Annotated in this window: 57 protein-coding genes and 1 tRNA gene (2 of these 58 only partly in view); 26 read left to right on the forward strand and 32 right to left on the reverse strand. The window is 59.7% G+C overall.

Features of this window, described 5'->3' with window-relative positions:
* The 4 genes from BMY36_RS02070 to BMY36_RS02085 all read right to left on the reverse strand — a co-directional run.
* A protein-coding gene (locus BMY36_RS02070; protein WP_050520244.1) for a xanthine dehydrogenase family protein molybdopterin-binding subunit crosses the window boundary here: on the reverse strand, positions 1–1655 show its 5' portion. The gene continues 721 nt to the left of window position 1, outside the view; only the first 1655 of its 2376 coding nucleotides appear in the window; the start codon lies at positions 1653–1655; its stop codon lies beyond the left edge, outside the window.
* Positions 1656–1704: 49 nt separating this feature from the next.
* A complete protein-coding gene (locus BMY36_RS02075; RefSeq protein WP_050520243.1) occupies positions 1705–2181 on the reverse strand; it encodes a (2Fe-2S)-binding protein in 477 nt (158 codons plus the stop codon).
* Positions 2182–2206: 25 nt separating this feature from the next.
* Complete coding sequence (locus BMY36_RS02080; RefSeq protein WP_050520242.1) at positions 2207–2710, reverse strand: SRPBCC family protein; 504 nt, start codon at positions 2708–2710, stop codon at positions 2207–2209.
* Positions 2711–2795: 85 nt separating this feature from the next.
* On the reverse strand, positions 2796–4424 hold the full coding sequence (locus BMY36_RS02085; protein ID WP_050520306.1) for an alpha-D-glucose phosphate-specific phosphoglucomutase: 1629 nt from the start codon (positions 4422–4424) through the stop codon (positions 2796–2798).
* Positions 4425–4567: 143 nt separating this feature from the next.
* Here BMY36_RS02085 and BMY36_RS20935 point away from each other — a divergent pair, with 143 nt between their 5' ends.
* Together BMY36_RS20935 and BMY36_RS02095 are read left to right on the forward strand one after the other, a co-directional pair.
* On the forward strand, positions 4568–4738 hold the full coding sequence (locus BMY36_RS20935; RefSeq protein WP_414811687.1) for a helix-turn-helix domain-containing protein: 171 nt from the start codon (positions 4568–4570) through the stop codon (positions 4736–4738).
* Between the two features lie 356 nt (positions 4739–5094).
* Positions 5095–5427: a TfoX/Sxy family protein gene (locus BMY36_RS02095; protein WP_269430844.1), complete on the forward strand. Its 333-nt coding sequence runs from the start codon at positions 5095–5097 to the stop codon at positions 5425–5427.
* On the opposite strand, the gene BMY36_RS02100 is transcribed toward BMY36_RS02095, so the two are convergent.
* Positions 5424–6311, reverse strand: a complete 888-nt coding sequence (locus tag BMY36_RS02100) for a GNAT family N-acetyltransferase (RefSeq protein ID WP_231579733.1) — start codon at positions 6309–6311, stop codon at positions 5424–5426. The two genes, BMY36_RS02095 and BMY36_RS02100, sit on opposite strands and share 4 nt — an antisense overlap.
* A gap of 4 nt (positions 6312–6315) precedes the next feature.
* Complete coding sequence (locus tag BMY36_RS02105; protein WP_050520241.1) at positions 6316–6786, reverse strand: outer membrane protein assembly factor BamE; 471 nt, start codon at positions 6784–6786, stop codon at positions 6316–6318.
* A 165-nt stretch (positions 6787–6951) separates the two neighbouring features.
* Between BMY36_RS02105 and BMY36_RS02110 the strand changes: the two genes are divergently transcribed.
* From BMY36_RS02110 to BMY36_RS02145, 8 genes are all read left to right on the forward strand, one after another.
* Entirely contained in the window at positions 6952–7563 is a 612-nt protein-coding gene (locus tag BMY36_RS02110; protein ID WP_082224878.1) for a YceD family protein, read from the forward strand.
* Positions 7564–7743: 180 nt separating this feature from the next.
* Complete coding sequence (rpmF, locus tag BMY36_RS02115; protein WP_050520240.1) at positions 7744–7950, forward strand: 50S ribosomal protein L32; 207 nt, start codon at positions 7744–7746, stop codon at positions 7948–7950.
* Between the two features lie 23 nt (positions 7951–7973).
* Positions 7974–9092 (forward strand): phosphate acyltransferase PlsX, encoded by a 1119-nt coding sequence (gene plsX / locus BMY36_RS02120; protein ID WP_050520239.1) that lies wholly within the window; start codon positions 7974–7976, stop codon positions 9090–9092.
* A complete protein-coding gene (locus BMY36_RS02125; RefSeq protein WP_050520238.1) occupies positions 9089–10063 on the forward strand; it encodes a beta-ketoacyl-ACP synthase III in 975 nt (324 codons plus the stop codon). The genes plsX and BMY36_RS02125 overlap by 4 nt, the downstream gene beginning before the upstream one ends.
* Before the next feature lie 111 nt (positions 10064–10174).
* Positions 10175–10477, forward strand: a complete 303-nt coding sequence (gene ihfA / locus BMY36_RS02130) for an integration host factor subunit alpha (protein ID WP_050520237.1) — start codon at positions 10175–10177, stop codon at positions 10475–10477.
* A 17-nt stretch (positions 10478–10494) separates the two neighbouring features.
* On the forward strand, positions 10495–11607 hold the full coding sequence (locus tag BMY36_RS19785; RefSeq protein WP_175469233.1) for a MerR family transcriptional regulator: 1113 nt from the start codon (positions 10495–10497) through the stop codon (positions 11605–11607).
* Between the two features lie 93 nt (positions 11608–11700).
* Positions 11701–11777, forward strand: a tRNA-Pro gene (locus tag BMY36_RS02140).
* A gap of 90 nt (positions 11778–11867) precedes the next feature.
* A complete protein-coding gene (locus BMY36_RS02145) occupies positions 11868–12953 on the forward strand; it encodes a 2'-deoxycytidine 5'-triphosphate deaminase (RefSeq protein WP_050520302.1) in 1086 nt (361 codons plus the stop codon).
* A 7-nt stretch (positions 12954–12960) separates the two neighbouring features.
* Here BMY36_RS02145 and BMY36_RS02150 read toward each other — a convergent pair whose 3' ends face one another.
* The 11 genes from BMY36_RS02150 to BMY36_RS02200 form a co-directional block, all read right to left on the reverse strand.
* Entirely contained in the window at positions 12961–13176 is a 216-nt protein-coding gene (locus BMY36_RS02150) for a hypothetical protein (protein ID WP_050520236.1), read from the reverse strand.
* A 1-nt stretch (position 13177) separates the two neighbouring features.
* Complete coding sequence (gene scpB, locus BMY36_RS02155) at positions 13178–13804, reverse strand: SMC-Scp complex subunit ScpB (RefSeq protein WP_050520235.1); 627 nt, start codon at positions 13802–13804, stop codon at positions 13178–13180.
* Complete coding sequence (locus tag BMY36_RS02160; RefSeq protein ID WP_050520234.1) at positions 13801–14592, reverse strand: segregation and condensation protein A; 792 nt, start codon at positions 14590–14592, stop codon at positions 13801–13803. The genes scpB and BMY36_RS02160 overlap by 4 nt, the downstream gene beginning before the upstream one ends.
* Before the next feature lie 3 nt (positions 14593–14595).
* Positions 14596–15612, reverse strand: coding sequence for a beta-N-acetylhexosaminidase (gene nagZ / locus BMY36_RS02165; RefSeq protein WP_050520233.1), 1017 nt, complete (start codon positions 15610–15612; stop codon positions 14596–14598).
* Complete coding sequence (locus BMY36_RS02170) at positions 15609–16550, reverse strand: SPOR domain-containing protein (protein WP_050520232.1); 942 nt, start codon at positions 16548–16550, stop codon at positions 15609–15611. The genes nagZ and BMY36_RS02170 overlap by 4 nt, the downstream gene beginning before the upstream one ends.
* Before the next feature lie 77 nt (positions 16551–16627).
* Positions 16628–18370 carry an arginine--tRNA ligase gene (gene argS, locus BMY36_RS02175; protein ID WP_050520231.1) on the reverse strand — a complete coding sequence of 581 codons (1743 nt, stop codon included), beginning with the start codon at positions 18368–18370 and terminating at the stop codon, positions 16628–16630.
* Positions 18371–18470: 100 nt separating this feature from the next.
* Complete coding sequence (locus BMY36_RS02180) at positions 18471–18953, reverse strand: holin family protein (RefSeq protein WP_050520230.1); 483 nt, start codon at positions 18951–18953, stop codon at positions 18471–18473.
* Positions 18944–19555: a holin-associated N-acetylmuramidase gene (locus tag BMY36_RS02185; protein WP_050520229.1), complete on the reverse strand. Its 612-nt coding sequence runs from the start codon at positions 19553–19555 to the stop codon at positions 18944–18946. Before BMY36_RS02185 ends, BMY36_RS02180 begins: the two co-directional genes overlap by 10 nt.
* A 78-nt stretch (positions 19556–19633) precedes the next feature.
* Positions 19634–20077: a cytochrome c maturation protein CcmE gene (gene ccmE, locus BMY36_RS02190; RefSeq protein ID WP_050520228.1), complete on the reverse strand. Its 444-nt coding sequence runs from the start codon at positions 20075–20077 to the stop codon at positions 19634–19636.
* A 112-nt stretch (positions 20078–20189) separates the two neighbouring features.
* Positions 20190–21002 (reverse strand): glutamate racemase, encoded by an 813-nt coding sequence (locus BMY36_RS02195; protein ID WP_050520227.1) that lies wholly within the window; start codon positions 21000–21002, stop codon positions 20190–20192.
* 39 nt (positions 21003–21041) lie between these two features.
* Entirely contained in the window at positions 21042–24437 is a 3396-nt protein-coding gene (locus BMY36_RS02200; RefSeq protein WP_050520301.1) for an indolepyruvate ferredoxin oxidoreductase family protein, read from the reverse strand.
* 157 nt (positions 24438–24594) lie between these two features.
* On the opposite strand from BMY36_RS02200, the gene BMY36_RS02205 reads away from it, so the two are divergent.
* The 4 genes from BMY36_RS02205 to grxD all read left to right on the forward strand — a co-directional run bounded on the left by BMY36_RS02205 (position 24595) and on the right by grxD (position 28718).
* The gene (locus BMY36_RS02205; protein ID WP_050520226.1) at positions 24595–25506 is read left to right on the forward strand and encodes a LysR family transcriptional regulator; all 912 of its coding nucleotides are present in this window, start codon (positions 24595–24597) and stop codon (positions 25504–25506) included.
* 322 nt (positions 25507–25828) lie between these two features.
* Positions 25829–27988, forward strand: a complete 2160-nt coding sequence (gene purL, locus BMY36_RS02210) for a phosphoribosylformylglycinamidine synthase subunit PurL (RefSeq protein WP_050520300.1) — start codon at positions 25829–25831, stop codon at positions 27986–27988.
* A 64-nt stretch (positions 27989–28052) separates the two neighbouring features.
* Positions 28053–28295 (forward strand): BolA/IbaG family iron-sulfur metabolism protein, encoded by a 243-nt coding sequence (locus BMY36_RS02215; protein ID WP_050520225.1) that lies wholly within the window; start codon positions 28053–28055, stop codon positions 28293–28295.
* A gap of 60 nt (positions 28296–28355) precedes the next feature.
* Positions 28356–28718 carry a Grx4 family monothiol glutaredoxin gene (gene grxD / locus BMY36_RS02220; RefSeq protein WP_050520299.1) on the forward strand — a complete coding sequence of 121 codons (363 nt, stop codon included), beginning with the start codon at positions 28356–28358 and terminating at the stop codon, positions 28716–28718.
* 102 nt (positions 28719–28820) lie between these two features.
* Here the strand turns inward: grxD and BMY36_RS02225 are convergent, their stop codons facing one another.
* From BMY36_RS02225 to BMY36_RS02235, 3 genes are read right to left on the reverse strand one after another with little or no spacing between them, the layout of a single operon-like run.
* Entirely contained in the window at positions 28821–29195 is a 375-nt protein-coding gene (locus BMY36_RS02225; protein WP_050520224.1) for a cell division protein ZapA, read from the reverse strand.
* On the reverse strand, positions 29188–29772 hold the full coding sequence (locus tag BMY36_RS02230) for a hypothetical protein (protein WP_050520223.1): 585 nt from the start codon (positions 29770–29772) through the stop codon (positions 29188–29190). The genes BMY36_RS02225 and BMY36_RS02230 overlap by 8 nt, the downstream gene beginning before the upstream one ends.
* Entirely contained in the window at positions 29765–30067 is a 303-nt protein-coding gene (locus BMY36_RS02235) for a hypothetical protein (RefSeq protein WP_050520222.1), read from the reverse strand. Before BMY36_RS02235 ends, BMY36_RS02230 begins: the two co-directional genes overlap by 8 nt.
* Here BMY36_RS02235 and tkt point away from each other — a divergent pair.
* Positions 30029–32050 (forward strand): transketolase, encoded by a 2022-nt coding sequence (gene tkt / locus BMY36_RS02240; RefSeq protein WP_050520221.1) that lies wholly within the window; start codon positions 30029–30031, stop codon positions 32048–32050. The two genes, BMY36_RS02235 and tkt, sit on opposite strands and share 39 nt — an antisense overlap.
* 157 nt (positions 32051–32207) lie before the next feature.
* On the opposite strand, the gene BMY36_RS02245 is transcribed toward tkt, so the two are convergent.
* Together BMY36_RS02245 and BMY36_RS02250 are read right to left on the reverse strand one after the other, a co-directional pair.
* Complete coding sequence (locus BMY36_RS02245) at positions 32208–32747, reverse strand: CBS domain-containing protein (protein WP_050520220.1); 540 nt, start codon at positions 32745–32747, stop codon at positions 32208–32210.
* Between the two features lie 64 nt (positions 32748–32811).
* The gene (locus tag BMY36_RS02250; protein ID WP_050520219.1) at positions 32812–33780 is read right to left on the reverse strand and encodes a DUF808 domain-containing protein; all 969 of its coding nucleotides are present in this window, start codon (positions 33778–33780) and stop codon (positions 32812–32814) included.
* A 196-nt stretch (positions 33781–33976) separates the two neighbouring features.
* Here BMY36_RS02250 and gap (BMY36_RS02255) point away from each other — a divergent pair, with 196 nt between their 5' ends.
* The 4 genes from gap (BMY36_RS02255) (at position 33977) to BMY36_RS19795 (ending at position 36602) form a co-directional block, all read left to right on the forward strand.
* The gene (gene gap, locus BMY36_RS02255) at positions 33977–34978 is read left to right on the forward strand and encodes a type I glyceraldehyde-3-phosphate dehydrogenase (protein WP_050520218.1); all 1002 of its coding nucleotides are present in this window, start codon (positions 33977–33979) and stop codon (positions 34976–34978) included.
* Between the two features lie 33 nt (positions 34979–35011).
* Positions 35012–35155, forward strand: coding sequence for a hypothetical protein (locus BMY36_RS19790; protein WP_050520217.1), 144 nt, complete (start codon positions 35012–35014; stop codon positions 35153–35155).
* 93 nt (positions 35156–35248) lie between these two features.
* Complete coding sequence (gene gap, locus BMY36_RS02260) at positions 35249–36250, forward strand: type I glyceraldehyde-3-phosphate dehydrogenase (protein WP_050520216.1); 1002 nt, start codon at positions 35249–35251, stop codon at positions 36248–36250.
* Positions 36251–36440: 190 nt separating this feature from the next.
* Positions 36441–36602: a DUF1127 domain-containing protein gene (locus tag BMY36_RS19795; RefSeq protein WP_175469234.1), complete on the forward strand. Its 162-nt coding sequence runs from the start codon at positions 36441–36443 to the stop codon at positions 36600–36602.
* A 21-nt stretch (positions 36603–36623) separates the two neighbouring features.
* Here BMY36_RS19795 and coaD read toward each other — a convergent pair whose 3' ends face one another.
* Both coaD and BMY36_RS02270 read right to left on the reverse strand, forming a co-directional pair.
* Positions 36624–37115, reverse strand: a complete 492-nt coding sequence (gene coaD, locus BMY36_RS02265; protein ID WP_050520298.1) for a pantetheine-phosphate adenylyltransferase — start codon at positions 37113–37115, stop codon at positions 36624–36626.
* A 93-nt stretch (positions 37116–37208) separates the two neighbouring features.
* Positions 37209–37643: a CBS domain-containing protein gene (locus BMY36_RS02270; protein ID WP_050520215.1), complete on the reverse strand. Its 435-nt coding sequence runs from the start codon at positions 37641–37643 to the stop codon at positions 37209–37211.
* Between the two features lie 161 nt (positions 37644–37804).
* Here BMY36_RS02270 and BMY36_RS02275 point away from each other — a divergent pair, with 161 nt between their 5' ends.
* The 5 genes from BMY36_RS02275 to BMY36_RS02295 all read left to right on the forward strand — a co-directional run bounded on the left by BMY36_RS02275 (position 37805) and on the right by BMY36_RS02295 (position 42792).
* The gene (locus tag BMY36_RS02275) at positions 37805–39304 is read left to right on the forward strand and encodes a CoA-acylating methylmalonate-semialdehyde dehydrogenase (protein WP_050520214.1); all 1500 of its coding nucleotides are present in this window, start codon (positions 37805–37807) and stop codon (positions 39302–39304) included.
* Between the two features lie 164 nt (positions 39305–39468).
* Positions 39469–40614: an acyl-CoA dehydrogenase family protein gene (locus BMY36_RS02280; RefSeq protein WP_050520213.1), complete on the forward strand. Its 1146-nt coding sequence runs from the start codon at positions 39469–39471 to the stop codon at positions 40612–40614.
* Positions 40611–41645 carry an enoyl-CoA hydratase/isomerase family protein gene (locus tag BMY36_RS02285; RefSeq protein WP_050520212.1) on the forward strand — a complete coding sequence of 345 codons (1035 nt, stop codon included), beginning with the start codon at positions 40611–40613 and terminating at the stop codon, positions 41643–41645. The genes BMY36_RS02280 and BMY36_RS02285 overlap by 4 nt, the downstream gene beginning before the upstream one ends.
* Complete coding sequence (mmsB, locus tag BMY36_RS02290; RefSeq protein WP_050520211.1) at positions 41642–42502, forward strand: 3-hydroxyisobutyrate dehydrogenase; 861 nt, start codon at positions 41642–41644, stop codon at positions 42500–42502. Before BMY36_RS02285 ends, mmsB begins: the two co-directional genes overlap by 4 nt.
* A gap of 83 nt (positions 42503–42585) precedes the next feature.
* Positions 42586–42792: a YgaP family membrane protein gene (locus tag BMY36_RS02295; RefSeq protein ID WP_050520297.1), complete on the forward strand. Its 207-nt coding sequence runs from the start codon at positions 42586–42588 to the stop codon at positions 42790–42792.
* Positions 42793–42812: 20 nt separating this feature from the next.
* Here the strand turns inward: BMY36_RS02295 and uvrA are convergent, their stop codons facing one another.
* The 8 genes from uvrA to BMY36_RS02335 all read right to left on the reverse strand — a co-directional run bounded on the left by uvrA (position 42813) and on the right by BMY36_RS02335 (position 55197).
* Positions 42813–45665, reverse strand: a complete 2853-nt coding sequence (gene uvrA, locus BMY36_RS02300; RefSeq protein ID WP_050520210.1) for an excinuclease ABC subunit UvrA — start codon at positions 45663–45665, stop codon at positions 42813–42815.
* 98 nt (positions 45666–45763) lie between these two features.
* A complete protein-coding gene (locus BMY36_RS02305) occupies positions 45764–46936 on the reverse strand; it encodes an MFS transporter (protein WP_050520209.1) in 1173 nt (390 codons plus the stop codon).
* Entirely contained in the window at positions 46936–47154 is a 219-nt protein-coding gene (locus BMY36_RS02310) for a DUF6500 family protein (protein WP_050520208.1), read from the reverse strand. Before BMY36_RS02310 ends, BMY36_RS02305 begins: the two co-directional genes overlap by 1 nt.
* Complete coding sequence (gene lpdA, locus BMY36_RS02315) at positions 47154–48563, reverse strand: dihydrolipoyl dehydrogenase (RefSeq protein ID WP_050520207.1); 1410 nt, start codon at positions 48561–48563, stop codon at positions 47154–47156. The genes BMY36_RS02310 and lpdA overlap by 1 nt, the downstream gene beginning before the upstream one ends.
* Before the next feature lie 111 nt (positions 48564–48674).
* Positions 48675–49238: a DUF924 family protein gene (locus BMY36_RS02320; protein ID WP_050520206.1), complete on the reverse strand. Its 564-nt coding sequence runs from the start codon at positions 49236–49238 to the stop codon at positions 48675–48677.
* A 74-nt stretch (positions 49239–49312) separates the two neighbouring features.
* Positions 49313–50590, reverse strand: a complete 1278-nt coding sequence (locus tag BMY36_RS02325) for an MFS transporter (RefSeq protein ID WP_050520205.1) — start codon at positions 50588–50590, stop codon at positions 49313–49315.
* A 108-nt stretch (positions 50591–50698) separates the two neighbouring features.
* Positions 50699–51757 (reverse strand): tRNA preQ1(34) S-adenosylmethionine ribosyltransferase-isomerase QueA, encoded by a 1059-nt coding sequence (queA, locus tag BMY36_RS02330; protein ID WP_050520204.1) that lies wholly within the window; start codon positions 51755–51757, stop codon positions 50699–50701.
* Positions 51754–55197, reverse strand: coding sequence for a YhdP family protein (locus BMY36_RS02335; RefSeq protein ID WP_050520203.1), 3444 nt, complete (start codon positions 55195–55197; stop codon positions 51754–51756). Before BMY36_RS02335 ends, queA begins: the two co-directional genes overlap by 4 nt.
* Before the next feature lie 113 nt (positions 55198–55310).
* Here BMY36_RS02335 and BMY36_RS02340 point away from each other — a divergent pair, with 113 nt between their 5' ends.
* On the forward strand, positions 55311–55772 hold the full coding sequence (locus BMY36_RS02340; RefSeq protein ID WP_050520202.1) for a peroxiredoxin: 462 nt from the start codon (positions 55311–55313) through the stop codon (positions 55770–55772).
* Positions 55769–56578, forward strand: partial view of a ferritin-like domain-containing protein gene (locus BMY36_RS02345; protein WP_050520201.1) — the 5' portion only. It continues 21 nt past the right edge of the window; only the first 810 of its 831 coding nucleotides appear in the window; the start codon lies at positions 55769–55771; its stop codon lies off the right edge, out of view. Before BMY36_RS02340 ends, BMY36_RS02345 begins: the two co-directional genes overlap by 4 nt.

The following is a 56578-nucleotide window of genomic DNA, read 5'->3' on the forward strand; positions in this document are numbered from 1 at the left end:
CTGCGCGAGCCGTAAGAGCCCATGCCAAAAGGGATTTTGGAGGTGTCGCCGTGGACGATATCCACGCTTTCAGCGGGGATGCCGAGCCTGTCGGCGACGATTTGGGCAAAGACGGTTTCATGGCCCTGCCCGTGGCTGTGCGCGCCGGTCATCACGCTGATGTTGCCCGTGGCGTTGACGCGCACGGTAGCGGCGTCGAACAAGCCCACCCGCGCGCCGAGGACGCCGACGAGGTTTGACGGCGCGATGCCGCACGCCTCCACCCATGTAGAGAGACCAAGACCGCGGAGTTTGCCATTTTTGGCGGAGGTTGCGCGGCGGGCCTCAAAACCCGCGAGGTCGGCGATATCGGTGAGTTTGTCCAGTGTGGCTTGGTAATTGCCCGTATCGTAGACAAGGCCAACGGGGGTTTGGTAGGGGAATTGATCGGGGGTCAGCAGGTTTTTACGCCGGATTTCGGCTTGGTCGATGCCGAGTTCACGCGCGCATTTGTCGATGACGCGTTCCAAGCTGTAGGTCGCTTCGGGGCGGCCCGCGCCGCGATAGGCATCGACGGGGGCGGTGTTGGTGAAGACGGTTTTCACGTTGACGTAGATGAGCGGGGTTTTATAGGGGCCTGCCATCACGGTGCCGTGCAGGAAAGTGGGCGTGGCGGTGGAGAAATTCGACAGATAAGCGCCGACATTGGCCATGGTTTCGGTCCGCAGCGCCAGAAATTCACCATCCTTTGTGGTGGCGAGTTCGATTTTGGTGACGTGATCGCGGCCATGCGCATCCGACAGGAAAGATTCAGAGCGTTCGGCGACCCATTTCACGGGACGGTTGAGGAGCTTGGCGGCTTGCAGCACCGCAGCCTCCTCACCATAGTGATAGATTTTAGAGCCAAAACCACCGCCGACATCGGGCGCGATGACGGTGAGTTTGTTTTCCGGCATCCCCATCACGAACGCCGCGATCAGCAGGCGGTGGAGGTGAGGGTTTTGGCTGGTGGTATAAAGTTTATAATCACCCGTGCCGGGGTCGAAATCGCCCAAACTGGCGCGGGGTTCCATGGCGTTGGGGGTGAGGCGGTTGTTGATAAGCTGCAACGTGGTGATATGCGGCGCGGTGGCAAAAGCGGCGTCAACGGCGGCGCGATTATCCTCAATCCAGCCCCAGTCAAAGCACTGATTGGTGCCGATTTCATCATGCACCAGGTTGGTGCTGTCCGACAGTGCGCGGGCCATATCGACCACGGCCGGCAGATCGGTGATATCCGCGTCAATGCAGGCGGCGGCGTCACGGGCTTGTTGATATGTTTCAGCAATAACAACGGCATAGGCGTCACCGACATGGCGGACCTTGCCATGGGCCAGCACGGGGCGTTTAGGTTCCTTCATCGGGTCGCCGTTGCGCGAATGGATCAGCCAGCCTGCGGGGTTGCCGCCCATCGCGACGAAATCATCGCCCGTAAGGATGGTTAGCACACCCGGCATGGCAGCTGCGGTTTTGGTGTCGATGTGGTTGATGCGGCCGTGTGCCACCTCTGATCGCAGAAAATAGGCATAGGCCTGCCCGCGCAGGTTGATGTCGTCGGTATACCGGCCTTTGCCTGTTAGAAACCGAATATCTTCGCGGCGCTTGGTGCTGGCGCCGATACCACCATCTTTTGGCATGTTACCCTCCCTTGATGCGAAGCGTTAAGAACGCCGCATAATATTTTGATTATTCAGCAGGAACCGCTTGGTCGGATGCGGCCATAACCGCTTTTACAATGTTGTGATAGCCGGTGCAGCGGCACAGATTGCCTTCAAGGTAATCGCGGACCTGATGTTCTGTGGGGTTTGGATTTTCGGCCAAAAGGGCGGCGGATGACATGACCATGCCGGGGGTGCAAAAGCCGCATTGCAGCCCGTGGTGATCTTGGAACGCTTGTTGCAGCACCGACAGCGAGCCATCTGCGTTGGCCATGCCTTCGATGGTTTTCACATCCGCGCCTTCGATATCTTGGGCAAAAACTGAGCAAGATTTTACCGCCAACCCATCGACATGCACAACGCAAGCCCCGCATTGTGAGGTGTCGCAGCCGATATGGGTGCCGGTGAGGCCGAGCCCGTCGCGCAGATAGGCGGATAGGAGTGTGCGGCCTTCGGTTGCAGCGGATACCGATTTGCCGTTCACGGTCATCGTGGTTTTTGTCATAGAACCCTCTCCCAAAAATTCAGTTTTAGCTGACCAGACGTTTTAGCCAGCCTTTCTTTTTCTCCTCTGGGGCGGCAACCTCTTCGGGTTCGCCCTCTACCGCGGTTTGAAAGCGGGTGAAAAATTCATCGGCCATTTTTTTGGCGAATCCGTCGATGATGCGGCTGCCCAGTTGGGCAAGCTTGCCGCCGACATTCGCCTCCACCTCATAAGCCAGCCGCGTGCCGGACTCCGTAGGGGTTAGGGTGACGTTTGCCCCACCTTTAGCGAAGCCTGCGGGACCACCTTTGCCCTCGCCCGCGATGCGCAGGGATTGGTGTTTGACCATATCGGACAGGGTGACGACGCCGGTAAAGCGCGCCTTTACGGGGCCGACCTTTTGGACGACGACCGCCTCAAACCCCGTATCAGCCGTGCCAGTCATGAATTCGCAGCCTGGAACGCAGGCCATCAACACGTCAGGGTCAAGGATTGCGGCCCAGACGGTGGCGACATCGGCCGCTATATCGCGTTGGTCGATTAGTTGCATGCGCGCCCTCCCCTGCGTGTGTTGGGGACAGCTTAGGCGCAATGGTTGCGCTGTGGCAATTCGGAATTTCGGATGTTGTGCGGTTTTAGGTCACAACATCGGGGGCGGTGCGGGTGGTGTGTACCTTGATCTGCGCGATGTGGTGGGCGGCGGCGATGATGGGGGCAAGAGCCGCTTGGGCATCAAGATGCAGATTGTCGGGGCCGGGCTGATAGCGTTCAAGGTAGACGCGCAAGGTGGCCCCTTCGGTGCCCGTGCCCGACAGGCGGTAGATGATGCGGCAGTCATCTGCAAACAGGATACGGATGCCTTGTTGGGTGGTGACGGACCCATCCACCGGGTCGGTATAGGCGAAATCATCGGCGGATTTTATGGTCATTTTTTCAATGGTTTGACCCGGCAGGGTGGGCAAGGCTGCGCGCAGGGCGGCCATGAGGGCATCGGCGTTTTCGGTGGCGACCCCTTCAAAATCATGGCGGCTGTAATAGTTGCGCCCGTAGGTTTGCCAATGGTCGGTCATGATTTCGGCAACCGATTGATTGCGACTGGCGAGGATATTGAGCCAGAGGAGCACGGCCCAAAGACCGTCCTTTTCACGAACGTGATCGGAGCCGGTGCCAAAACTTTCCTCGCCACACAAGGTGGCATGGCCCGCGTCGAGCAGCGTGCCAAAGAATTTCCAACCCGTGGGGGTTTCAAAATAAGGGATATTCAGCGCGCGCGCCACACGGTCGGCGGCGGCGGAGGTGGGCATGGAGCGTGCGATGCCTTCGAGGCCCGCCGCGTATCCGGGCGCAAGGTGGGCGTTGGCGGCCAGAACCGCAAGACTGTCGGAGGGGGAGACATAGATGCCCGCCCCCACCACCATGTTGCGATCACCGTCACCATCGGAGGCTGCGCCGAAATCGGGGGCGTTTTGGCCCATCATTTCATCCATCAGTTCATGCGCCCAGGTGGGGTTTGGGTCGGGGTGCATACCGCCGAAATCGGGCAATGGGGTGGCGTGGGTGACGGTGCCTGCGGGCAAACCGAGGCGGTTTTCCAGCACTTCGACCGCATAGGGGCCTGTGATCGCGCACATCGCATCAAACCGCATGGTGAAGCCTGCGGCGATATGGGCGCGAATGGCGGGGAAATCGAACAGGGTTTCCATCAGGTCGGCATGGGCAGTGACGGGGTTGATGATGTCGATGCGCATATCGCCAAGGGCTGTTTGGCCGATTTGCGCAAGGTTTGGCGCGGGCGCATCATAAATGTCATAGCTGGTGAGCGTTTGAGTGGCGGCAAACATGGCATTGGTGATGGATTCGGGCGCAGGGCCGCCGTTGGGCATGTTAAATTTGATGCCGAAATCCGCAGCCTCGCCCCCCGGATTGTGGCTGGCAGACAGGATCATGCCCCCATCGGTTTTGTGCAACCGGATCAGGTGGCTGGCCGCGGGGGTGGAGAGCAGACCATTTTGGCCGATGATCGCGCGCGCGGCCCCTTGGGCGGCGGCCATTGCAAGGATAATGTGCGTGGCGCGGTCGTTGTAAAACCGCCCATCGCCGCCAATGACCAGCGTTTTGCCTGCCACACCGCCGATCGAGGCGAAAATCGCCTGCACGAAACATTCGAGGTAATGGGGCTGCATGAAAACGCGAGTTTTTTTGCGCAGGCCAGAGGTGCCGGGTTTTTGGCCCGCAAACGCGGTGACGGGGATGGTGCGTATCATGGCGGTTTTCCATAAAGAAAAGGGGGTTAGTGCCACTGACACGGTTTTGGCAGCTGCTTCAAGGGCTGCGTGGCTGATCCAGATCATGGATTGGCGGGTTTTGGGGAGGGCAAACGGGGGCGGTATGGCGGGGAGCGAAACAGATGAGACTGACACTGCGCACCAATCTGGCCTTGCGGACCTTGATGTTTTGCGCGGTGAACGGCGGGCGGACGCTGCGCAAACGTGAGGTGGCGCAGGCCTGCGGGGCTGGAACAGGTATTGCGGGTGGCATAGGACCGCGATTGTTACCAAAGACGGGGCAAATCGGCTGAAAATGGCCGAAGCGTGGTGCGATTTGACATGCGCGGGTGAAACCCATCTTGCGGATGCGGGGATGCAGGATTAATTTCGCTACATCTTGAGCGATCAGTGCCGTAATTTGGCCGCAATGATTGATTAAAATTTAAGGCGATTTGGCTGGATCAAGCAGCCCTCGCAACCGGAAAACGTACAATGGCAAAATCACCCGCCACACCACAGCAAGGCAGTACCCCTGCGCCAACATCCCAGCAGCAGCAAGGTGGCAGCACCAGCGGCCAGCAGCAGCAGCAAGGCCAGACAATTTTCCGTGACTGGGCGTCAATTTAAGGCCTTGGGCGGGCCGTTGGACGCGCCTTTGGGCGGTGATCTGGCGCCCGTATCCTCTATCCGCAATCTGGGCCCGGTGATGGAGGCTGCGTTTGCAAAAGCGGGTATCACATCGGCGCAGGCGTTACGCGATGTTGGGCCGGATGCCGCCTATTTGCGGTTGCTGCAAACGGGCACCACCCCGCATTTCATTGGATATTATGTTTTGGTGATGGCCCTGCAAGGCCGCCCTTGGAACGACTGCAAAGGCGCGGAAAAAGCGGCGTTGCGGGTGCGGTTTGACGCTGTGAAAGCGCAAGCGGTGCCAGATGATGGCGGATTGAGCGCGCTGGACGCGGCGCTGGATGTGATTGGTGTGCGCAAGCCGCGTTAGACGCTGGACTGGTCTGTGGCTGCGAGGGCGCGCAGCAGGCGGGCGCGTGTGGCAGGGATTGCTGCAATTTCCACCGCTGTGAACACGTGCATCGTGCGCAGATCGTGGTCATAGACCGCGTGATCGCTGACCCAGCCCCCCATCAGCAAATAACTGCGCAGCAAGGGCGGGAGGGTGGCCTGCGCGCGCCGGGGGTCGGGTTTGTGGCCCACAAGACCCGTTTTGAAATCAAACAGCGTTTGGGATTTAGGCATTGGGGCCCAGTGCGCTGGCGCTTGGTGTTTGGCGCACAGATGCGCGAATGCGTCCAGATGCGGGGTGGCGTGATTGCCGGAGAATGAGGCGCAGCCAAACAGCAGTTGCACGCCGCCTGCATCCACCGCTTTGGTCAAAAACGCCCAAGCCAGCCGCAAAATATCGGGGTCTGTGTGATCTGGGTGGATACAAAACCGCCCCAGTTCCAGCGCAGGGCCGGGATACTGCGCCAGCCGTGCCAGATTGTAATATTGCGCGGAATAGCTGGTTGCGATGGCCTGTGGCGACAGCGGCAGCAGGCGAAAGCAGCAGACAAGTTGTTCGGTCACAGCATCTTGGACGACCACATGAGTGCAGCGGGCATCAAAGGGGTCGTGGTCTGGGGTTGCGGGTGCTGTGTCAAAACACAAGCTGCGCAGAGTTTGCGCGCGGGCGAGGTCGGGCGCGCTGGTGATAATGCGGGCGGTGTAGCTGCCTTTGCGCAATGGGGTAGCACCTTGGGCGGGGGGCGCGCAAACCGCCTGATTCGGCACAGGGCGGGGCGTTGGGCCACCCTGCCCCGCCCCCTGCACGCCGCGCGGCATGGGTTCGCAATCTGACACTGTGCGCGGCACCGTGCCGCTGACCACTGGATTATTCCCCCAGCAGATCACCCGCACCAACACGGCCCACCGAGTTGAACAATTGACGCAAGAAACTGACGCCTTTGATATTGCTGTCGGTCACGCGGCGCGACAAGGGCACCACGCGCCCCTCTTGCAAGCCGAAACGTTCGACGTTTTCAACGATGCCCGCGTCGTTAAAGCTGATGGCGACGACCTGACGATCAATTTCTTCGGGCTTTTTGGGGCCGAGATGCTTGAATTCGCTTTGCACATAATACCAGCCTTGGTCGTTCAGCAACCCGGCGGCGGAGGGGCGGCCCACGGCATCGGCCACGTCTTGACGGCTGGAGGTGCCGACCTGCACTTGTTCCAATTCGCTGTCGGTGGGCACATAGCCGTGGTTGCGATAGATGGCGGAACAGGCGGTCAAAAACACCATCCCCCCCACCATTGCCAGCGTGATCAGTCGCGCCTTTGCTTTGCCTGCTTGCACTTCCATCGCACCCTCTTGCCTATCGGGGCTGCGCCCCGTATCCCGTTCCGGTTTTCCGGTGTTCCCCTTGGCTTACAGAAGGATAGGCTTTTGTTCAAGAAAGGAACGCAAGGGTGGCGTGGCTTTGACCGGGTAATCGGGGACCAAAGCGTGAATTGAAGGAGCTATGCGATGACGAATAGCACAGATGACAGCCAAGGCGCAGGGTCACAGGGCGCCCCACAGGGTGCGCCACAGGTAGGGCCGTTCAGCGTGCCGTACCGTGTGGCGGCGCTTGCCAGCCGCAAGCCGACGCGGTTTGACATCAAGCCGGATGGGGCCGCGCGGCGGGCCATTGCCGACTATCTGGGGATACTTGCGGTGCCAAAGCTGCGGTTCGCGGGCGAGGTTGTGGCGCGCGGGCGGCATGATTTTGTGCTGACCGCGGTGCTGGAGGCGCGGGTGGAGCAAGCCTGTTCCATCACGTTGGAACCTGTTGTGGCGGATGTGCGCGAGGAGGTTTTGCGCGTGTATTTGGCCGATTGGCAAGTGCCCGAAGGCGACGAGATGGAAATGCCCGAGGATGACAGCACAGAGCCGCTGGGCGAGGTGATTGATGCGGGCCATGTGGCGCTGGAGGCATTGATGCTGGCCCTGCCCCCGTTTCCGCGCGCGCCCGGCGCAAGTTTGGCAGATGCGCAATTTGCACCGCCCGGCACGACCCCGTTGAAAGACGGGGATTTGAAGCCATTTGCGGGGCTTGCAGCGTTGAAAGCCAAGCTGGAAGGCGGCAACCCAGAGTAGCGCCAGAGGAGGGGTTGAGGGCCGTCGCAGCATGTGACACAAAGCCCTTGCGCGCGGTCAGAAAAGCAGTATGTTCCGCGCTTCATCACATGGTGGACCAGATAGACCCGGTTGAATGGGCAAACGTTTGGTTCCAAAGGAAAATCAGGGCACTAGCCCTTCTTATACCGAGGTCGAGACATGGCTGTCCCGCAGAACAAAGTCACCAAATCCAAGCGCAACATGCGCCGCGCCCATGATGCATTGGTTGCATCGAACCCCGCGGAATGTTCCAACTGTGGCGAGCTGAAGCGCCCGCACCATGTGTGTGGCGCTTGCGGCCACTATGATGCACGCGAAGTGATTGCATCCACCCAAGCGGTTGATCTGGACGAGGACGCGGCGTAAGCCGTTTGTTCTTGCCCTGACATATGACACCTGTCGTTGACGCTGCCGATAAGACCGAACAGGCCCTTTTCGGGCTGGTAGGCGACAGGGTTGTTATTTCGGTCGACGCGATGGGTGGCGACCGTGGGCCTGCGGCTGTTGTCGCGGGTCTTGTGCTTGCGCTGTCTGATAATGTCCTGATCGCCTTTGTCCTGCATGGGGATGAGGCGGTTTTGAACCCGTTGGTAGCCGCACAGCCGCAATTGTCGGGGCGCTGTGTGGTGCGCCATGCCCCGCGCGCGGTAACGATGCAGGACAAACCATCCCAAGTGATGCGCAATGGCACGGACACGTCGATGTGGTCTTGTGTGGACAGCGTGAAGACGGGTGAGGCGACGGTGGCCGTATCCTGCGGCAACACCGGCGCCTTGATGGCGATTTCAATGTTGCGGCTGCGCAAATTGCCGGGGGTGAACCGACCCGCGATTGCGTGTTTGTGGCCATCGCGCAATGCGGGCGGGTTCAACGTGATGTTGGATGTGGGCGCGGATGTGAAGGCCGAGCCAGAGGATTTGCTGCAATTTGCCATGATGGGCGCATCCTATGCCCGCAATGGGTTGAATTTGCCCCGGCCCCGCGTGGGGTTGTTGAACGTCGGCACCGAAGAAACCAAAGGCCGCCAAGAGTTGAAAGCCGCGTTTGAACGGATGCCCGCTGTGGCCGCCGTGGGCGATTTTGAATTCGTGGGCTTTGTGGAAGGTGGCGATATTCCGGGCGACCGGGTGGATGTGATTGTGACCGATGGGTTTACCGGCAATGTCGCGCTGAAAACCGGCGAAGGCACGGCGAAACTGATTTCCGATTTCATGCGTGAGGCGTTTGGCGGCAGTTTGCTGTCGAAACTGGGCGCGCTGTTGGCGCTGGGGTCATTGCGACGGTTGCAAAAGCGGATGGACCCGCGCCGGGTGAATGGCGGGGTGTTTTTGGGGCTGAACGGCACGGTGGTGAAATCGCACGGATCGGCGGATGCGTTGGGTGTTGCGGCGGCGATAAAGCTGGCGTTTGACCTTGCGAAATCGGGGTTCAATGAACGGTTGGCGGCGCGGGTCGCATCGGCGGGCCTTGCGGGGTTGGACGCGGGCGAACAAGGTGAAGTATCATGATTGTGCGCTCGGTGGTCAAAGGTGTGGGGCATTATTTGCCCGAACGCGTTGTTCCAAATGCGGAATTTGAAGCGACGCTGGACACGTCTGATGATTGGATCACCAGCCGGTCGGGGATTGAGCGCCGCCATTTTGCCGCCGAGGGTGAAACCACGTCAGATATGGCGACCAAGGCGGCGACGGCTGCGTTAGAAAACGCTGGGCTGGCGGTGGATGATATTGACGCGATTATTGTGGCGACATCGACGCCCGATCTGACCTTTCCATCGGTGGCCACGATGGTGCAAGGCAAGCTGGGCATGACGCGCGGGTTTGCGTTTGATGTGCAAGCGGTCTGTGCGGGGTTCGTGTTTGCGCTGGCCAATGCCAACGCGCTGATTTTATCCGGGCAAGCGAAACGGGTTTTGGTGATTGGCGCAGAAACCTTTAGCCGGATTATGGATTGGACCGACCGCAGCACGTGTGTGCTGTTTGGCGATGGGGCGGGTGCGCTGGTGCTGGAGGCGCAGACCGGCACGGGGGCTGTGTCGGACCGGGGGATTTTGTCGGCGGATTTGAATTCGGACGGGCGTTACCGCGAGATGCTGTATGTGGATGGCGGTGTGTCGACCACGGGGCAATCGGGCAAGGTGCGGATGCAGGGCAATGCGTTGTTTCGCCAAGCTGTTGAAAAGCTGGCACAAACAGCCGAGGCGGCGTTGGATAAAATTGGGCTGACGGGGGCGGATGTCGATTGGATTGTGCCGCATCAGGCCAATTTGCGCATTATCACCGCCACGGCCGCGCGGGTTGATGTGCCGATGGACCGCGTTGTGGTGACGTTGCAAGATCATGGCAACACGTCGGCCGCCTCCATCCCGCTGGCGCTGTCGGTGGGCCAAGCGCGCGGACAGATCAAGCAGGGTGACTTGCTGGTGACGGAGGCGATTGGCGGCGGATTGGCCTGGGGTGCGGTGGTTTTGCGCTGGTAAGGCGCGAAAACCCGCTAAAGTGTGGTGCGAAGTCTTGCCGCCAAGCCTCTGATATTGACTTGGGATTTCAAAACGCGCATGTTTTGGAAAAACCACCCAAGGGGATATGGGATGACCGATAAAACTTTGACACGCATGGACCTAAGCGAAGCACTGTTTCGCGAAGTGGGTCTGTCACGCAACGAATCGTCGAATTTGGTTGAGGCGGTGCTGCTGCACGTCTCGGATGCGCTGGCATCGGGGGACAGTGTCAAAATCTCGTCCTTTGGGACATTTTCCATTCGCGACAAGACTGCCCGCATTGGCCGCAACCCCAAAACCGGGGATGAAGTGCCGATCAGCCCGCGCCGTGTGCTGACGTTTCGCCCTTCCCATCTGATGAAAGATCGGGTTGCGGCGGGGTCCAACGGCTGAACCATTAGGGGTTATTGATGGACAAATCACCGGACGCCTTTCGCACCATCAGCGAAGTGGCGGAGCTTTTGGAAACGCCCGCGCATGTGCTGCGCTTTTGGGAAAGCCGTTTTCCACAGATCAAACCGGTGAAACGCGCCGGGGGGCGGCGGTATTACCGGCCCGCCGATATGGCGCTGTTGTCGGGCATCCGCAGGTTGCTGCACGACGAGGGGATGACCATTCGGGGCGTCCAGAAAATATTGCGGGAACAAGGGGTTCGACATGTTTCGGGCCTGACGGAGGAAGAGGACGCAGCGCTGGAGATGGTGGAGGATATGGAGGAGGCTGTGGCCAGCTCTGATCCGATCCCGCTGTTTGGGCAGGTGCGCAAAGACGATGCGGATGTGGGTGCGGTGCCCGAGGCGCTGGCGGATAATGCGCGTGTTGCGGGCGATGAGGACGCGGCTTTGGACGCGGTGCCTGAGGCGCTGGCGGATGATGGCGCAGAGGCCGTGATTGCTGCGCCGGCGCAGACCATCAACGCCGCCGCACCAGAGGGGGTTGCGGATGATGTTGGCGCGGATGATGTGGAAGAGATCGCACAGGATTATGCGCAGGATTTAGGTGAAAGTGACGGCGACGCCGCTGGTGCGCTAGAAGATGTTACGCAGCCCAGCCCGCCGCAAATGGACGCGGTGGCGCAGCCCATGGCCCCTGCAGAGGTCCGTGCGGCCCCCCGTGAAAACCTGTGCACAGACGCCCCAGATTTGCCATTTGATGCGCCCGTTGCTGAGGGTGCGGCGCAGGATGTATCCGAATCACCCGTGGCGGAAGCGGAACCTGTCGCGGCGGTGGCGGAACCGGGGGACGTTGCCGTGGCTGCTGCGGAAGAGGTTGAGGATTTGGGGTTGGATGATCTTGCCCCTGTCCCTGTCCCTGTCCCTGTCCCTGCAGCCATTGTCGCGGCACCGCAGCCCACACCAAAATCTGCGCCAGAGGAGATTGTGGGCCATTGGCTGCCCGCCGATCTGCGTGCGTTGCGTCCGGATGCGTTGGTGGGACGGGTGCCACAAGCGGCGGCGTTGTTGCAGCGGTTGGACGCGTTGCGCAACCGGGTAGGCGACCGGGGCCGTGTGCCGCGCCGATAAATTGGTTGCGTGACGTCAGGGTACGCGAAATCGGGTTGCGGCGTGATTTCGCGCTTGCCCCTGCCCGGAATATCAGTAGAAACGCGCCAGTGTCGGGCTATAGCGCAGCATGGTAGCGCGTCCGTCTGGGGGACGGAAGGTCGTGAGTTCGAATCTCGCTAGCCCGACCATTGCACAAAACGCCCGCCCTGTTAAACAGGCGCGGGCGTTTGCATTTGCGCCCCGCCCCCCGTTCACAAGGGGGCCAAAGGGAGGCGATGATGACAGGCGTTTTACCATCCCAAGCGTTGCGCGCGCTGATTGAAACGGGCGCGATTGCCGCCAGCCCCGCGATTACGCCTGACCAAGTGCAGCCAGCCAGTTTGGATTTGCGTTTGGGAATGGTGGCTTACCGCGTGCGTGCGTCATTTTTGGCCGGGCATGGGCGCAGCGTGGCCGACCGGATTGCGGAATTTGAGATGCACCGCGTGGACCTGTCGGCGGGTGCCGTTTTGGAAAAAGGCTGCGTTTATGTGATTCCCCTGATGGAGCGTTTGGCGCTGCCTGCGGGGCTGACGGCGGTGGCCAATGCGAAGTCATCAACGGGTCGGTTGGATTTGTTGACGCGCACGATCACCGATGGCGGCGTTGAATTTGACCGGATTGCGCCGGGCTATGACGGCCCGCTGTATGCCGAGGTGTGCCCGCGCAGCTTTTCGGTGTTGGTGCGACCCGGGATGCGGTTGAACCAAATTCGGTTTCGCCAAGGCCAAGCGGTGTTGGATGATACAGCGCTGGCGGCGTTGCACGCGCAGGCCCCGCTGGTGGACGGGACCGCGCTGATATCTGAGGGTTTGGGGTTTTCCGTGGATTTGCTGGCGGGCGCCGATGACCTGATCGGGTTTCGCGCCAAGCCGCACACGGGCGTGATTGATTTGGACCGCATAGGACATTACACTGCGGGCGAGTTTTGGGAGGATGTGCGCAGCCGCGAGGGGAGGATTATTCTGGACCCCGGCGCGTTTTATATTTTGGTGAGCCGTGAGGCAGTCACGATACCGCCCGATTATGCCGCCGAAATGGCACCTTATTTAGCGATGGTGGGGGAATTTCGCGTGCATTACGCAGGGTTTTTTGACCCCGGTTTTGGCTGGGCGCAAGCGGGTGGCAAAGGGTCGCGCGGGGTGTTGGAGGTGCGTTGCCACGAAGCGCCGTTTGTGTTGGAACATGGGCAGGTCGTGGGGCGGCTGGTTTATGAGCGGATGGCCGAACGGCCCGAGGCGCTGTATGGCACTGGAATTGCGTCAAATTATCAAGGACAGGGGTTAAAACTGTCCAAGCATTTTGTGATGCCGCCGCGCCCGTAAACGGTTTTCAGCGCATAAAGCGTTTGGTCAAACGGGCGGCTTGGCGGGCGCGTTTGGCGGTGTCTGTGGCGGTGGCAGATTGCGCGTGATCGGCGGCGTTGAGTTTGGGGGCGTTAGGTTTTGCAGCGCCTTTGCGGTCCAACATGCCGATGCCCTTATTGATGCCCCCGTTTACAAAACGCCGGATCAATTGGTTAATGATCATGCTGATGATGCGGTCCATTTTAATCCTCAAAAAGTTCGCTTTGGCCCGTTTGCGGCTCGTCATCGTCATCTTGGCCCAAAGATGGGGCAAAACTGGGGCGGTTGTCCAGCAGACCTGCGGCGCGCAAATCTTTCAGGCCCGGCAGGTCGCGTGCCGATTCTAGCCCGAAATGGTCAAGGAAATGTTCGGTGACGACGAAAGTGACGGGGCGGCCCGGGGTCATGCGGCGGCGGCCAAAGCGGACCCATTCAAGTTCAATCAGCTGGTCCACGGTGCCGCGCGACACGGCAACACCCCGAATTTCCTCAATCTCGGCCCGCGTGACGGGTTGGTGATAGGCGACGATGGCAAGGGTTTCGATCGCGGCGCGCGAGAGTTTTCGCGCCTCAACCTGTTCTTTCAGCATCAAATGCCCAAGATCGGGGGCGGTGCGAAAGGCGTAGGCGTCGCCCACTTTGACCAGTTGCACGCCGCGCCCGTCATAGCGTTTGCGCAGGGTCACCAACGCCTCGGCGGGATCACAACCGTGGGGCAAGCGCGAGGTGAGTTCGGCCAGCGTGACCGGGTCCGCGCTGGCGAAAAGCACCGCTTCGACCATGCGTTCTTGTTCGGCTTGTGGTGGCGCTTTGAACAGGCTGTTGGTCATGGGCGGCCATCGCGTTTGCGGACTTGGATGGGGGAAAATATGTCGGCTTGGCGGATTTCCAATTGCCCCGCCTTGGTCAGTTCAAGCATCGCGGCGAAATGGGCGGCGGTGGCGGAGCGGCGGCGCGTGGCGCTGGTGTCCCATCCGGCGGGCAACCATGAGGTGAGGTCGGTCCAATCGCCAGCATAGCCCATGAGGCCGCGCAGGCGTTCCAGCGCCTCCTCCATCGTGAAGACATTGTTGCGGTCCAGCACAAAGGGGCGAAAATCATCGCGGGTGCGGATGCGCGCGTAAGCTTGCATCAAGTCCATAAGGGACGCGGAATAGCTGATCTTTTTGCGGCGCGTCACATCTTCGGGCAGGCCACGCGGGAAAAAGTTGCGGCCCATTTGGTCGCGGGCCATCAGGGTGGCGGCGACGTCGCGCATTGCGGCCAAGCGTTCGAGTTGGAAAGCGAGATGGGCGGCCAGATCTTCGGCGCTGGGGCCATCCTCGGTCGGGTCGGGGGGCAGCAGCAGGCGGGATTTGAGGTAGGCGAGCCAAGCGGCCATGACCAAATAATCAGCGGCGAGTTCAAGGCGTAATGCACTGGCTTTGTTCACAAAAATCAGATATTGTTCGGCCAGATGCAGGATGGAAATTTTGCGCAGATCGACCTTTTGGCTGCGCGACAGGCTGAGCAGCAGGTCCAGCGGCCCCTCAAACCCGTCGACATCAATGATCAGCGCCTCGGCCGCCAGCCTGTCTGCCACGCTAAGCCGTTCATCTGCGTTCCAATCGTCGGCCATGATTTACCCAGCTACCAAGCCAGCAAGGTCGAACCGCAGGGAGGCAATGTCAATGGTTTCGGGGGTGTGGCGCAAGGACAGGGCATGGGCGCAGCGGCGGGCGGCGGCGGGCGTTAGGGGGCCAGCGGCATCGGTCACTTGAACCATTTCATCCATATGGCCGTTGCAATGCAGCGCAATATCGACGCCTGCGGAAAGGGTGGCTGCGGTACGTTCGCCAAGGCTGCCAGCCAGCGCGTTCATCGACAGATCATCGGATATCAGGACACCGCCAAAGCCGATATCACCGCGCATCACCTGCACCATTTTGGGGGATGTGGTGGCGGGGTGATCGGGGTCAATGGCCGCGTAGACGATATGCGCGGTCATGGCGAGGGGCAGATCGTTCAGCGCGCGGAAGGGGGCGAAATCATGCGATTGGAGCTGCGAGAGGGGCGCGCTGACCTGTGGCAAATCTTTGTGGCTGTCCAGTGCCGCCTGCCCGTGGCCCGGCATGTGTTTGATCACGGGCAGCACGCCGCCTGCCAAATGCCCCTTGGCAGCGGCGCGGCCCAATTGGGCCACAAGCGCAGAATCATTGGAAAAACAACGGTTTCGCAGAAAAGGATGCGTGTGCGCGGAGGCGACATCAAGGCAGGGCGCGCAATTGGCGTCAATGCCAACGCTGCGCAATTCCGACGCGATTAGGCGGTAGCGCAGTTCCATCGCGCGGGCGGCGGCGTCTGCACCCTGCCCCGGTTTGGCGGTTTGCATAGCAAGTTGCACCATGTCCAAGGGGGGCAACCATTCCGACCAATGGGGGCTGCGCAGGCGTTGAACGCGCCCGCCTTCTTGGTCGACAAACACAGGCGCATCGCGGCCCACACAGGCGCGCAAATCGGAGGTCAGCGCGCGCAACTGCGCGGGGTTTTCGACATTGCGCGCGAACAGGATGAACCCCCAAGGCTTGGTGCGGGCAAAAAACGCAGCCTCATCTGCTGTTAGAATGGGGCCTGCAAGCCCTAGAACCGCAGCTTTCATCGCACCGCCACGGGGATACAGGCGGCGCGTTCGGCCACGAGGGCGGAACAGAAGCGGCGGGAATCCGCCTCATCCGCGAAGCCCATTGCGCGCAGACGGTAGAAGGTGCGCCCCCCGCTTTGTGCGGCTTGAACGATGCGGGTTTTGCCTGTCAGCAATTCGCCAAATTTGCCCGATAGGCGGTCCCATTCGGTGCGGGCAACATCCTCACTGTCAAAGGCACCAAGCTGCACAAGGCGGGTGCCAGAGGCGAGCGCGTCGCCAGTGATTTCTGCGGTGGACCCAGCGCTGGCCATGACCATTTCGGCACCCGGACGGGCACGCGGGCGCGGCGATTGCGCCATCATCCCTTGTGGCATCGACACAACAGGTTCGGACCGCAAGGTGATGTCCAGATCACCCGAAAGTGGCACCGCGTCCCCGGCCAAACTGTCGGCCAAAGCGCCAATGTCAGCGGGCTCAAAACTGACGGCCTGTGCGGGGTCGCCTGCCCCATCATCCGGCATCGCGCCAATGGCAAGGCCCGGCATGCTGGACGAACGCGCCGACACATCAGCGACCATCGCCACAGCAGACCCCGTTTCATCGCCATCGGTCAGGCCAATGGGGGCCGGGGCCAGCAGCAAACGGTCGGCGGGTGCGGAGATGCCACCATCCTCGGCCACGGCATTGACAGAGAGGCCTCGGTAGCTGGTGATCACGCCGCCCGGATCATCCGGGGCGGTGCGCATTGGGCCTTCCATCGCGCGGACAATCGGGATGCCGGTCATATCGCGCACGGCAAGGTGATAGCCCCAATAAGCAAGCCCCAGCACCAAAGCCACAGAGGTTGCGGCCCCCGCAAGCCCTGCCATCCGGGCAGACCGTGCGGCCATACCACCCATCATACCGCCGGATGCGCCAAATTCATCATCGAAATCGAATCTTGTGTCTGCCATGCTCTGTGCCTCACACTGCGGGGGCAATCACCTGCCCCGCTGTCTTGCCTGTTTGCACACCGATGGGTCGCCTTATATCAGCGCATTTCCTCAACCGGTGTGACACCCAAGATAGCAAGACCTGCGGAAATCACAACGCCTGTGGACCGTGCCAGCGCGATTTTTGCCTGAGTTGTTGCCAAATCATCCTGCACAAAGCGCAATTCGGGCGCATCCTTGGCCCGGTTCCACAGGCTGTGCAGATCGGACGCCAGTTCGTAAAGGTAAAAGGCCACGCGGTGCGGCTCATTTCCGCGCGCGGCGATTTCGACAAGGCGGGGCCATTCGGCGATTTTTTGCGCCAAATGCAGCTCGGCGGGGTGATTTAGGATTGAAAGGTCGCGCGCGCCAAGGGCTGCGTCAGAGGTATCGACCCCCAAAGCGGTCGCTTTGCGCATCACCGAATTGATGCGGGCGTTGGCGTATTGGACATAGAACACCGGGTTGTCCTTGGATTGTTCCATCACCTTGGCAAAGTCGAAATCCAAAGGCGCGTCATTTTTGCGGGTCAGCATGACAAAGCGGGTCACATCCGCTCCGACCTGTTCCACCACATCCCGCAGGGTGACAAAGGTGCCCGCGCGTTTGGACATTTTGAACGGCTCGCCACCTTTCCACAGCTTGACCAGTTGGATCAGTTTAATGTCCAGCGGCACGCGGCCCCCCGACAAGGCGCTGACCGCCGCCTTCATCCGTTTGACGTAACCACCATGATCGGCACCGAAAATGTCGATCAACTGGTCAAAGCCGCGCTGCACCTTGTTGTAATGATAGGCAATATCAGGGGCAAAATAGGTCCATGCGCCGTCCGATTTCATCACCGGGCGGTCCACGTCATCTCCATGCGCGGTGCTGCGGAACAAGGTTTGTTCGCGCGCCTCCCAATCGTCGGGCAGTTTACCTTTGGGCGGTTCCAGCGTGCCTTCATAGATCAGGCCCATATCCTTGAGTTTGCCAATCGCCGCCTCAATCTGGCCCGTGCCATACAGCGCTTTTTCAGACGAATACACATCCATCTGGACATTCAGCAGCGCCAAATCATCGCGGATCATCTGCATCATCATTTCCGTGGCAAAATCACGCACATCGGCCAGCCAAACGGATTCGGGTTGGCCCAGCAGGGTGTCACCCCATTTATCCTGCATCGCCTGCCCCACCGGGATCAGGTAATCGCCGGGATACAGCCCTTCACGAATTTCGGGGGTCTGGCCCAACGCCTCGCGGTAGCGTTCATAGGCCGAGCGCGCCAGCACATCGACCTGCGCGCCGCCATCGTTGATGTAATATTCGCGCGTGACGTTATAGCCTGCAAAATCCAGCAAGCGCGCAAGGGCATCGCCGAACACCGCACCGCGCACATGGCCCACATGCATGGGGCCGGTGGGGTTAGCGGACACAAATTCAATGTTCACCTTCAGGCCCGCACCAATATTGGCACGCCCGAAATTGTTGCCTGCCTGCAAAGCGGCGGTTAGCACGCGTGTCCATTCCACAGGGGCCAGCGACAGGTTCAAAAAGCCGGGGCCCGCGACCTGCACATCCGTAATGCGGGGGTCGTTTGACAGGCGGGCGGCCAAAAGGTCTGCAATCGCGCGCGGGGCCATGCCTGCGGGTTTGGCCAGCACCATCGCGGCATTGGTGGCCATATCACCGTGGCTGGCATCGCGGGGCGGTTCAACGGCCACGGCGGCAAGGTTAAGGCCTGCGGGCAAATCGCCTGCGGCCATCATGGCGTCAAGTTCGGTGATCACTGCGGCGCGAATATCGGAAAAAAGGTTCATTTGTCCTGTCCTTTGGCTGTCCAAGGGGATGCCAGAGGGCAAGGGCTGGGTCAATGCCCCGCCGCATCAATGCAAGGTGCGGCGGGGGGGTTTGGCCGGTTCAGGTCTTGGCGCGCCAATCATTCAGCGCGGGGTTGGGTTCGGCGACAACGGCCAGCGGGTCGGTGATGGGAATGGCAATAGGGCCGGACCGGCGGAAATAATGCGCCTCGCGGGCACCGAAATAGAACCCCACGACCGCCCCAAGCAGCCACCACAGCGGGTCGGGCACAAGGTTAAGGCCCACCATGCGTTCGCCAAAGCTGACGGGTTCAACCATCGCATAGACGAACAGACCCAACGTGCCAAAGGCAAGCAGCGGGCGCGGCAAGCGGTTAAGGCCGTTCACCATCCGGTCAAACCAACCAAAACCGGGGTCGGCGTATTCGGCCCCAAGTTGGCGCAACGCGGCCATTTGCGCCTCGGCCGACAGTTCCATCTGGCGGGTGGCGGAAGGGGTGAACACTTCGGCCATGCCGCGCGCGGCGCTGCCAAGGGCGGTGACCGCGGTGCTGCCGACCAGCAGGTTTGGTATCACCCCCATGCGGCCACCCGCGCTTTGTGCTGCGCCTCGGTCAAATGATATTTGGGGGACATAAATTCCTCAGCCCGTGTGATCCACCCCCCTTTGCCGCCGTTGCGGCGGCGGGCGTATTTGCGGCTGGCGGGGCGCGCATCAGCGATGCGGTAGTAATAATTGCGCCGCGCGATTGCATAGGCATCGGACAAATGGCCGGGTGCCGCCTCCATCGCGCGCTGTGCGGCGGTGATAGTTTGCGGGCCAATCGCCCCATCGGGGATGCATGCAAACCCCATATCGGTCAAAAGGCGTTGCAACACCTTGACCGCGTTGGAGCCGGAATTGACCATCATATCAAACACCGACGCTTGCAGCGGTTCGGGCAGTTGGGCGATGCCGGGGCGGGTGAAATAATGTTCAACGTAAATTTCCACCGCTTGGGTGGTGGTGATCGCCTCCACATCTTTGCGGTCAACAGTGCCATCGCCGTTCAAATCCAGCCCCAAGCGCTGCATCGTGTGGATGGTGACGCCGTGTTTGGTCGCCCCGCCCGGATCATCAGGATCATCGACAAAGCCACCTTCGCGGGCGACAATTTCGCGGGCAATATCTTGGACGGATTGCATATTCTGGCCTCCATGCCGGGGGACCCTTCCCCCGGTTTCAGGCGCAAAATTGCCGCAGCGCGATTAATGCTTAGGTAATCAACCGTTCGGGTCTTGGTACATGCCCTGCGCTTTCAGCGCGTCCACCACTTCGGATGGCATGTAGGTTTCATCGTGTTTGGCCAAAATCTCTTCGGCCACGAACACGCCGTCAATCAGCTTGCCTGTGCCAACCATGCCTGTATTTTCCGTGAACAGATCGGGCAAAATCCCGGTAAAGGCGACGGGCACGGTGGCCGCACCATCGGTCACACGAAAGGTGATGGTTTCGCCCTGCCCCCGCACGATGGAGCCGATTTCAACCAAGCCGCCAAGGCGAAAGGTTTCCGTGGGTTGCGGCGGGTCGGCCATGACTTGGGCGGGCGCGCGGAAAAAGTTGATACCATCCTTGAAGCCGTAGCCAATCAGCGACACGGAGACACCCAAAAACAAGAAAGCCAGCAAGATAATCTGGATCCGGCGGGTTTTCTTTAGGTTTTTCATAGCATCCTCATTCTGCGCGTCGTTGTTAGATGGCTGTTATCACATTCCGTTCAAGGGCGCATGGGGCGTGATGTAGCAGGGTTGGCCGTTATATCGGGTCTGGTTTAAGGGGTTAGGCCGCTTCAAACGTGATGTGGCGGCGTAGGAATTGGGTGGCTTTGCTGCCCACACGGACCGGATCGCCCGTGGTTAGGAATTTGGATTGGGTGCCAGCCCCGCGAAATTCGGGGCGGCGGGTTAGATAATCCGTAAGGGCGGCTGCGACCAGATCGGGTTGGCTGTAAACCTTTACATTGGGGCCAAGCGCATTGGCAAACACTTGTTCCACAAGGGGATAATGGGTGCAGCCCAACACGGCGGCCTGCGGATTTGGCATGCGGCGCAGCAAGGATTCAACGTGAGAACGGACCAGCGCCTCGGCCAAAATCTCATCCCCTTGTTCCAGCGCGTCGACGACACCGCCGCACGGCTGCGCCTCGACATCCACCCCAATCGCGCGGTAGGCGAGTTCGCGTTGAAAAGAGCGGCTGGCGACCGTGGCGGGGGTAGCAAACAAGGCGATATGTTTGACATCCACCTCTCTCGGGGGGGAATTGTCGCCCCATTGGCGTTCGGTCACCGCCTCAATCATCGGCACGAACACGCCCAAAACACGTTTGTCGCTGGGCAGCCAAGTTTCTTGCATCCGTTTCAAAGCGGCGGCAGAGGCGGTGTTGCACGCCAGGATGACCAAATCGCAGCCCTCCGCCCACAGGCGTTCAGTGGCAGCGCATGTGAGGGTGTAAATATCATCGGCAGTGCGGGTGCCGTAAGGGGCGTTGGCATTGTCGCCCAGATAGATTAACGCTTGATCTGGCATGCGTTTTACCAGCGCGTCCAACACCGTCAGCCCGCCAAGGCCACTGTCAAAAATCCCTACGGCCATGCGGCACCCCTTATTTATGGCGCAATTATAGGCGCGCCATCACTCCGCCGCAAGCGCTGTGCCGTCAGTGCCTTGCCGCCACTGCGCCAAAAGGGTGGCGCGGGTGATCGCAGCCTTTTCGGCATTGGCATGTTTCACCGGGCCATAGCCTCGAATGGTCAGGGGAAGTTCGGCCAACGCTAATGCAATATGCAGCTTTTCTGGGGTGTAGGTGGCGTTGATTTCGGCCATGTCGGTTTCGAATTGAAGCGTCAAGGCGTGTTCCATTCGGCGTTCCTCTGTGCGGCCAAAGGGGTCAAACCAAGTGCCGCGCAGGCCCCGCGCCACGTGCAGCGCGCGAAACACCGGGATAATCCACGCCCCAAAAGCACGTTTTTTGGGGCGGCCTTGGGCGTCACGGCCCGGCATCATGGGGGGGGCTAGGTGAAAGGTGGGGCGCAGATCGCCGTCAAATTCGGCGCGCGCCTTGCTGACGCTGTCCAGATGCAGGCGCGCCACTTCATATTCATCCTTTATTGCCAACAGCTTATGATAGCTTCTTGCCATGCTGTCGCGCAAAGGTTTGGGGGCGGCATTGACCAGTGCGTGATAGCGGGCGACCATTCCATCACCGCCATAAGCGCGTAGCAGGTCCGCGCGGTATTGGACCGGGTCCAGCACGGGGGCTGGTTTTGGGGCCAGTGCTTTGGCGGCCAAGTCGGGGTGCAAAACCGCCCAACGACCAAGCGCAAAAGCGCGCAAATTACGCTCGGGGCCTGCGCCGTTCAGGGTGATCGCTTGTTGGATCGCATTTAGGGACAGCGGGATAAGGCCCTGTTGCCACGCCGCGCCAAACACCAGCATGTTGGAATAAATGCTGTCGCCAAGCGTGGCGCGGGCAAGGTCTGTGGCGTCGAAAAACTGCACACGATCTTTCAGACGCGCTTGCAGCGAGAGCTGTAACCTATCGGAAGGTATCCGAAATTCGGTGTTGCGGGTGAAATCGCCAGTGATAATTTCATGGCTGTTGATCACCGCACCTGTGCGGCCTGTGGTCATCAACCCAAGCGTTTTGGCACCAGCGCTGACCACCAGATCGCCACCGATCACGGCATCCGCCTCACCCACGGCCACCCGAATGGCAGAGATATCGGCGGGGGTGTTGGCAATGCGGCAGTGAATGTGAACCGCACCGCCTTTTTGCGCGAGGCCAGCCATTTCCATCATGCCAGCGCCCTTGCCGTCGATATGGGCTGCCATTGCAAGGATTGCGCCGACGGTGACCACGCCAGTGCCGCCAACGCCTGTGATAACGATATTATGGGTGCCGATGATGCTGGGCAGTTGCGGTTCGGGCAGGTCGGGCAGCATGATTTCGGCGGTGGCGGCTTTTTTGACCTTTGCCCCTTGCAGCGTTAAGAATGACGGGCAAAACCCTGAGACGCATGAATAGTCTTTGTTGCACGATGATTGGTCGATTGCGCGTTTGCGGCCCAATTCGGTTTCGACTGGCACGATGGACACGCAGTTGGATTGCACACCGCAATCGCCGCAGCCTTCGCAGACATCGGTGTTGATGAACACGCGTTTGTCCGGGTCGGGAAAGTCGCCCTTTTTACGGCGGCGGCGTTTTTCGGCGGCGCAGGTTTGGACATAAACAATCACCGACACGCCGTTGATTTTGCTGAAATCTTCTTGCACCGTGACCATCGCATCGCGGGTGAATTTTTGCACATCGGGGGCAAAGCGCGACAGGTCCACCGCCTCTTTTGGGTCGTACACCACAGCGACGGTTTGCACGCCCATCGCGCGGACCTCCTCGACAATTCTATAAGCGGTCAGATCGCCTTCGTTGTGCTGGCCGCCGGTCATGGCGACGGCATCGTTAAACAGGATTTTATAGGTGATGTTGGTGCCCGCAGCCAGCGCGCCGCGAATGGCGAGGATGCCCGAATGGTTATATGTCCCATCGCCAAGGTTTTGAAACACATGGTTTGTTTTCGAAAACGGCGCCTCGCCCACCCACGACATGCCTTCGCCGCCCATTTGCGTAAGGCCGGATGTGCCCCGGTCCATCCACAAGGCCATCGTGTGACAGCCAATGCCGCCGCCTGCCCGCGCGCCTGTGGGCAGCAGGGTAGATGTGTTGTGCGGGCAGCCCGAACAAAAGTAAGGCAAGCGCGCTGCGATATCGGTCGCATTGTCGGATTTGGTGACGTCATCAATGCGTTGCAGGGCGGCCCGCAATTGGTCCGTGCCGCGCCCTTCGTCGATGAAAATCGCGCCCAGCTTGGCGGCGATCATCACCGGGTCCAGCGACATGGGCACGGGAAACAGCACCTCGGCGGTGGGCGACCCTTTACGCCCGCCCCAAACGCGGCGACCGCGGCGATCATCAAAAATCGCCTCTTTGATCTGCACTTCGATCAGTTTGCGCTTTTCCTCCACCACGATGATCAAATCCAGCCCATCGGCCCAATCGTGAAAGCCGACCATATCAAGCGGCCACGGCTGGCCGACTTTATAGGTGGTGACCCCCAGCCGTTCAGCCTCCGGCCCATCAATGCCCAGTAGGGACAGCGCGTGGGTCAAATCCAGCCAGTTTTTGCCCGCCGCGACCAAACCAATCCGCGCCCCCGGCTTGCCCCACACCCTTTTGTCCATCCCATTGGCACGGGAAAACGCCTCAGCGGCATAGCGTTTGAAGTTGACCAAACGCGCCTCTTGCGGGACCCAGTGATCGTTCAGGCGAATGTTCAGCCCGCCGTCGGGCATCGTGAAATCGGGTTGCACAAAGGACATGCGGTCAAGACGGGTGTCGACCACGCTTGTCGCCTCTACCGTGTCTTTCATCAATTTCAGGCCGGTCCACAGGCCAGAAAACCGCGACAGGGCAAAGGCGTATAGGCCGTAATCCAAAATCTCTTGCACACCCGCAGGCGAAATCACCGGGATCGACGCATCCACCGCCGCCCATTCCGACTGGTGGCAGGTGGTCGAACTTTCGCCCGTGTGGTCATCACCCAGCGCCATGATCACGCCCCCAAGCGCGGAACTGCCTGCCAAATTGGCATGGCGCATCACATCGCCAGACCGGTCCACCCCCGGCCCTTTGCCGTACCACAACCCAAACACCCCCTCAAACCGCCCCTGCCCGCGCAATTCGGCCTGCTGGCTGCCCCAAACGGCGGTGGCGGCCAAATCCTCATTCAAGCCTGGTTGAAAGGTGATGTCGGACGCCGCCAATGCACCCTGCGCCCGCGCCATTTGCTGGTCCACCGCACCCAAGGGCGAGCCGCGATACCCCGTCACAAACCCCGCCGTGTTCAGACCAAGCGCTTTGTCGCGTGCCTTTTGCATCAGCATCAAGCGCACAAGTGCCTGCGTTCCGTTCAAAAGCACCGGGGATTTGGTTAAATCCAAGCGGTCCTTTAGCGAAATCTGTTGATTTGTCATAACGCGCCCCTCCCGGTACATCATCAAGGTCCAACATAGGTCAAAAATACTGACCTACAAAGCGAAAGTTTATCGGCATTAAATCTTTCCTTGGTGATGATAGTCGATAGTCAGGTTACTTCGTGTTAGCGTGTACAAAATTTGTGAGAGTGTCGGGATGGACTGGGATAAGCTAAGAATATTTCACGCGGTGGCCGATGCGGGCAGCCTGACCCACGCGGGGGATGTGCTGCATCTGTCGCAATCGGCGGTGTCGCGGCAAATCCGGTCGCTGGAAGATAGCCTGAGCGTGACCTTGTTTCACCGCCACGCGCGCGGATTGATTCTGACCGAACAAGGCGAATTGCTGTTTGATGCGACCAAATCCATGGTCAAACGGCTGGATGCTGCTGCCGCCCGTATTCGCGACAGCGAGGATGAGGTGTTTGGCGAATTGCGCGTGACCACGACCACGGGGTTTGGCACGCTGTGGCTGGCGCCGCGCCTGCCCGCGCTTTATGCTAAATATCCCAGCCTGAAAATTGATTTAATGCTGGAAGAACGCGTGTTGGACCTGCCCATGCGCGAGGCGGACGTGGCCATTCGCATGAAAGAGCCGTCACAGGCCGACCTGATCCGGCGGCGGTTGATGAACATTCGGATGCGGCTTTACGCAACGCCGGAGTATTTGGAGCAGGCGGGGATGCCCGCAACCATGGCCGATTTCGCGCAACATCGTTTGATTTGCCAAAACACCGGGGCGGCGCAGGTCGCAGCGGGCGCATCATTGGTGCAGCAGTTGATGGCGTTTGATATTCCGTCCACGTTGACCGTGAACAATTATTTCGGCGTGCTGCAAGGCGTGTTGTCACATCTGGGCATCGGCGTGCTGCCCGATTATTTGACCGAGGATTTTCCAAAGCTGGTGCGCGTGTTGCCCGATGTCGAATCGGGCGAAGTGCCCGTGTTCCTTGCCTACCCAGAGGAGTTGCGCCAGTCAAAACGGGTCGCAGCCTTTCGCGATTTCGTAACTGAGGAAATTTTCGCCTATCGCAAACGCCAACGCGTCGCGGCCGAAGGAGAAGATTAGGGGTAAAACCTGTATCTTATCCGCCACTTATACCAGCCATGCAAAAACCGCATATCGGCCATTCCTGAACTGAATGGTCAAAAAACTTGCACGATAGAAACACCCGCCCTATCTGGGAACTTGAAGGCAGCAATGATTTGCTCTTGTCGCCTTCACCTCCCTGTTGGACTTGGCCGAGCGAAAGCTCGGCCCTTTTTTTTGGTCATGGGTCAAAGGGTGGTGCAATCGCGCTTGAAACTTGCCTTTGCCCTTCCCCTTTATGTCCCTTTCGCCTAGGAACACGGCAACGTTTTACCGATGGGAAATCGCCATGACCAAACCCGTGTTCGAACCTGCAATCACCCCCGAATTGATCGCCGCACATGGGTTGAAACCCGATGAATACACCCGCTTGCTGGAGATTATCGGGCGGGAACCGAGTTACACCGAACTCGGCATATTCTCGGCCATGTGGAATGAACATTGTTCCTATAAATCATCGAAAAAATGGCTGCGCACTTTGCCCACCACCGGGCCGCAAGTGATTTGCGGACCGGGTGAAAACGCGGGTGTGGTCGATATTGGCGATGGCCAAGCCGTTATTTTCAAAATGGAAAGCCACAACCACCCATCCTATATTGAACCGCACCAAGGGGCTGCCACGGGCGTTGGCGGCATTTTGCGCGATGTGTTCACGATGGGCGCGCGCCCGATTGCCGCGATGAATGCGCTGTCGTTCGGAGTGCCCGCCCATCCCAAAACTAAGCATCTGGTCAAGGGCGTGGTTGAAGGTGTGGGCAGTTATGGCAACGCGTTTGGCGTGCCCACGGTGGGCGGTGAAGTGCGGTTTCACGCCAGCTATAACGGCAACTGTTTGGTCAACGCTTTTGCGGCGGGTTTGGCCGATACGGACAAGATTTTCTATTCCGTGGCATCGGGCGTGGGCATGCCTGTGGTGTATTTGGGTGCCAAAACCGGCCGCGATGGCGTGGGCGGCGCGACCATGGCAAGTGCCGAATTTGACGACACGATTGAAGAAAAGCGCCCCACCGTGCAGGTTGGCGACCCCTTTACCGAAAAACGCCTGCTGGAGGCGTGTTTGGAGTTGATGCAAACTGGCGCGGTGATTTCCATCCAAGATATGGGGGCCGCGGGCCTGACCTGTTCGGCGGTGGAAATGGGCGACAAAGGCGGGCTGGGGATTCGGTTGCAGTTGAACGACGTGCCGCAGCGCGAATTGCACATGACCGCGTATGAGATGATGCTGTCGGAGAGCCAAGAACGCATGTTGATGGTGCTGAACCCGGCGCTGGAGGCGCAGGCGCGGGCGGTGTTTGTGAAATGGGACCTTGATTTCGCGATTGTAGGCGAAACCATCGCTGAAGATCGGTTCCTGATCATGCTGGGGGATGAGGTGAAGGCGGATTTGCCTTTGTCGAAACTGGCATCCTCGGCCCCCGAATATGATCGCCCTTGGGTGGAAACGCCCAAAGCGGCCCCGTTGGGCGATGTGCCTGCGATTGGTGCGATGGACGCCTTGCGCGCGCTGATTGGCAGCCCGAATTACGCGCACAAGGCCTGGGTGTATGAGCAGTATGACAGCATGGTTATGGCCGACACGGTGCGCACACCGGGCCTTGGCGCGGGCGTGGTGCGGGTGCATGGCACGCCAAAACTGCTGGCGTTCACATCCGATGTAACGCCGCGCTATGTTATGGCCAACCCGTTTGAAGGTGGCAAACAGGCGGTGGCCGAGGCGTATCGCAACTTGTGTGCCGTGGGGGCGACACCTTTGGCGACCACGGACAATTTAAACTTTGGCAACCCGGAAAAGCCTGAAATCATGGGGCAATTTGTGGGTGCTATCAAGGGCATCGGCGCTGCGGTGGCCGCGTTGGACATGCCGATCGTGTCGGGCAACGTGTCGCTGTACAATGAAACTGACGGCAAGGGGATTTTGCCAACGCCAACGATTGGCGCGGTGGGTATTTTGGCCAGCGCCGATGATCTGATCGCGGGCCTGCCGCAAAACGGCGACATGGTCTTGGTGATCGGCGAAACCCACGGACATATGGGCCAAACCGCCCTTTTGGCCGAGGCGTTTGGGATGGAAACCGGCGATGCCCCCCATGTGGATTTGAAAGCGGAGCGTAAACACGGCGAATTCCTGCGCAAACACCGCAAACTGGTCAATGCCGCGACCGATTTGGGCGATGGGGGCCTTGCGCTTGCCGCGTTTGAAATGGCTGAAGGGGCGGGCTTTGGCGTTTGGCTGGAAACCGGGTCTGTGACCACGCTGTTTGCCGAAGACCAAGCGCGCTATCTGGTGGCGTGCGATGTCGCCGATGCAGCCGCATTGATGGCGGCGGGCGAAAAAGCGGGCGTTGCGGTGAAACAGGTCGGGCAGTTTGGCGGGACCAGCGTGTGTTTTGGCACGGCATCGGCCCCGATGGTGGAACTGTCTGCGCTGTACAGAACCGCGTTTGAAAAAGCGGTGGGGTGAACCGCACCACCTTGCGGTGCGCTGGCGCGCGCCCTAGATTGATGTTGAAGACAGGAGTACACTCATGCCCATGCAAGCGCAGGACATCGAAAATTTGATCCGCGACACGTTCCCGGACGCGAAAATCACCATCACCGACCTTGCCGGCGACGGCAATCACTGGGCGGCCGAGGTGATTGATGCCAGCTTTAAGGGCATGAACCGGGTGCAACAACAGCGCGCGGTCTATGCCAGCCTGAAAGGCAAAATGGACGGCGCGCATGGTGAATTGCACGCGCTGGCGCTGACCACCAAAGCACCGGACTAACGTTACAAAGACATGAAACTCGCCCCGCGCGCGCGGGACACCAAACCGAAAGACAGGCCAATGACCGACGCAAAAGAGCAAATTCAGAAAACCATCGACAGCAATGATGTTGTGCTGTTCATGAAGGGCAACAAAGCGATGCCGCAATGCGGGTTCTCTTCCCGCGTGGCAGGGGTTTTGAATTTCATGGGCGTTGATTTCGCCGATGTAAACGTTTTGGAAAACACCGATATTCGCCAAGGCATCAAGGATTTTTCCGATTGGCCGACCATCCCGCAGCTGTACATCAAGGGCGAATTTGTGGGCGGTTGTGATATCATCACGGAAATGACGCTGAACGGCGAATTGGACCAGATGTTTGAGGCCAAAGGTGTGGCATTTGACAAAGCCGCGGCAGAGAAAATTCGCGAAGCCAACGCTTAACCCATCGCATGAAGAACGCTGTGTAATCCATTGAAAAGGCGGATCATTGACCCGCCTTTTGTGTTTCAAGGGGCAGTGCGTTACACGCACCCTACCAATGCATCACCCGGCGATACGGTCTTCAATCTTGCGCGCCAACGCCTCAGCCCGCGCGGCGATTTCGGCCATCGTTTCAGGGATTTGTGGCGGGATGACCGAGACTTGGATTTTCTGCGGTTCGGGCAAGGGACGGTTTTCCAACTCCTCCACCCGGGCTTGCAAAACGCGCAGTTGATCTTCCACCGATGCGGTGCGATCGGCCAGCATCAAGCCCGACATCAACAGCATCCGCGCTTCCGGTAAACGGCCCATTTGGGCGACCAAAGGCTGCGCTTCGGTGTCCAGCATGGCGGCTGCGGTGCGCAAAAAATGCTCTTCGCCTTCCTGGCAGGCGACCATAAAGCTGCGGCCGCCGATGGTGATTTCCAGTTCAGCCATGGGCGCGCGCCTCCTCGATCAAGGGTTTTAGCTCGGCCAAAATCTCATCCATTTCGGCAGTTTCGGTGTGGCGAGTGGCGCGCAGGGATTCAAGTTCGGCCAGCATAGCTTTGTTTATCAGATGCGGTTCCGCCAGATTGTCGGCAGCCGCCTCATGCAGCACGCGCAGATGTTCGCGCAGTTGCACGGTGGATTTGCGCATGCGTTGCAGTTCCAACCCTTGAATATCAAGCTGTTGGGTCATTTTTTCCACCCGCGCCTCTAGCTGGCTTTGCGGGGCTGCCTCTCGGACGGGGGCCGTGTCGCGGGGGGCAGCGTCGCGGGTTGAGCTGGATTTCAACCGTTCGGTCAGCTGCGCCACGGTCGCCTTTTCGGCGGCAAGGGCGGCTTTCAACCGGGCCAGTTCGCCCTCCAGCGCGCTGGTATCCACGGCGGGCGCAGGACTGGCAGGCACAGGATTGGCAGGCACAGGATTGGCAGCACCGCCCTGCCCCAGTTTGTCCAACCCAGCCCCGATCCGCGCCAGCGCAGAGGTGATGCGCCGTTCCAGCTCCGCGATATTGCTTTGGTCACTCATGAAAATGCCCCTTTGCCTTTGGTCTTGCTTGCGCGCCCATCGTCCAGAACGAATCGCCCGCGTCAACGGTTTTTTTCATCTTATCCCAAAGCGGCGGGGAATTGCGCCCCCCTTTAGGATCAAGCGGTTGCCGGACGTGCTTGATCTTGCCGCTTATGTTGATATGCAGCAGGGGAACGTGGGAAAATGGGGTGTTCTGTGCCCTTGTCCGGCCCTGCACGCGCCCACCAGCGCCCCCAATTGAAGGAAGATCGCTTTGGATATTGCCACCCTGCGCGCCCAGCACCCCGACCATTGGACGCTTGCCTGCCCCATTCGCACCCTGACCTTGGACGCCGTGGCGGCCGCCAATTCGGGCCATTCGGGCATGCCGATGGGGATGGCCGATGTGGCGACGGTTTTGTTTCAAAACCACCTGAAATTTGATGCCTCGGCCCCCAACTGGCCCGACCGCGACCGGTTTATCCTGTCTGCGGGCCACGGGTCGATGCTGCTGTATTCGCTTTTACACCTGACGGGTTACGCCGACATGACGTTGGAGCAGATCAAGAATTTCCGCCAATGGGGCGCAATTACCGCGGGCCACCCCGAATATGGCCATGCCACCGGGATTGAAACGACCACGGGTCCCTTGGGGCAAGGCATCGCCAACGCTGTTGGGTTTGCGATGGCTGAGGAGAATTTGCGCGCGCGCTGGGGGGCCAAAATTCAGGACCACCACACTTATGTGATCGCGGGCGATGGCTGCTTGATGGAAGGCGTGAGCCAGGAAGCGATTGCGCTGGCGGGCAAGCATGAATTGTCGCGGCTGATCGTTTTGTGGGACAACAACGGGATCACGATTGATGGCAAAGTGTCGCTGTCGGATGTGACGGACCAAATGGCGCGGTTTGCGGCCAGCGGTTGGGATGTGTTCGCCTGTGACGGGCATGACCCGGTCGATATCGACCGCGCGATTGTCGCGGCCAAGACCAGCCCGCGCCCGGCGATGATTGCTTGCGCGACCCATATTGCGTTGGGATCTTCGGCCCAAGACACCTCCAAGGGGCACGGCGCGCTGACCGCCCCCGATTTGATCGCCCAGACCCGCGAAGTTTATGGCTGGCCGCATGGGCCGTTCGTGATCCCCGCCGATATCAAAGCCCGGTGGGAGGCGATTGGCGCGCGCGGCGTGGATGCCCGCAAGGATTGGGAGCGGCGGTTGAGCAATCTGTCGGACACCAAGCGGGCCGAGTTCACGCGGATTTTCAAAGGTGAGGCCCCGGCGAAACTGGCCGCCGTGGTGCGCGCGTTGAAAAAGCAAGCGGTGGAGACGATGCCAAAAATCGCCACCCGCGCGGCATCGGAACGTGCGCTGGAGGTGATCAACCCGATCATGCAAGAAACCATGGGCGGGTCGGCGGATTTGACCGGGTCCAACAACACGAAAACCGGCGATTTGGGCGTTTTCATGCCGGAAAGCCGCGAAGGTCGCTACGTCTATTACGGGATCCGTGAACATGGCATGGCGTCGGCGATGAATGGCATGGCGCTGCACGGCGGGGTGCGCCCTTATTCGGGCACTTTCATGTGCTTTACCGATTATGCGCGGCCCGCGATGCGGCTTTCGGCGTTGATGGGGGTGCCGGTTGTTTATGTGATGACCCACGATTCTATTGGTCTGGGCGAGGATGGTCCGACCCACCAGCCCGTTGAACATCTGGCGATCAGCCGGGCCACGCCGAACACGCTGGTCATGCGCCCCGCCGATTTGGTGGAAACGGCGGAAGCGTGGGAGGTTGCGTTTTCGCAGACCAAGACCCCAACCGTGATGGCCCTGTCGCGGCAGAATTTGCCAGCGGTGCGCAAAAAACACCTGAACCTGAATATGGTCGCCAAGGGCGCTTATGTTTTGGAGGAGGCGGAGGGCAAGCGGCAGGTGATTTTGATGGCCACCGGGTCAGAGGTCGAAATCGCGGTGAAAGCGCGCGAGATTTTGCAGGCCGAGGGGATTGGCTGCCGCGTGGTGTCGATGCCGTGCTGGGAGCTGTTTGAGGAGCAAGATCAAGCGTATCGCCGCAAGGTTTTGCCCCCCGGCCCGGTGCGTGTCGCGGTGGAGGCGGGGATTAGGTTTGGCTGGGATCGTTGGCTGTTTGGTGAGGGCGGCAAGCGCGAAAAATCGGGCTTTATCGGGATGCACGGCTTTGGTGCATCGGCGCCCGCAGACCGGCTGTACAAGGAGTTTGGCATCACCGCCGAGGATACCGCAGCCAAGGCGAAATCGCTGTTGGGGCTGTGATGCATCGCGCGCGATACAGCTATAGTGCATCGCGCGCGATGCGGCGGCTAAGCCCTTGATTTTAGGGCTTAGCCGCCGCGATGTTAACCAAATTTTAACGGTTTGAAACGCGATTTGCGGGGGCTTTTGGCCCCCGTTTTCACGTTTAACCCCTAAGTCACATGGACCGCAGCACGACGACCATCAGCAAGGAATAAAGAGCGACACCGCCGCCGATCAGAAAGAACGGCCAGTTTTTGGTGACGGTTGCGGTGGCCATCGACCGCATCTGACCGATCAAATCGGGCCATGTGTAGGATACGAAATCGCCTTGGGTAAACACGGCTTTGATATGACCGTTTTCATCGACCACGGGCAAGCGGCGGAAACGTTCGTTTGACATGATGCGCAGCCAATCCAGCATATCATCGGTTTCGCGCGCCAAACGCGGGTTTTCGGTCATGATCTCGGCCAAGGTGGTTTTATGCGCGTCAAGGTTTTTGGCGACCAGTCTGTTCATCACATCGCGTTCTGTAACGACGCCAATGACCTTTTTACTGGTGTCGATCACGATGACGGAGCCGTAGTTTTTCACGGCCATTTTGGTGACCGCGTCAAACACGGTCGTTTCGGGCGCGCAGGTCAGCGGTTGCTGCTTCATCTTATATTCGGGGCGGTCCATCAAGCGATTGCCGGGGCGTTGAGTGGTGTCTGGCATGGCGTGCCTCCTGTGTTGTTGACGCTATGACCTAGGGCACATGCGGCAAAAGGCCACCCCCCGGTCAATGCGCGCTGGTTTTGCCTGTGAGGCGCGCCAAGGTGGGTGTGATGATTTTGGTGACAAGAGGGATAAGGAGAAGCCCAAGCACCAAGCCGATAACGCCGTCAATTGCCGCCGTAACCGCCCATTGGGTAAGACCGGGGGGGGCGGGGATGGAGTGACTGGCCGCCACGGCCAAATGATGGATTTGATCGTAAATCCATGGAAAACCAAGCACTTGCAACCCATGGGTGATGATGTTGCCCCCCACCCACAGCATTGCCCCCGTACCGACAAACGACAGCGTGGCGAGCAGGTAAGGCATGAAACGCACCAGCGCGCGCCCCACCGCGCGGCTGGCAGCAAAGCGCATATTGGCGGCCATGTGCAGCCCCACATCATCCATTTTCACGATCAACGCGACCACGCCGTAGACGGCAACCGTGACCATGATGGCGACCACGGCAAGCGTTGCCGCCTGCATATAGACGTTTGGTGCGTCGATGACCGAAAGCGAAATGGTCATAATCTCGGCTGACAGAATGAAGTCGGTTTTGATTGCGCCTGCGACGCGCGCCTCCTCCAGCTTTTTGGGGTCTTTTGGGGTCATGTCGGCGTCCACCGTGTGGCTGGTGCCGGGGAACAGGGCGTGAAAGATTTTTTCAGCCCCTTCAAAACACAGAAATGCGCCGCCGAACATGAGAAGCGGCGTGATCGCCCAAGGGGCGAAGTTTGAAAGCAGGAGGGCGGCGGGCAGAAGGTATAAGAGCTTGTTTTTGAACGACCCTTTGGTGATGCGCCAGATCATTGGCAATTCGCGGCTGGCATCAAGACCGGTGACATAGGTAGGGGTTACTGCGGCATCGTCGATCAGCACGCCTGCGGTTTTGGAGCCTGCTTTGGCAGCGGCGGCGGCGATATCATCGACGGATGTGGCGGCCACTTTGGCGATTGCGGCCACATCATCCAACAGGGCCAAAAGTCCGCTCATTAACTATCCTTTCAGGGTTGTGCGCTAGGGTAACTATATTCGCGGGCCGGGCCAAGCCGTTAGCGGAAACAGCGATTTGCGTTAGCGCCAACAGGGCAAGTTTGCGCTAACACACTGATAAAAAGACGTTTTTAGCTTTGAAATGAAGGGGGATTTGTATATGGGTCCGCAAGGGGCTGAGATGTAAGGGTTTGGTATGACAATCACCATCGGGATCAACGGGTTCGGGCGCATCGGGCGCTGCACATTGGCACATATTGCGGAAAGTGCGCGCAATGACGTGCAGGTTGTGGCGATCAATGCGACGGGGCCGATTGCAACCAACGCGCATTTGTTGAAATACGATTCGGTGCATGGGCGGTTTCCAGGCGTGGTGCGGGTGGAAGGCAACACGCTGGACCTGGGGCGCGGGCCGATGCGCGTGATGTCGACCTATAACCCCACTGAGCTGGACTGGGAGGGGGTTGATGTGGTGCTGGAATGTACCGGCAAGTTCAACAACCGCGAACAGGCGGCAGTGCATTTGACGCGCGGGGCAAAGCGGGTTCTGGTGTCTGCGCCTGCGAAAAATGTTGATAAGACGGTTGTGTACGGTGTGAACCACCGGCAGTTGTTGGCCGAGCATCATGTTGTGTCGAACGGGTCGTGTACCACGAATTGTCTGGCGCCGCTGGCCAAGGTGTTGAACGATGCGGTGGGGATTGAAAGCGGGATTATGACGACGATCCACAGCTATACCGGCGATCAGCCGACATTGGACCGCCGGCATGATGATTTGTACCGGGCGCGGGCGGCGGCCATGGCGATGATCCCGACATCGACCGGGGCTGCGGCGGCACTGGGAGAGGTGTTGCCAGAACTGGCCGGCCGGTTGGATGGAACGGCGATGCGGGTGCCCACGCCCAATGTGTCGGCAGTGGATTTGACGTTTATTGCGCGCAAATCGGTGACGGCGGCGCAAGTGAACGAGATCGTGCGCGAGGCGGCGGCGGGGTATATGGGGATGGTCATGGCCTATGACCCAGAACCGAAGGTGTCGGTGGATTTCAACCACACGCCGCACAGCTGTATTTTTGCGCCTGACCAGACCAAGGTTGTGGGCAATTGCGTTCGGGTGCTTGCGTGGTATGACAACGAATGGGCCTTTTCTTGCCGGATGGCCGATGTGGCCGGGGCAATGGGGCGGTTGTTGCATTAATCGGGCCTGCGGTCCGCGCGTTTGGGGACCGACATGACGAACACCTTGGCGATCTGGCTGGGCTTTGTGATTGTGGCGGCGGTTTTGGCCGACATCATCTTGAACAGCGGCGGGGCCTTGCTGTTTTTGCTGCGCAGATTCGCGGTGTTTATCGAATATCTTTCCTTCTGGCGGTGAAACGGGCAGTCTTTGGCTTGTATTTTTGCTTGATTTATGGTGTTAGCGCTAGCAATGGGGCGGCCTGCCCCGCAATGAAAGAAGGAACCTGCCATGACCGTCAAAGTCGCTATCAATGGGTTTGGTCGCATTGGCCGCAATGTGTTGCGCGCCATTATTGAATCGGGGCGAACCGATATTGAGGTGGTCGCGATCAATGATCTGGGCCCGGTGGAAACCAATGCGCATTTGTTGCGGTTTGATTCCGTGCATGGGCGGTTTCCGGGCACAGTGACCACGACAGACACGACGATTGACGTGGGGCGTGGGCCGATTGCAGTCACCGCCATTCGCAACCCAGCCGAATTGCCTTGGCAGCACATTGATATTGTTATGGAATGTACCGGGATTTTCACTGACAAAGAAAAGGCGAAAATCCATTTGGAAAACGGCGCAAGCCGGGTTTTGGTTTCGGCCCCGTCCAAGGGCGCGGATAAAACGATTGTGTACGGCGTGAATCACGACACGCTGACGGCCGCCGATGTGATTGTGTCCAACGCGTCTTGCACCACCAACTGTTTATCGCCGGTGGTGAAGGTGCTGAATGATGCGATTGGCATTACCAAAGGGTTTATGACCACGATCCACAGCTATACCGGCGATCAGCCGACGTTGGACACCATGCACAACGACCTGTACCGCGCGCGGGCCGCAGCGTTGAGCATGATTCCGACATCGACCGGGGCGGCAAAAGCCGTGGGGTTGGTGCTGCCCGAATTGAATGGCAAGTTGGACGGGGTGGCCATTCGCGTGCCAACGCCGAACGTGTCAGTGGTGGATTTGACGTTTGAGGCAAGCCGCACCACGACTGTGGAGGAGGTGAACGCCGCCATTATCGCCGCTGCCAATGGGCCGCTGAAGGGGATTTTGGGGTTCACCGATCAGCCGAATGTGTCGATGGATTTCAACCATGACCCGCGCAGCTCGATTTTCCACTTGGACCAGACCAAGGTTTTGGACGGAAATATGGTGCGGATTTTGACGTGGTACGACAATGAATGGGGATTTTCGAACCGCATGGCCGATACGGCTGTGGCGATGGGAAAGTTTTTGTAAATCACCCGTCAAGGGTTGGATATCATTGGGGTGCCCATTGCGGCGCCCCTTTTTTTATCCGGCCAAAGCCATGCGTGCAGCGCATGGCCCCTTGCGATTGGCGACAGTTGTTAGCGCAAGCATTTACCCCGATATAGAACGCAGAAGGGTGGCATGGGGCCAGCCTTTTGGATGTATGTTAGGAAAAACAATGCACAATCTGTTTAAATCTGTGAAATTGGCGCTGGCTGACTATGCCCGCTATGTGGCGACCCGCAATGAAATTGCGCAGATGCCGCTGGATGTGGCGCTGGACCTTGGGATTTTTCGCGGCGATGCCGACAAGATCGCGCGCAAGGCTGTTTGGAATTAAGCGCCGTTTCTGGCGACCCTTTTAGGCGTAGCGCGCGACCAGCGCGTCGCGCACGGCGGGGGGCACGAATTTTGACACATCGCCCCCCAGCCGTGCAATTTCCTTGACCAGCTTTGACGCAATCGCCTGACGCCGCGCATCGGCCATCATAAACACTGTTTCTATTGATGCATCCATCGCGCGGTTCATGCCAACCATTTGAAATTCATATTCAAAATCTGCCACGGCGCGCAAGCCGCGCACAATCACGGTGGCCCCCACATCACGGGCGCAATCAATCAGCAGGTTTTCAAACGGGTGGACCACGATCACACCGCCGGTTTTGGCAAGGATGGGGGCACATTCCGCCTCTACCATTGCCACGCGGTCCTCGAGTGAAAACAAGGGGCCTTTGTCGCGGTTGATCGCAACACCGATCACCAATTTATCGACCAAGCCCATCGCGCGCTGGATGATATCGGTGTGGCCCAATGTGATTGGGTCAAAGGTGCCGGGATAAAGGCCAGTGCGCATGACGCCTCCTGTTTTTTGTTGCAGCACGCAACAATATTGCGCGCAGCTTTGCAAGAGAAAAACGAGAGCGTGCGACGTGGGTTTGGCGCGGCGTTAGAAGCCTTTTATCATGCCTTCCAGCGCGTCTTTTTCCATCGTTAATTGCGCCAGCCGCGTCTTGACCACATCCCCGATAGAGATGATGCCGATCATTTCCGCCCCGTCCATCACGGGCATATGGCGAAAGCGACCATCGGTCATTTTCTGCATCACGCTGTCGGCGCTGTCGGATTTGGTGCAAGTGACCAGTTTGGCTGTCATCACCCCATCCACCGTGTCGGTCATGCAGGTCACGCCGCGTTTGCCCAAGACGCGCACAATATCGCGTTCCGATAAGATGCCATCGGGGTGGGTGCCATCGCGGCTGATGATGATGGCGCCGATGCGTTTTTCGGACAGGATGGCCGCCGCCTCGGATAAGGTGGCGCTGGGTTTGAGGGTGACGACGCCTTGGTTGGATTTGGACCTAAGGATCTGTTGGACGCTCATTGATACCTCCCCTATTTCGATGGTTCAGGGTCGGCTGTCGGGGGGCTGTCTGTCAAGCGATTGCTTTGACTGCCTTTGCTGCAAGTGCATGGGTGCGCAGATTGGCCTTTATCGGGCGATTGTGCGGGTATAGGTTGGGCGCATTATAGCAGGAGGATGCCATGCAAGAACTGTCCCATTGGATCAACGGTCGTCACGTCAAAGGCACATCGGGGCGATTTGCCGATGTGATGAACCCCGCCACGGGCGAAGTGCAGGCACGCGTGCCGCTGGCATCAAAAGCCGAGCTGGACGCCGCCGTGGTGGACGCTGCGCGCGCGCAAGTGGCGTGGGGGGCCGTAAACCCGCAAAAGCGGGGCCGTGTGATGATGGCGATGGTGGGGTTGATCAACCGCGATATGGAAAAGCTGGCCGAGGCGCTGTCGCGCGAGCATGGCAAGACCATTCCCGATGCCAAGGGCGATGTGCAGCGCGGATTGGAAGTGATTGAATATTGCATCAACGCCGCCCAGATGTTGAAGGGCGAGTTTACCGATTCTGCGGGCCCCGGCATTGATATGTATTCGATGCGCCAGCCGTTGGGGGTTGCGGCGGGCATTACGCCGTTCAACTTTCCGGCGATGATTCCGTTGTGGAAAATGGGGCCAGCGCTGGCTTGCGGCAACGCGTTTATCCTGAAACCGTCGGAGCGTGACCCTTCGGTGCCGTTGATGTTGGCCGAATTGTTCAAAGAAGCAGGCCTGCCAGACGGGGTTTTGCAAGTGATCAACGGCGACAAAGAGTCGGTTGACGCGATTTTGGACAATGAGGTGGTGCAGGCGATTGGGTTTGTCGGCTCCACCCCGATTGCGGAATATATCTATGGGCGGGGCTGTTCCAACGGCAAGCGCGTGCAGTGTTTTGGTGGTGCGAAAAACCATATGATCATCATGCCAGACGCCGATTTGGATTTGGCGGCGGATGCGTTGATTGGGGCCGGGTTTGGTGCTGCGGGGGAGCGCTGCATGGCGATATCCGTGGCGGTGCCTGTGGGGGATGCCACGGCGGATGCGTTGATCGCCAAGCTGATCCCGCGGATTGAGAAGTTGAAGGTGGGGCCATACACCGCTGGTAATGATGTGGATTATGGCCCGGTGGTGACGGCGGCCGCCAAGGCGAATATTTTGGCGCTGGTGGAAACTGGGGTCGCGCAAGGCGCCAAGCTGGTGGTCGATGGGCGCGGGTTCAAGCTGCAGGGGTATGAGCAGGGCTATTTCGTGGGGCCGCATTTGTTTGACCATGTGACCACGGATATGGACATTTACCGCAAGGAAATTTTTGGTCCGGTGCTGTCGACCGTGCGGGCCAAAACCTATGAGGAGGCATTGGGGTACGCCATGGACCATGAATATGGTAATGGCACCGCGATTTTTACGCGGGACGGCGACACAGCGCGTGATTTTGCAGCAAGGGTGAATGTGGGGATGGTGGGCATCAACGTGCCAATTCCGGTGCCACTGGCGTACCACACCTTTGGCGGTTGGAAAAAGTCGGGCTTTGGCGATTTGAACCAGCATGGGCCGGATGCGTTCCGGTTTTACACGCGCACCAAGACGGTGACATCGCGCTGGCCCAGTGGGATTAAAGAAGGGGCGGCGTTCAATTTCAAAGCGATGGATTGAGGGCTGGAGGCTTTGGGGAAAACCTGCCTTGATGTGAACAGCGCCGGGGGGCTTTGCCGCCCCCCGGACGCCCCGCAGGTATTTTCGCCAAGATGAATAGGCTTGCAACAGTGTTAAAAAGGTTTTGAATTAAACGGGTGTTCAATTCCGTGGGGTGAGGTGTGATGAACCTGTCTTTGAGCGAAGAGCAGTTGGCGATTTTTGAGATGGCCAAGGGATTTGGGGCAACAGCGATTGCGCCCTTTGCACGGGAGTGGGACGCGGCGGGGGAGATACCGAAAGCGTTGTGGCCTGAGGTGGCGGCGCTGGGGCTTGGCGGGATTTATGTGTCCGATGCGTTTGGCGGGTCGGGATTGTCGCGGCTTGATGCAACGCTGGTGTTTGAAGCGTTATCAATGGCCTGCCCATCGGTGGCGGCTTTTTTGTCGATCCACAATATGTGCGGCGGCATGATTGATAAATTCGGGTCGGATGCCGCGCGGGCGCGTTGGTTGCCCACGATGTGCCGGATGGAGACTGTGTTTTCCTATTGTTTGACCGAAGCGGGGTCTGGGTCGGATGCGGCGGCGTTAAATACTCGCGCGGTGCGGGACGGCGATACGTGGCGGATGACCGGGGCCAAGGCGTTTATTTCGGGCGGCGGATATTCGGACGCGTATATCGTGATGTGCCGCACGGGCGCTGCGGGGCCAAAGGGGATTTCGGCGGTGATTGTGGAGGATGGTGCGCCGGGCCTGTCGTTTGGAGGGCTGGAGAACAAGATGGGCTGGCGGTCGCAGCCGACGCGCGCGGTGCAATTGGATGATTGCGCGGTGCCTATTGCGAATTTGTTGGGCGAGGAGGGGCGCGGGTTTTCCTATGCCATGGCGGGGCTGGACGGGGGGCGGTTGAACATTGCCGCCTGCGCGTTGGGCGGCGCGCAAGCAGCACTTGATGCTACGTTGACCTATATGGGGCAGCGGCGCGCGTTTGGGCAGGCGATTGACCAGTTCCAAGCCTTGCAGTTTCGACTGGCGGATATGGAAGTGAAGCTGCAAACCGCGCGGGTGTTTTTGCGCCATGCGGCGAGGTTGTTGGACGCAGGGGCTGCGGAGGCGACAAAATTCTGTGCCATGGCAAAGCTTTATGTGACCGATGTGTGTTTTGACGTCGCCAATGACTGTTTGCAGATGCATGGCGGTTACGGGTATTTGGCCGATTACGGGATTGAAAAGATTGTGCGCGATTTGCGGGTGCATCAAATCTTGGAAGGCACCAATGAAATTATGCGCGTGATTGTTGCGCGGCAAATGTTGGCGGACCGGGGATGATTGATATTCGGGTGGAGGGGCGCTGTGGGCGCGTGACGTTGGCGCGGCCTGAGGCGCTGAACGCGTTGAGCGAGGCGATGTGCATAGCGCTAGACGCGGCCTTGGTTGCCTGGGCCGATGGTGATGCGGTGGATTTGGTGGTGATTGATGCTGTGGGGGCGCGCGCGTTTTGTGCGGGGGGCGATATTGCCGCCCTTTATGCCGCTGGGATTGCGGGTGACTTTGCGCATGGCACAGATTTTTGGCGGCGCGAATATCGGATGAATTTGGCGATTGCGGCCTATGCCAAGCCTGTGGTCAGCTTGATGCAAGGGTTTACGATGGGCGGCGGTGTGGGCGTCGGGTGCCATGCGCGCCACCGTGTTGTGGGGGAAACCAGCCAGATTGCGATGCCTGAATGTGGGATTGGTTTGGTGCCGGATGTGGGCGGGTCGTTTTTGCTGGCGCTGGCGCCGGGGCGGTTGGGCGAATATTTGGGCACCACGGGGGCGCGGATGGGGCCTGCGGACGCAATTTACGCAGGGTTTGCGGATATTTTTGTGCCCGAAGCGGCGTGGCCTGCAATGATTGACGCGCTGGTGGCGGAGGGGATTTCGGCGCTGGCGCGGTTTGACGCGGTGCCGCCTGCGGGCGTTCTGGCGGAAATGCAGGGGGCGATTGATCGGAATTTCGGCGGTGAAACGCTGGGCGATATTCTGCGGGCGCTGCGCCATGAGGACAGCGATTTTGCGCGGGATGCGCTGGCGGCATTGGGGCGCGTGTCGCCGCTTGCGGCCAGTGCAGCCGTGGAAATGCAGCACCGTTTGGGCGACAGCCCCACCCTGCCCCGCGCGCTGGAATTGGAGTATCGGTTTACCTTTAGGGCGCAGGAAAAGGGGGATTTTCTGGAGGGTATTCGCGCGATGGTGATTGATAAGGACCGCGCGCCAACGTGGTTGCATCGGGATATTGAGACGGTAAGCGGGGCGCAAGTGGCGGCAATGTTGGCCCCGTTGGGTGCGATGAAATGGACATCAGGAGACGCAGCATGAAAATTGGGTTTATCGGTTTGGGCAATATGGGCGGGCCGATGGCGGCCAATTTGGTGGCGGCGGGACATGAGGTGGTGGGGTTTGATGTGACTGCCGCGATGCCTGCGGGTGTTGTGGCAGCGGGTTCGGCGGCGCAGGCGGCGGACGGGGCGGCGGTTGTGATCACCATGCTGCCGAACGGGGCGATTTTGCGCGATGTGGCGGCGCATTTGGTGCCTGCGATGGCGGCGGGCGCGGTACTGTGTGATTGTTCCACCGTTGATGTGGACAGCGCGCGGGAGGTGGCCGCGATGGGCGTTTTGGCGTTGGATGCGCCGGTATCGGGCGGGGTTGGCGGGGCCACGGCGGGAACGCTGACCTTTATGGTGGGCGGGCCTGTTGAGGCATTTGGGGTTGTGGCACCGTTGTTTGACATTATGGGCCAAAAGGCGGTGCATTGCGGCGATGCGGGTGCGGGCCAAGCGGCCAAGATTTGCAACAACATGATCTTGGGCGTGACGATGATTGCGACCTGTGAGGCGTTTGCGCTGGCAGATAAGCTGGGCCTGTCGCGCGAAAAGATGTTTGATGTGGTCAGCACATCCTCGGGGTATTCGTGGACCATGAACGCCTATTGCCCTGCCCCCGGTGTGGGGCCGAAAAGCCCGGCTGACAATGGGTACAAGCCCGGATTTGCGGCGGAACTGATGCTGAAGGATTTGCGATTGTCACAGCAGGCGGCAGAAGCGGTGGACGCGGACACGCCGATGGGGGCGGCGGCGGCGGCCCTTTATGCGCAGTTTGTGGAGGATGAGGACGGGCACGGGCGTGATTTTAGCGCGATGTTGCCGCGGTTTGAAAAACGCGGGCGCGGCTGATCTAGGTCAATTGCGATTATTTGAATGTGTTATATGCTGTGCCAAAGGGCCGCGCGGTGCGGGCCGTAAATAAGGAGATGATCATGTTCAAAACCAATGTTGGCGGCATGGACCGGGTGTTGCGGATTGTGGCGGGGCTGGCGTTGATTGGGGCGTATTTTGCGCTGCCGGGGTTGGCTTGGGGCTGGTTGTTTTTGGTGTTTGGGGCGGTGGCGCTGTTTACGGGCCTAACGCGATCTTGCCTGCTGTATCAGGTGATTGGCGTGAACACCTGCCCGATGAAAAAGTGAAACGGGGGGCGCTTGCCCCCCTATTCCGCTGCCAGTTTGCGCGGCTTTAACATGTCTTTGAGGTAGCGGCCGGTATGGCTTGCCTCCACTTTGGCGACATCTTCGGGGGTGCCGGTGGCCACGATATAGCCGCCGCCATCGCCGCCTTCGGGGCCAATATCAATCACCCAATCGGCGGTTTTGACCACATCAAGGTTGTGTTCGATCACGATGACGGTATTGCCTTGGTCCACCAGTTCATGCAGCACCTCTAGCAGTTTTTTCACATCTTCAAAGTGCAGGCCCGTGGTCGGCTCATCAAGGATATAAAGCGTGCGGCCCGTGGCGCGGCGGGCAAGTTCCTTGGACAGTTTGACGCGCTGCGCCTCACCGCCCGACAGGGTGGTCGCGGATTGGCCGACGCTGATATAGCCAAGCCCCACACGCACCAGCGCATCCATCTTTTCGCGGATGCTTGGCACAGCTTGGAAAAACCCTTGGGCATCTTCAACCGTCATATCAAGAACGTCTGATATGCTTTTGTTTTTGAACTTAATTTCCAAAGTTTCACGGTTATAGCGTTTGCCTTTGCAGGTTTCGCATTGCACATAAACATCGGGCAAAAAGTGCATTTCGATTTTGATGAGGCCGTCACCTTGGCACGCCTCACAGCGCCCGCCCTTCACGTTGAAACTGAACCGACCGGGCAAATAGCCGCGCGCCTTGGATTCCGGCAGGCCCGCAAACCAATCGCGAATGGGGGTGAAAGCGCCCGTGTAAGTGGCGGGGTTGGAGCGGGGCGTGCGGCCAATGGGGCGCTGGTCAATGTCGATGACCTTGTCGAGATGTTCAAACCCCTTGATGGTTTCGCAGGGCGCGGGCGTTTCATGCGCGCCGTTCAGCCGGGTGGCAGCAGTTTTGAACAACGTCTCAATCGTCAAAGTGGATTTGCCGCCGCCCGAAACACCCGTGACGCAGACAAATTTGCCCAGCGGAAATTCCGCGGTGACGTTTTGAAGGTTGTTGCCGGTGGCGTTGACCACGGTGACCTTTTTGCCCGACCCTTTGCGCCGCACCTTTGGAATGGCGATTTCGCGGGTGCCGATCAGGTATTGGCCGGTGATGCTGGCAGGGTCGGCCATAACTTGGGCCGGGGTGCCGTGCGACACCACCATACCGCCATGCACGCCAGCGCCCGGCCCCATGTCGAACACATAATCCGCCTCACGGATGGCATCCTCATCATGTTCCACCACCAAAACCGAATTGCCTTGATCGCGCAGGTTTTTCAGGGTGGTCAGCAAGCGGTCATTGTCGCGCTGGTGCAACCCGATGCTGGGTTCATCCAGCACATAAAGCACGCCCGTAAGGCCGGAGCCGATTTGGGACGCGAGCCGGATGCGCTGGCTTTCGCCGCCCGACAGCGTGCCTGCGTTGCGCGACAGGCTGAGGTAATTGAGGCCGACGTTGATCAAAAACCCAAGACGTTCGCGAATTTCCTTAAGGATCGCGCGGGCGATTTCGTTTTTCTGGTTGGTCAGATGTTCGGGGACCGAACTTATCCAATCATGCGCCTCCGATATCGACATTTGCACGACTTGGCCCGCGTGCAGGCCCGCGATTTTCACGGCCAACGCCTCGGGGCGCAGACGGTAGCCGTTGCAAGCACCGCAGGAACGGTTGTTTTGGTAGCGTTCAAATTCTTCACGCACCCAGTTGCTGTCGGTTTCGCGGAAACGGCGTTCCATGTTTGGCACCACGCCTTCGAACACGCGGCTGACCTGATAGACGCGCCCACCTTCGTCATAGCGGAACTTGATTTCTTCGTCGCCCGAGCCGCGCAGGAACACTTGGCGCACTTTTTCAGGCAGATCTTTCCACTTGGTTTTGGCATCAAATTCGTAATGTTTGGCAATCGCTTCAATGGTTTGCATCGAATAGGGCGATTTGGATTTGGCCCAAGGTGCCAGCGCGCCTTGGTAAAGCGTTAGGTTTTGATCGGGCACCACAAGGCGTTCGTCAAAGAACAGCTCCATCCCCAGACCATCACAAACCGGGCAGGCACCAAAGGGGGCGTTGAAGGAAAACAGGCGGGGTTCGATTTCGGGAATGGTGAAACCCGACACCGGGCAGGCAAATTTTTCGCTGAAGGTGGTGCGGGTGGCATCATCATTGGCGAGTTCCAGAATGGCGATGCCATCGGCAAGGTTCAGGGCGGTGCGCAGGCTGTCGGCCAGCCGGGTTTCAATGCCTTCCTTGACCACAATCCGGTCCACGACTACGTCGATGTTGTGGCGAAATTTCTTGTCCAAGGTCGGCGCGTCTTCCAATTCATAAAACGTGCCGTTGACCTTTACGCGCTGAAAGCCCTGTTTGCGTAGGTCCATAAATTCCTTTTTATATTCGCCCTTACGGTCGCGGATGATGGGGGCGAGCAGGTAGGCGCGGGTGCCATCCTCCATCGCCATGATGATATCCACCATGTCCTGGACCTGCTGCGCGTTGATGGGCTTGCCCGTGGTGGGGCTGTAGGGCGTGCCCGTGCGCGCGAACAAAAGGCGCATATAGTCGTAAATTTCCGTGACCGTGCCCACGGTGGAGCGCGGGTTTTTTGAGGTGGTTTTTTGCTCAATGGAAATGGCGGGGGACAGGCCCGAGATGTGATCGACATCGGGTTTGCCCATCATATCAAGGAATTGGCGGGCATAGGCGCTGAGGCTTTCGACATAGCGCCGCTGCCCTTCGGCATAGATCGTATCAAACGCCAGCGAGGATTTGCCAGACCCCGACAGCCCCGTGATGACCACCAACTGGTCACGCGGGATGCTGACATCGACGCCTTTGAGGTTGTGCTCGCGCGCGCCGCGCACCTCGATAAATTTTTGATCGGCCATATATCACCCCACGTTTCAGGGCCATAGATAGGGGGTTTTGCGCGAGTCTCCAATCCTTAAACGTGAACGATTGGTGAACGTATGGGCAGGATTTGAAATTAATCTGGGCGCAGCATGCGGCGGTGGGTTTGAACGCTGTGGATTGCGATGCCAAGCAGGCTGGGCAGCAGGATAAACAGCGCAAGGCCGGTGGCCCCCTGCCCCACGATCAAGGCGGCCAGCAAGGGCGTGCCCGTGGTGGTGCCAAGGTTGCCGAGTTGGGCGATGGCCCCGGCGGCGCGGGCCCGCGATTGCGCCGTTGGGTTCAGTTGGGCCACGGCGGCGAAACTGGCCCCTTGGACAATACCAAGCGTGCCCGCAAGCGTAAGGGCGGCGGCGACGGTTTGCCAGCCCGTGCCCCATGTCGCCCACAGCCAAAGGCTGGCCGCACAAGTGGCCGCAAAACCGAGTTGCACGAGGTAGACGCCCGAGACGCGGGTAAGCGCCCAGACGCCAAGGGTGAGCGACAGCGCGATGGAGACAAGCGGCATGGCGGTGGCGATGAACGCCTGATGCGGGCCGCCGATTGCGGGGGGCAGCAGCGTGAGGAGCGCGACGTAGGTGAGCGTATAGCAGAAAAACCCCATCGCGGGGGCGGCAAGGCGCGGCGAGGCGTAGATTTGCGCGTGCTGGCGGCCAAGGTTGGTCAGCGGTTCGGGAACAGTTTGAGGTGTATCAGGGGGAAGAGTTAGGCGGATTAAGATAGCAAAAACAGCCATATAGGCGGCATGGGCGAGAAACAGCGCGCTGTCGCCGTAAGCTGCGACAAGGGGGATGCCAAGCCATGCGGTAAGGGCGAAGGAGACGGCGAAAAAGCTGCTCCACAGTGTCATGGCGAGGCCAGTGTGGCGCAAAGGGGCGGTTTGCGCGATCATCACGGGGGCGGCGACGACGAGGGCGAGGTGGGAGAACCCCTCCACCGCGCGGAGGGTGAGGAGGACGGGGAGTGGGGGAAACAGCGATTGCAGCGCAGATAGCACGGCCCCTGCCCAGAGCGCCCAGACCAGCACGCGGCGGTAGCCCAAGCGTTGCACCAAGAGGCCCGCCGTGGTGCCAAAAATAAGGCCGATCAGGCCGACGATGGAAACAACAGCGCCGATGGTGACATCGGTGGCGCCCGCGTAATGAGAGGCGATGCGGTCGAAAAGAATGGAGATTTTGCCAAATTGGGCGGCGGCCCCAAGGCCCGCCCCCCACAGGATGAGGATGATGACAAGAGGGGATGCGCGCATCAGACCCCACTGGCGAGTAACGCGCGGATTTTGGTGGCTTTCTCAAAATGGTCAAGGCGGTGGGTGGCGATCCACCACTCCGCCGCTTGCATCAGCAGCGGCGGAGTGGTGTTTTTATTGGCGAAAAACGCGTAGAAAGACAGCCCCACAGCATCACCTTTTTGGGCGATTTTGGCATCGCAGATGGCGATGGCGTGTTGGCGCAGGGCTGTGTCCATCACATGTGAATCGCGATGCCGTAGGCGTCCAGCACCGATTCGTGCATCATTTCCGACAGGGTTGGGTGTGGGAAGATGGTGTGCATCAGATCTTCTTCGGTGGTTTCCAGCTGACGGCCGATCACATAGCCTTGGATCAGCTCGGTCACTTCGGCCCCGATCATGTGCGCGCCGAGGAGTTCGCCGGTTTTGGCGTCAAAAATGGTTTTGATCAGACCATCGGATTCGCCAAGAGCAATCGCTTTGCCATTGCCGATAAAGGGGAAACGGCCGACTTTGATCGTGTGGCCCGCCTCTTTGGCTTTCGCCTCGGTCAAACCGACACTGGCGATTTGGGGGTAGCAATAGGTGCAGCCGGCGATGGAATTTGGCTTGATCGGATGCGGGTGTTTGCCTGCGATCAATTCGGCCACCATGACGCCTTCGTGGCTGGCCTTATGGGCAAGCCATGGTGCGCCTGCGATGTCGCCGATGGCGTAAATGCCATCAACCCCGGTGCGGCAAAATTCATCGGTGACCACATGGGTGCGGTCGATTTTCACGCCCAACGCCTCCAGGCCCAACCCTTCGGTATTGCCGACGATGCCCACGGCGGAAATGACGGTGTCAAATTCCATAGTTTCGGTTTTGCCGTTGGATTCCAGATGTGCGGTAACATTCCCCCCCCCTTTTGAATCGGGCGCTTTGTCCAGTTTCTTGACCGTGGTTTTTTCCAGAATTTTCATGCCTTGTTTGACAAAGGACTTTTTCGCAAAGGCCGAAATTTCGGCGTCTTCCACGGGCAGGACGCGGTCCATCACCTCTACCACAGTGGTGTCAGCACCCAGCGTGTTGAAAAAGCTGGCAAATTCAATGCCAATGGCACCCGACCCGATGACCAGCAGCTTTTTCGGCATGCGTTTGGGTTCCAGCGCGTGGCGGTATGTCCAGACCAAATCGCCGTCGGCCTCGAGGCCCGGCAGGGTGCGGGCGCGCGCGCCTGTAGCGAGGATGATGGCGGGGGCTTCCAGCTCCTCCACCCCTTTATCGGTTTTCACCGACACTTTGCCTTTGGCGGGGATGGTTGCGTCGCCCATAATCACGGTGACTTTGTTTTTCTTCATCAAATGGCCAATGCCACCCGACAACTGCTTTGCCACACCACGTGACCGGGCGACGACCGCAGGCAGATCATAGGAGACACCCGTGGCGGACAGGCCAAATTCCTTGGCGCGGTGCATCAAATGGAACACTTCGGCAGAGCGCAGCATAGCCTTGGTGGGGATACAGCCCCAGTTCAGGCAGATGCCGCCAAGGTTTTCGCGTTCCACAATCGCCACGGTTTTGCCCAGTTGCGACAAGCGGATTGCGGCGACATAGCCCCCCGGACCTGCCCCGATTACGACCACATCAAATTTCTTGGCTGCCATGTTTCTTCTCTCCCTAGAAAAAGTAGTTTGCCATTAAACTATATTTTACGCACGAGCAATGTTCCTACCGCCTAAGGTCTATGCGCTGGGTGCATAGGTGCGTTTGTCGCGTCATTCTAAACTGCGCACCGTGGCCGCATAGCCGCCATTTTCCAGAAACTCCTTCTCCTCATCCGTGGAAATGCGCCCCAAGGCTTCGTTGCGAAACGGAAAGCGGGCAAAGCGCGCGATGATCGCTTGGTGTGCGCGGGCGTGCAGGGCGGTTTCAGGATTGTCCATGCGGGTGGTGAAACAATCGACCGACAGCGTCTGATCGCCTACATCCTCGGCATGTTCAAAGGGCAGGTAGAAAAATTGGCGTTCGGGGGGGGGCGCGTCAAGGTCCCAGCCTTGCGCCAACGCGCGGCGGGCGGCGTCGCGGGCGATTTCATCAGAGGCAAATGCGCGCGGGTCGCCGCGAAACATGTTGCGGGGAAATTGGTCGGTTAGGATAAGAAAAGCGAGCGTGCCTGCGGCCCCATCGACCCAGTGATCCAGCCCGCCTTCAAGGGCCGCCTGCCACAGATCGCCAAACCGTTCGGTGATTTCAGCATCGACATCCGGGTTGACCGCGTACCAGCCTTTGGGGCCGACATCGGCCAGCCAAAATTCCAAAACTTCAACCGGGTCTGACATTTAGGCCCCTTGCCTCGTTCCTATTAAAGGCAGCGTGGCAGGTTTGGCGCAGGCGTGCAATGGCGGTTTTGGGGTCAATCCTGGGGGGCGGTTCGGGGTGCGGGGCCGTGTGTTGCCTCTGGCCCCTCGCCGTCCGCTTCGGTCATCGCGGCGCCCACGAATACGGCGGTGGCAGATGGCGACATCGCGGTATAGCTGGAGGTGGCATCGGCGGAGCGGCGGCGCAGGGTCATGCGCAAAACCGCATAGATGGACAGGACCGCAAACAAGATGGCCATGAACAGGAAAAACCCGCTGGGCCCGACCAGCCCCATCACCCAAGCGGTGATCAAAGGCCCGGAAATCGCCCCAAGCCCGTTGATAAACAACAGGCCCGCAGAGGCGGCGGCCATATCGGTGCGGTCCAGATAGTCGTTCACATAGGCCAGCAACAGCGAGTAAAGCGGGTTTGACACGGCGCCCCCCAAAGCACCCACAAGGCAAAGCGCCCAGAATGGCACATCCCAGATCACCGGAATCATCAGCCCAATCGCGCCGACAATCGACACGCCAAGGATAACTTTGCGCCGATCAATCCGGTCTGACAGCCAGCCGATGGGATATTGCGCAATCATGCCGCCCACATAAATGCCCGCGATAAAGATCGAGATTTCGCGCACCGTCAGGCCCGCTTGGGTGCCCCACACCGCCGCCATGCCAAACTGCGCCGCAAACACGCCGCCAAGCAAGAACATGCCCACGCAGCCCAAGGGGGAGGCGGTGTAAAGGCGTTTGAACGACAAGGGTTTGGTGGATTCGAACGCCGGGGCCTTGGCCACCGACAGCAAGATGGGGGTGAAGGCGAGCGAGACGAGGATGGACGGGATGACAAACAGGATAAACCCGCCGGGGTCGCCAAGGTTCAAAAGCCCTTGGGCCGCGATGATGCCGATCATCTGCACGATCAGGTACAGCGACATGGCCTGCCCACGATTTTCATTGGTGGAGGCGTCGTTTAGCCAGCTTTCGGCGGTGATATAGACGCCACAAAATGAAAAGCCGATCAAGACGCGCAACAGCGACCATGCGATCCAATTTGGGGCGACCGCATACAGGATGAGGACGGCGGAAATGAGCGAGCCGAGCGCCGCGAACACCCTGACATGGCCGACGCGGCGGATCATTTCGGGGGCCATGCGCGACCCGAACAAAAAGCCAAGGAAATAGCAGGACATGACGATGGACAGTTCAAACGTCGACATGTTTTCTTGCGCGCCGCGAATACCCAGCAGCGACCCTTGCATGCCGTTGCCCAGCATCAACAGCATCATGCCAAGCAAGAGCGCCCAAGAGTTTCGCAAGACTGCCAGCATGATATCGCCTTTCCGTTCGTCGTTTCATACGCCAAGGCGGCGTTTTGGTCTGGTTGGAACCCGACACCAAGGGCAAGGTAAGCGGCGTTTGCGATACGCAAAGAGGGGCTAGGAGGGCGCAGCTATCAGCAATGACGCGTCACCGTAAGAGAAGAAGCGGTATTGTTTGGCCACCGCATGCGCATAGGCGGTTTGCATCCGCCCCTGCCCCATCAATGCCGCTACCAGCATGAGGAGTGTGGATTTGGGCAGATGGAAATTGGTCATCAACGCATCGGTGGTTTGAAAGGCAAAGCCGGGATAGATGAAAATATCGGTTTCACCCACCCACGGTTCCACCCGGCCCGTGGCGCGGGCAGCAGATTCGATTAGGCGCAGCGCGGTGGTGCCCACAGGGATGATGCGCCCGCCTGCGGCACGGGTTGCGTTAATCTCCGCCACGGCGCGGGGTGTCACCTCGCCCCATTCGGCGTGCATTTTATGGGTGGTCACGTCATCGACTTTGACGGGCAAAAAGGTGCCTGCGCCGACATGCAGCGTCACTTCGGTCGTGGTGACGCCCATTGCTGCCAGTTGGGCCAGCAACGCATCGTCGAAATGCAGGCTGGCGGTGGGGGCGGCCACGGCGCCTGCGCGGGTGGCGAAAACAGTTTGATAATCGTCGTTGTCTTGGGCATCGGGGGCGCGTTTGGCGGCAATATAGGGGGGCAGCGGCATGGTGCCTGCGGCCTGCAACGCGGCATCAAAATTATCTCCGGTTTGGTTGAAAGTCAGGCGCAGATCGCTGTCGGATTTTTCCGCGACCGTGGCGGTAAGGCCGCCTGCGAATAGGATGTCTTCGCCAACCATCAATTTGCGCAAGGGTTTGGCCATCGCACGCCACCCGCCGCGCGCATCCGGTTCCATCAGGGTGATTTCGATCTTGGCCGAGACCGGGCCTTGGGCCGATGCGCGGTGGCGCGCCCCGATCAATCGCGCCGGAATGACGCGGGTGTTGTTCAGCACCAAACGGTCACCCGCGCGCAAAAGGGATGGCAGATCAAACACATGGCGGTCGTGCAAATCGTCGCCTTGGACAACCAACAGGCGTGCGGAGGTGCGGGGGCGTGCGGGGCGGGTGGCGATCAACGCCTCGGGCAGATCAAAATCAAAATCGTCGAGTTTCACTCATTCGGCTCCAATTGGGGCGGGGCTGCGCGGAAAATTTCGCGAAACATGCCGGGGGTCAGGATGGACAGCGGGTTGACGCCAACCACGGGGGATTTGGCGGTGCCTTTGACGGTGTAGTTAAAGCCAAACAGCCCTTCGCCCTTGCGGGTTAGTATGGACCCGATGCCGTTCAAAAGGTAAATGGGGGAAATGACGCCTTGCACATCCAGCCGCCCACCGTTCAGCACATAAAGTCCCGAGGCAGAGACGCCCAGCGATGCCCCGGTGGCCGAGGCGCGCGCGATTTGCACCGCGCGGGGCGACAAACGAAACGTCGCTTCGGTTTCAGTGAACAACAAACCACCGCCTTGCAACTGGTCCAACAGGCCGACCACCGAAATCGCGTTGATCAATTCGGCCAAGGCGGGGGCCTTGCGGATGCGGATGTTTTGCATCGCCAACTGCCCGTCATAAGTGCCTTTGTCGCCTGTCGGGGTCAAGATCAGCTCCATCTCGCCGCCTTCGGCATTTGGGAAAATTTTGGCGGCGGAAAACACGGACCCCGCATCCCGCGCGCGCAGGCGGACGGCGGTGCCTTTCAGGCTGGGGGCAAGGCTGCCTTGGACCGATGTTTGGCCATTGACGCGGCCCGTGAAATCGCCCGCCAACCCGCCTGCGCGCGGGGTCAGCGTGCTGCGAAAGGCGGTCAATTCCATCCCATCCGTCACGATCAAACGGTCGAGCGCAAGCCGCAGCGGTTGGCCAGAAGGGGCAAGGCGGTTGCTGCCCGTGTCGGGCAGGCCGCGCAAATCCAATCGGCCCGCCGTCAGCGCAATGGCGGGCGCGCGGCCCCGGCCCTGCCCCGAAAGCTCCACCGCGGCATCCAGCCAAGTGCCAAGTTTAACCGATGTTAGCCGCGCCAATTCCAGCCCCCCATCATCGCCAAGGGTAATGGCCCCCGTGGCGCGCAGGCCTGCGGCGTTCAAGGTTACGCTGTCAACACGGGCGGGTTTGCCCAAAGTGATGTTCAACGCCAGATCGCCCGTATCGCGGCTGCCTTTGGCCCATCCCAGCGCCGGGATCGCCATGCCCACGCCCGCAAGGTTGGATCGCAGCGCCAGTTTGGGCGGCGCGCCTGTCGCCATATCCAATTGCAAATTCGTGCGCCCCTGCCCCGATATCAGCCCATCGGGCAAAGCGACGCCCAGCTTGGCGGCGGCAGATTGGCTAAGTTCGGCGGTGCCCGTGACTTGGGATACACCTTTGGCGGCAGGGTCAAAGGATTTGGTAAAGCGCCCATCAAAGGGGACATCTTGCAAAAACCCCTTGCCCGCAATCGCCATGCCGCGCGGGGTCACATCAATCGCCAAACGGTCCGCGCGCAAGGTGCGCCCCGGCACCACCCGGTCCGAGGAAAAGCCCGTGATCACGCCCGACACGTCATAATCCACATCCGTGATCGTGGTGCCGCGCTGCAAAGGCAAACGCACGCTGGCCACCACCGCCGCTTGACCCGTGCCCAGATCGACGGGCAATTTGGCCTTGGTCATAAATTCAAACGGTTTTTCATCCAGCAGCGACAGCGCATCGGTCACATCGCCGCGCGCATGTACCGCAATTTCGGCGCGCGCGGGTTTTTGCGTCACATCGGGCACAGCAAACACCGACCCCGCCACATCCAAGCGCCCACCTGCGGGGGAGGTGACCCACCCTTCCTCCAGCACCAAAGAATAAGAGGTGCCTTTGACCACGGAATAGCCGCGCCCGTTTTGGATGGGAGGCAAGGTTTTCAAAAACCGCACATCCGCGCCGGAATAATCATAGCCAAGCGCAAAAATCGGTTCCGCCCCCGGCGTGGCGCGAAATCCGGCGCGGACGTTTTCCAGCAGCCCCTCTTGCACATTATCAGCGACCCAATCGCGGGTTTTGGGCACGACTTGCGGCGGCCACAGCGCCAGCAGGCGGTCATGGTTAATCTGGTCCAGATGGGCATCAATTGCCACGGCCCAGCCAAGCGGCCCTGCGTCGACCGTGCCCGAAGCGTTGATGTGCTGGCCGTCTTGGGTCAGGCTGATTTGGCCAATGTCGATGCCAAAAGGATCAAGGCGCAAGCGGAAATCTAGCGCGCCGACGTCAAACGCCACAGGCGCGTCCAGCAGCCCTTGGGGGTCCAGTTGCAAGCTGTCGATCTGAATTTGCGCCAACACTTGGGCGGGCAGGCCCGTGGTGACGCCCGGCAAATACGCGTGGCCCGATGCCTTTAGCAGCAAATCCTTGCTGTTGACGGTCCATTCGCGCAAATCAAGACGTTCGCGCGCAGGGTCATAGCCGAAAAACAACGACGCGCTTTCAAACGCGACGGGTTTGGTTTGCGGCGTGGGGCGCAGCGCGCCTTGGTCCAGCGTCAGGCTGGCGTCCAGCGATGACAGCGCGCCCGTGGCATCCAAAGTAGAGGCGATTTTGCCCGAGATTGGCGCATCGACCACGCCCAGCCACGCCAAGGGGGCAGCATGCAGCGCCAGATCGGCGGCGGCGACACGGTCCACCGTGACGGTCATGCGGGCACTGGCATCGGATTTGGCGGCGATCAGGGTTAAGGTGGCTTGGGCGGGTTGGCCAAGGCCACCGCCCGCCGTGTTGCCCGTGACAGAGCCGCCCAGTTCCACCGCCAGATCATCCGCGCGGTTGCCCAAAATCAGGCGACCATCGCCCAGTTCCCAGCGCCGCCCCAACAGTTGATCATCGACCGTGATGGTTAGGGCCTGCGCCTCCATCTGGCGCAAAAAGGACAGGCTGGGATGGTCCAATGCGGTGAGGATGGCGGGAATGATTTGCGGCAGGGTTAGCAATTGGCGGGTGGGCAGGTTCAAAGCTTGGGCCAAGTTAAACTGGCCTTGCGCATCGCGTTTCAGTTGCACATTGGCGCCAATCAACCGCAAGCTGCGCAGGCGCAATTTTCCCGTGGCCAGCGCTTGCGGGTCCAGCGCCACGCGCAATTCGGGCAGCGACAGCAAGTCTTGGCCGCCTTTTTCCAGCAGGCGCACATCTTCCAGCCGCAGGCGCGGCACCCAATCTGCATCCACCACAAACACAGCGCCACCCAGCGACAGCGATGCCGCATCGCCCGACAACTCTTGCAGCGTGGTGTTCAGGCGCTGTTCCGCCTCGGCCACCGCCCAAACGGGCAAGCGGATGGGTTTTCCGGTCAGCGCAAGGCCTGCAAACAGGCCCGCGGTGGTTAGGAAAATCAGCGTGGGCATCAGCCAATAAGCGCCGAAACGGTGGGGTTTGGGGCTGCGTTTGGGTTTGGCGGGTGCGGTGTCGCGCGCGGGCGTTGTGGTAGCGGGTGGGGTGGGTTCGGGGATGGGTTCGGGTATGCGAATGGGTGCGCTGTCTGGCGCTGCACTGTCCCCCTGCCCTGTCACACCAAATGTTGGCCCGGTCGGCTGATCGGCCATGCCCGCATAACCCTTTTACGTTTTACCCGTTGCCCTGCCGGGAATTGCCTTTATCTTTGCCTGAATACAGGCCCAAACACAAAACACAACCTTGACAGGACAGGATATTTTTCATGCCCAGCATCGGCGATATGGCCCCAGATTTCACCCTGCCCCGCGATGGGGGGGCGACCTTGTCCTTGTCCGGTCTGCGCCCGGCCCGCGTTGTGGTGTATTTTTACCCCAAGGATGACACCACGGGCTGCACGATTGAGGCAAAGGATTTCACAGCACTGGCGGCGGATTTTGCAGCATTGGGCGTGGTGGTGATTGGGATTTCCAAGGACAGCGTGAAAGCGCATGATAAGTTCGTTAAAAAACATGACCTTGGCGTGATCTTGGCGTCAGATGAAGGCGCGCAGACCTGCGAGGATTACGGGGTTTGGGTGGAAAAGCAGATGTATGGCAAAACCTATATGGGGATTGAGCGCGCGACATTTTTGATCGGTGCAGATGGGCGCATTGTGCAAGATTGGCGCAAAGTGTCCGCCAAAGGCCATGTTGATGCGGTGCTGGCAGCGGTGCGCGGCGCATGACATTGTCGCTGGCCGCGCGCGCCGTTGAGGTGCTGACAACCGCCGATGGGCGCGCCAAAACCGCGCTGGGCAGGCGACATGCCGCCGAATGGTTGGCAGCACGGGCGGCGGGCACGCCCTTGCCCATCGGCCACGCCGCCCCGCCCGACCGCCCGGCGCGGCCCGATACGCCAGAAGTGATGTCACCCCGCGACATGCCGCGCCGCCGCCCCGGATCGCCTTTGGGGCGCGCAGCACTTTTGCACGCGGTAGCGCATATTGAATTGAACGCGGTCGATTTGCATTGGGATATTATCGCGCGATTTTCCCACATTCCCATGCCTTTGGGGTTTTACGACGATTGGGTGCGCGCCGCCGATGATGAGGCCAAGCATTTCAACCTGATGTGCGATTGCTTGGAGGCGGCGGGCAGCCATTACGGCGCGATGCCCGCCCATGCCGGCATGTGGCGCGCCGCCGAAGATACCGCACATGACCTGATGGGCCGCTTGGCCGTGGTGCCGATGGTCCTAGAGGCGCGGGGGCTGGATGTGACGCCCAGCATGATCGAGGTGTTTGAAAAAGCGGGCGAGGCGGGGCCCGTGGCCGCGTTAAAAACCATCTATGCCGAGGAGGTATCGCATGTCGCCTACGGCTCCAAATGGTTCAACTGGCTGTGCGGGCAGCAGGGATTGGACCCAAAGGAGGCATTTCACACGCTGGTGCGACAGTATTTCCATGGGGTGTTAAAGCCGCCGTTTAATGAGGAAAAACGCGCCGATGCGGGCCTGCCACCCGATTTTTACTGGCCCCTGACCGAGCGCGAG

Source organism: Pseudorhodobacter antarcticus, from assembly GCF_900110135.1.
In the GTDB taxonomy this organism is placed as follows: Bacteria; Pseudomonadota; Alphaproteobacteria; order Rhodobacterales; family Rhodobacteraceae; genus Pseudorhodobacter; species Pseudorhodobacter antarcticus.

Coding starts and splice junctions, on each gene's coding strand:
- BMY36_RS02075 (WP_050520243.1), bottom strand. CDS start 2,181: ATGACAAAAACCACGATGACCGTGAACGGCAAATCGGTATCCGCTGCA.
- BMY36_RS02080 (WP_050520242.1), bottom strand. CDS start 2,710: ATGCAACTAATCGACCAACGCGATATAGCGGCCGATGTCGCCACCGTC.
- BMY36_RS02085 (WP_050520306.1), bottom strand. CDS start 4,424: ATGATACGCACCATCCCCGTCACCGCGTTTGCGGGCCAAAAACCCGGC.
- BMY36_RS20935 (WP_414811687.1), top strand. CDS start 4,568: ATGAGACTGACACTGCGCACCAATCTGGCCTTGCGGACCTTGATGTTT.
- BMY36_RS02105 (WP_050520241.1), bottom strand. CDS start 6,786: ATGGAAGTGCAAGCAGGCAAAGCAAAGGCGCGACTGATCACGCTGGCA.
- BMY36_RS02110 (WP_082224878.1), top strand. CDS start 6,952: ATGACGAATAGCACAGATGACAGCCAAGGCGCAGGGTCACAGGGCGCC.
- rpmF (WP_050520240.1), top strand. CDS start 7,744: ATGGCTGTCCCGCAGAACAAAGTCACCAAATCCAAGCGCAACATGCGC.
- plsX (WP_050520239.1), top strand. CDS start 7,974: ATGACACCTGTCGTTGACGCTGCCGATAAGACCGAACAGGCCCTTTTC.
- BMY36_RS02125 (WP_050520238.1), top strand. CDS start 9,089: ATGATTGTGCGCTCGGTGGTCAAAGGTGTGGGGCATTATTTGCCCGAA.
- ihfA (WP_050520237.1), top strand. CDS start 10,175: ATGACCGATAAAACTTTGACACGCATGGACCTAAGCGAAGCACTGTTT.
- BMY36_RS19785 (WP_175469233.1), top strand. CDS start 10,495: ATGGACAAATCACCGGACGCCTTTCGCACCATCAGCGAAGTGGCGGAG.
- BMY36_RS02145 (WP_050520302.1), top strand. CDS start 11,868: ATGACAGGCGTTTTACCATCCCAAGCGTTGCGCGCGCTGATTGAAACG.
- BMY36_RS02150 (WP_050520236.1), bottom strand. CDS start 13,176: ATGGACCGCATCATCAGCATGATCATTAACCAATTGATCCGGCGTTTT.
- scpB (WP_050520235.1), bottom strand. CDS start 13,804: ATGACCAACAGCCTGTTCAAAGCGCCACCACAAGCCGAACAAGAACGC.
- BMY36_RS02160 (WP_050520234.1), bottom strand. CDS start 14,592: ATGGCCGACGATTGGAACGCAGATGAACGGCTTAGCGTGGCAGACAGG.
- nagZ (WP_050520233.1), bottom strand. CDS start 15,612: ATGAAAGCTGCGGTTCTAGGGCTTGCAGGCCCCATTCTAACAGCAGAT.
- BMY36_RS02170 (WP_050520232.1), bottom strand. CDS start 16,550: ATGGCAGACACAAGATTCGATTTCGATGATGAATTTGGCGCATCCGGC.
- argS (WP_050520231.1), bottom strand. CDS start 18,370: ATGAACCTTTTTTCCGATATTCGCGCCGCAGTGATCACCGAACTTGAC.
- BMY36_RS02180 (WP_050520230.1), bottom strand. CDS start 18,953: ATGGGGGTGATACCAAACCTGCTGGTCGGCAGCACCGCGGTCACCGCC.
- BMY36_RS02185 (WP_050520229.1), bottom strand. CDS start 19,555: ATGCAATCCGTCCAAGATATTGCCCGCGAAATTGTCGCCCGCGAAGGT.
- ccmE (WP_050520228.1), bottom strand. CDS start 20,077: ATGAAAAACCTAAAGAAAACCCGCCGGATCCAGATTATCTTGCTGGCT.
- BMY36_RS02195 (WP_050520227.1), bottom strand. CDS start 21,002: ATGGCCGTAGGGATTTTTGACAGTGGCCTTGGCGGGCTGACGGTGTTG.
- BMY36_RS02200 (WP_050520301.1), bottom strand. CDS start 24,437: ATGACAAATCAACAGATTTCGCTAAAGGACCGCTTGGATTTAACCAAA.
- BMY36_RS02205 (WP_050520226.1), top strand. CDS start 24,595: ATGGACTGGGATAAGCTAAGAATATTTCACGCGGTGGCCGATGCGGGC.
- BMY36_RS02215 (WP_050520225.1), top strand. CDS start 28,053: ATGCCCATGCAAGCGCAGGACATCGAAAATTTGATCCGCGACACGTTC.
- grxD (WP_050520299.1), top strand. CDS start 28,356: ATGACCGACGCAAAAGAGCAAATTCAGAAAACCATCGACAGCAATGAT.
- BMY36_RS02225 (WP_050520224.1), bottom strand. CDS start 29,195: ATGGCTGAACTGGAAATCACCATCGGCGGCCGCAGCTTTATGGTCGCC.
- BMY36_RS02230 (WP_050520223.1), bottom strand. CDS start 29,772: ATGAGTGACCAAAGCAATATCGCGGAGCTGGAACGGCGCATCACCTCT.
- BMY36_RS02235 (WP_050520222.1), bottom strand. CDS start 30,067: ATGGTCGGGGTGCTGGGCGCGCAGGGTGGCAATATCCAAAGCGATCTT.
- BMY36_RS02245 (WP_050520220.1), bottom strand. CDS start 32,747: ATGCCAGACACCACTCAACGCCCCGGCAATCGCTTGATGGACCGCCCC.
- BMY36_RS02250 (WP_050520219.1), bottom strand. CDS start 33,780: ATGAGCGGACTTTTGGCCCTGTTGGATGATGTGGCCGCAATCGCCAAA.
- gap (WP_050520218.1), top strand. CDS start 33,977: ATGACAATCACCATCGGGATCAACGGGTTCGGGCGCATCGGGCGCTGC.
- BMY36_RS19790 (WP_050520217.1), top strand. CDS start 35,012: ATGACGAACACCTTGGCGATCTGGCTGGGCTTTGTGATTGTGGCGGCG.
- gap (WP_050520216.1), top strand. CDS start 35,249: ATGACCGTCAAAGTCGCTATCAATGGGTTTGGTCGCATTGGCCGCAAT.
- BMY36_RS19795 (WP_175469234.1), top strand. CDS start 36,441: ATGCACAATCTGTTTAAATCTGTGAAATTGGCGCTGGCTGACTATGCC.
- coaD (WP_050520298.1), bottom strand. CDS start 37,115: ATGCGCACTGGCCTTTATCCCGGCACCTTTGACCCAATCACATTGGGC.
- BMY36_RS02270 (WP_050520215.1), bottom strand. CDS start 37,643: ATGAGCGTCCAACAGATCCTTAGGTCCAAATCCAACCAAGGCGTCGTC.
- BMY36_RS02275 (WP_050520214.1), top strand. CDS start 37,805: ATGCAAGAACTGTCCCATTGGATCAACGGTCGTCACGTCAAAGGCACA.
- BMY36_RS02280 (WP_050520213.1), top strand. CDS start 39,469: ATGAACCTGTCTTTGAGCGAAGAGCAGTTGGCGATTTTTGAGATGGCC.
- BMY36_RS02285 (WP_050520212.1), top strand. CDS start 40,611: ATGATTGATATTCGGGTGGAGGGGCGCTGTGGGCGCGTGACGTTGGCG.
- mmsB (WP_050520211.1), top strand. CDS start 41,642: ATGAAAATTGGGTTTATCGGTTTGGGCAATATGGGCGGGCCGATGGCG.
- BMY36_RS02295 (WP_050520297.1), top strand. CDS start 42,586: ATGTTCAAAACCAATGTTGGCGGCATGGACCGGGTGTTGCGGATTGTG.
- uvrA (WP_050520210.1), bottom strand. CDS start 45,665: ATGGCCGATCAAAAATTTATCGAGGTGCGCGGCGCGCGCGAGCACAAC.
- BMY36_RS02305 (WP_050520209.1), bottom strand. CDS start 46,936: ATGCGCGCATCCCCTCTTGTCATCATCCTCATCCTGTGGGGGGCGGGC.
- BMY36_RS02310 (WP_050520208.1), bottom strand. CDS start 47,154: ATGGACACAGCCCTGCGCCAACACGCCATCGCCATCTGCGATGCCAAA.
- lpdA (WP_050520207.1), bottom strand. CDS start 48,563: ATGGCAGCCAAGAAATTTGATGTGGTCGTAATCGGGGCAGGTCCGGGG.
- BMY36_RS02320 (WP_050520206.1), bottom strand. CDS start 49,238: ATGTCAGACCCGGTTGAAGTTTTGGAATTTTGGCTGGCCGATGTCGGC.
- BMY36_RS02325 (WP_050520205.1), bottom strand. CDS start 50,590: ATGCTGGCAGTCTTGCGAAACTCTTGGGCGCTCTTGCTTGGCATGATG.
- BMY36_RS02335 (WP_050520203.1), bottom strand. CDS start 55,197: ATGGCCGATCAGCCGACCGGGCCAACATTTGGTGTGACAGGGCAGGGG.
- BMY36_RS02340 (WP_050520202.1), top strand. CDS start 55,311: ATGCCCAGCATCGGCGATATGGCCCCAGATTTCACCCTGCCCCGCGAT.